The organism is Pseudomonas eucalypticola (assembly GCF_013374995.1).
GTDB classification, from domain to species: Bacteria; Pseudomonadota; Gammaproteobacteria; order Pseudomonadales; family Pseudomonadaceae; genus Aquipseudomonas; species Aquipseudomonas eucalypticola.
On the sequence record NZ_CP056030.1, the window covers coordinates 4829290 to 4886960 of the forward strand.

Here is a 57671-nt window from a genome sequence, read left to right on the forward strand (position 1 = left end):
AATGGGGGGGGCGGAGTGCTCCTACAGGGGAACCTAAGGCCGCGATTCTATCAAAAAAGCGGCTTGGGCAGTATTGCTCTGGATCAATGCCCGCCCGCGCAGGTCGGCGATGCCGGCGCTGCGCCGACGGCCGCCCATTCCTCGGGGGTGTAGGTGTGCTGGGCCAGGGCATGGAATTGCCCCATCAGCTCACCCAGGGTGGCATAGACCATCTGCTGGCGCTTCACGCGGCTCAGGCCCACGAATTGCTCGCACACCAGCACCACCTTGTAATGGGTTTCCTGGCCGCGGCTGTGCATGTGGCTTTCGTCGAGCACCTGCACATGGACCGGGCTCAGGGCGCCGAGCGCCTGCTCAATGCGTTGCTGCATGGACATGGCTGGCCCCGCTTACGGCTTCTTGGCCGGTGCGGCGGCCGGGGCCGCGGCTTTTGGCGGCGCCAGCTCGTTGGTCATGTCAGACAGCAGCTTGTTGACCACCGGCACGGCGCTCTCCAGCTTCTGCTGGGTGATCTGGGCCGACTGCTGGGTCACCGCAGGCATCTTCTCCAGCACTTTCTTGCCCAGTGGCGACTGGTAGAACTTGACCAGGTCCTTGAGCTCCTGCTCGGTGAAGGTGTCGGTGTACAGCTTGACCATGTCAGGCTTGAGCTTCGGCCAGCCAATGGCCTGGTCCAGCGCGGCATTCGCCTTGGCCTGGTAGGTTTCCAGCACGGCGCGCTTGGCTTCCGGTGCCTTGGTCTGCTCGAAACGCTGGGCAAACATCTGCTGCACCTGCATGTAGACCGGGGTGCCGAGCTTGTCGGCGTGCGCCATCATCAGGAACGATTCAGCACTGGCGTTGTGGCTGGCGGTGTCGGCGAAGACCTGGCCGCTGGCGCAGACCAGAGCAACCGCGGTACAGATGGCACGAAGACGGGTCATCGAGTTTCCTTAAGTTAGCAGGCGAGGTAATACCCCGGAATCAAACATTCTGCGCCCAAGCGAGCCGTTCACTCAACCCCGGCACAGGCCCCGGCACATGAAACCTGATGGAACCGCAACGCCGATCCACAGCCTAAACTGCGAATTCAGCCCGTTCAGGAGGACCATCGCATGAGCCGAACAGAAACTGACAGCCTGGGACCCATCGAAGTTCCCGAAGAGGCCTACTGGGGCGCGCAGACCCAGCGCTCGCTGATCAACTTCGCCATCGGTGACCAGCGCATGCCCTTGGCGGTGCTGCACGCCCTGGCGCTGATCAAGAAGGCGGCGGCGCGGGTCAACGACCGTAACGGCGACCTGCCCGCCGACATCGCCCGGCTCATCGAACAGGCCGCCGATGAGGTGCTGGACGGCGAGCATGACGACCAGTTCCCGCTGGTGGTCTGGCAGACGGGCAGTGGTACCCAGAGCAACATGAACGTCAACGAGGTGATCGCCGGGCGCGCCAACGAGCTGGCCGGCAAGGGCCGCGGCGGCAAGGCGCCGGTGCACCCCAACGACCATGTCAACCGTTCCCAGAGTTCCAACGATTGCTTCCCCACCGCCATGAGCATTGCCGCCGCCCAGGCGGTGCACCAGCAATTGCTGCCGGCCATCGCCGAACTGTCGGCGGGCCTGGCGGAATTGTCGGCGCGGCACATGACCCTGGTGAAAACCGGCCGCACCCACATGATGGACGCCACGCCCATTACCTTCGGCCAGGAACTCTCGGCCTACGTCGCCCAGCTGGATTACGCCCAGCGCGCCATTCGCGCGGCCTTGCCGGCAGTGTGCGAGCTGGCCCAGGGCGGCACGGCGGTCGGCACCGGGCTGAACGCGCCCCATGGCTTCTCCGAAGCCATTGCCGCGGAACTGGCGGCGTTGTCGGGCCTGCCCTTCATCACTGCGCCGAACAAGTTCGCCGCCCTGGCCGGGCATGAGCCGCTCACGACGCTGGCCGGGGCGTTGAAAACCCTGGCGGTGGCCCTGATGAAGCTGGCCAATGACCTGCGCCTGCTGGGTTCAGGCCCCCGTGCCGGGCTGGCCGAAGTGAAGTTGCCGGCCAACGAGCCGGGCAGCTCGATCATGCCGGGCAAGGTCAACCCCACGCAGTGCGAAGCCTTGTCGATGCTCGCCTGCCAGGTGCTGGGCAACGACGTCGCGATCGGCTTCGCCGCCAGCCAGGGCCACCTGCAGTTGAACGTATACAAGCCGGTGATCATCCACAACCTGCTGCAATCCATCCGCCTGCTGGCCGACGGCTGCAGCAACTTCCAGGCCCATTGCATCGCGGGGCTGGAACCGGACCCGACGCAGATGGCCGACCACCTGGAGCGTGGCCTGATGCTGGTGACCGCACTGAACCCGCACATCGGTTACGACAAGTCCGCGCAGATCGCCAAGAAGGCTTACGCCGAGAACCTGACCCTGCGCCAGGCGGCGCTGGACCTGGGGTACCTGACCGACGCCGAGTTCGACCAATGGGTACGCCCGGAGAACATGCTCGAATCCGGCAAGAATGGCTGACCGGCGGTAGACACCGTGCCGCTCGGAACTCGATAAGATGAAATACCATCAACTTGGGGGACTTTCCATGTATGGCAAGCGCGCACAAGACCCGGCCGACACCGTGCACTACCGCAGTGACCGGGTGATCATGGTCAATGGTGAATTTTTCTTCACCACCCGTGAAAACACCCAGGAAGGCCCCTACCCTTCCAAGGAAATCGCCGCCCGGGAAACCGAGGCCTACATCGCCCGCATGCAAGGCCGCGCTTGACGCGACGCCTCGATCCCTATGGGACCGGGCGCAGCTCGGGAACCGGCCGCCGCGCCCTGTCAGCCACTGCCCGGTGGTCTTTTCCCGAGCTGCGCCCGGTCCCACAGGGTCGTCAGAACGCCTCGAACAGGCCCGCCGCGCCCATGCCGCCGCCCACGCACATGGTCACCACCCCATAGCGCAGTTGCTGGCGCTGTAACTCGCGCACGATATGCCCCACTTGCCGTGAACCCGTCATGCCGAACGGGTGGCCGATGGCGATCGAACCGCCGTTGACGTTGTACTTGGCGTTGTCGATTTCCAGACGGTCGCGGCAATACAGGCACTGGGAGGCGAAGGCTTCGTTGAGTTCCCACAGGTCCACGTCCTGCAGGCTCACGCCAGCGGCGTTGAGCAGCTTCGGCACGGCGAACACGGGGCCGATGCCCATTTCATCCGGTTCACAGCCGGCCACGGTGAACCCGCGGAATACTGCCCGCGGCTGGAGACCCAGCGCCTGCGCCCGCTCCAGGCTCATCACCAGGGTCATTGAGGCGCCATCGGACAACTGCGATGCGTTGCCTGCCGTTACCGAACCGTCCTCGCTGAACGCCGGTTTCAGGCTCGCCAGGCTTTGCAGCGTGGTATCAGGGCGGTTGCAGTCATCCCGGTCCACCACCCCGTCCAGCCATTTCTGCTCGCCGCTGGCCTTGTCTTCCACCAGGTAGCGGGTGTTCATGGCCACGATTTCATCATCGAAACGGCCATCGGCCTGGGCCTGGGCCGTGCGCTGCTGGCTTTGCAGGGCGTATTGGTCCTGGGCCTCGCGGCTGACCTGGTAACGCTTGGCCACCACTTCGGCCGTCAGGCCCATGGGCATGTAGATGCCCGGCGAGCTTTCCTGCAGGGTGGGGTTGAGCAAGTGCTCCTGGTTGACGCTGCGCAGGGTCAGGCTGATGGACTCCACGCCGCCGGCGACAATCACATCGCTGAACCCCGAGGCGATCTGGTTGGCGGCAATGGCAATGGCCTGAAGGCCCGAAGAGCAGAACCGGTTGAGGGTCATGCCCGCGGTGCCGGTGCCCAGCTTCGACAGCACCGCTACGTTGCGGCCGATGTTGAACCCCTGGGCGCCTTCGTTGGAAGCCGCGCCAACGATGCAGTCCTCGACGCTGGCCGGGTCGATGCCGTTGCGGGCCAGCAGGGCGTTCACGCAATGGGCCGCCATGTCATCGGGGCGGGTCTGGTTGAACTTGCCACGGAAAGACTTGGCCAGGCCGGTCCTGACACTGTCGACGATCACCACTTCACGCATGGGGCACCTCCTTCGGCGTTGAGCTGCTAGCTGAAAGCGAAGGCAACAACGCGCTGCCTTTGGCTCGTAGCCAGTAGTTTGTAGCGTGCCGCTTGCCCCCAAGCCACCATCATTGAAGCGCTTGATGCAACACCATGACAGATCAGGCGCTCACTTGTCCTTTTTGAAGGCTTTCTCCAGCGCCTCGTTGATGGTGCGCAGCACCTTCACCCGGGCCCAGCGCTTGTCGTTGGCTTCAATCAGGGTCCAAGGGGCGACCTCGGTACTGGTGCGGTCCACCATGTCTTCCACCGCTTCACGGTACTGCTCCCACTTATCGCGGTTGCGCCAGTCGTCATCGGTGATCTTGAACCGCTTGAAGGGCACTTTTTCCCGCGCTTCGAAGCGTTCCAGCTGGGTGTCCTTGTCAATCGCCAGCCAGAACTTGACCACCACCACGCCAGCATTGGCCAACTGCTCTTCGAAGTCGTTGATTTCGCCATAGGCACGCATCCAGTCACTGGTGCTGCACAGGCCTTCCACCCGCTCCACCAACACCCGGCCATACCAGGAGCGGTCAAAGATGGTGAACTTGCCACGCGCCGGAATCTGCCGCCAGAAGCGCCACAGGTACGGCTGCGCCAGTTCATCCTGGGTCGGCGCGGCGATGGGCACGATGTTGTACTGGCGCGGGTCCAGCGCTGCGGCGACCCGGCGAATGGCACCGCCCTTGCCCGCCGCATCGTTACCTTCGAACGCCGCCACCAGGGCATGGCGGCGCATGTGCTTATGGCGTAGCAGCCCGGCCAACCGCGCCTGTTCGGCCACCAGCTGGTCGTTGTAGTCGTCCTTGTCCAGCTGCTGGCTCAGGTCCAGGCTGTCGAGCAAGCCCTTGCCATCCAGGCTGTGCCCCAAGGGGGCGACGCTCTGGTGCAGGGGTTCGGTGGGGGCCTTGAGGGCTGCCTGCAAGCCTTCCAGCAGCAGTTTGCCCACTGTGAGGCTGCGGTAGTGGGGGTCGACGCCTTCGATCACATGCCACGGCGCGTAGTCACGGCTGGTGCGGCGCAGCACGCGCTCGCCGAAGCGCACGAAACGGTCATAGGTCTCCGATTGCTGCCAGTCCAGCGGGCTGATGCGCCAGCTGTGCAGAGGGTCGTCCTGCAGGGCCTTGAGCCGCGCTTTCATCTGTTTCTTGGACAGGTGGAACCAGAACTTGAAGATCAGCGCGCCCTCGTCGCACAGCATCTGCTCCAGGCGCTCGGCACCGTTGATGGCCTGGTCCAGCTGCGCGTTCTTGAACTCGCGGTGCACACGCCCCTGGATCATCTGGCTGTACCAATTGCCGAAGAACACGCCGATCTTGCCCTTAGCCGGCAATTGCCGCCAGTAACGCCAGGCAGCGGGCCGTGCCAGTTCTTCGTCGGTCTGCTGGTCGAAAGAGCGCACTTCGATCAGGCGCGGGTCCATCCATTCGTTGAGCAGCTTGACGGTCTCGCCCTTGCCCGCGCCCTCGATGCCGTTGATCAGAATGATGACCGGAAAGCGCGCCTGGGCCTTGAGTTCATTCTGGGCCTCCAGCAACGCTTCGCGCAGCGCCGGCACTTCGGCGTCGTAGGTCTCCTTGTCGATGGCGTGGCCTATTTCGGCAGACTCGAACATGGGCAGTACTCCTTGACCAATAAGGTCTAGAGCCTAGCGCATCAGCCTCGCTATCATGAACCCTTGTCTGTCATCGAGCTGAACATGAGTACCGAACCGCTGCACGCCCAGATCGACTGGGACGACCTGGGCCGCCCCACGTCGCGCCACTACGGCGACGTTTACTTCGCCGCCTCGGGGCTGGAAGAAACCCGCCATGTGTTCATCGACCAGAACGACCTGACGGCGCGCTTCAGCGCCCTGGCTGACGGGCAGCGGCTGGTGATCGGCGAGACGGGCTTCGGCACTGGCCTGAACTTCTTCTGCGCCTGGCAGTTGTTCGCCGAACGCGCCGCGCCAGGCGCGCGCCTGCAGTTCATCAGCGTGGAAAAATACCCCCTGAGCCATGCCGACCTCAGCCGCGCCTTGGCGCTGTGGCCAGAGTTGGCGCCCTACACGCAACCGCTGCTGGCCCAATACGTGGGTATTCACCAGGGCTTCCAACGCCTGGTGTTCGATGGCGGCCGGGTCACCCTGACGCTGCTGATCGGCGATGTGCTGGAACAGTTGCCGCAACTGGACGCCCAGGTGGACGCCTGGTTCCTGGACGGCTTCGCCCCGGCCAAGAACCCGGAAATGTGGACCCCCGAATTGTTCGCCGAACTGGCCCGCCTGGCCGCGCCGGGTTCTACCCTGGGTACCTTCACCAGTACCGGCTGGGTGCGCCGTGGGCTGATGGCGGTGGGGTACAAAATGAAGCGCATACCCGGCATCGGCAAGAAGTGGGAAGTGTTGCGCGGCGTGTTCGAAGGCCCGGTGGCTGCCCCGACCACGGCCAAACCGTGGTTCGCCCGGCCACCGCGCCCGCAGGGTGAACGCCATGCCCTGGTGATCGGCGCCGGCCTGGCCGGTTGCGCCACCGCCGCCAGCCTGGCAGCCCGGGGTTGGCGCGTCAGCCTGCTGGAGCGCCACGACGGCGTGGCCCAGGAAGCCTCGGGCAACCCCCAGGGCGTGCTTTACCTGAAACTGTCCGCCCATGGCACGGCGCTGTCACAGTTGATCGTCAGCGGCTTTGGCCACACGCGTCGGCTGCTGGAACAGTTGCAGCGCGGCCGCGACTGGGACGCCTGCGGCGTGCTGCAACTGGCCTTCGATGCCAAGGAAGGCCAGCGCCAGGCGCAACTGGCCGACGCTTTCGACCCGCAACTGCTTAAGGTGCTGGACCGTGACGCTGCCCAGGCCGTGGCCGGAGTGGCCCTGCCCAGTGGCGGGCTGTACTTCCCGGAAGGCGGCTGGGTACACCCGCCCGCCTTGTGCCAATGGCAGGCCGGACAGCGCGGCGTGCACGTGCAGCCCCACCAGCACGTCCTGGAACTGCGCCGTGTGCAAGGCCAGTGGCAGGCCTGGGAAGGCGAACGCCTGCTGGCCAGCGCCCCCGTGGCCGTACTGTGCACGGCGGCACAGGTGCGCGACTTTGGCGAAACGGCCAGCTTGCCGCTCAAGCGTATCCGCGGCCAGATCACTGCCCTGCCCTGCACCGACCGCAGCGCCGCCCTGGCCACCGTGGTCTGCGCCGAAGGCTATGTAGCCCCGGCCCGCCTGGGCGAACACACCCTGGGGGCCAGTTTCGATTTCCACAGTGACAACCTCACCCCCACCGTGGCCGAGCACCAGGGCAACCTGGCCATGCTCGATGAAATCTCCACCGACCTCGCCCAGCGCCTCGGCGCTCATGGCCTGCCACCGGAGCAGCTACAAGGGCGCGCCGCGTTCCGTTGCACCAGCCCGGACTACCTGCCCATCGTCGGGCCGGTGGCCGAGCACCAGGCGTTTTTGCAGGCCTACGCCATACTCAGCCGCGACGCCCGCCAAGTGCCCGACGTGGCCTGCCCCTGGCTGGAGGGATTGTACGTGAACAGCGGGCACGGCTCGCGCGGCTTGATCACCGCGCCATTGAGCGGGGAACTGGTGGCGGCCTGGTTGGAAGGCGAGGCCTTGCCAGTGCCGCGCGAGGTAGCGCAAGCGTGCCACCCCAATCGATTTTGGGTGCGGGGTTTGGTGAAGAACAAGGGATAGCCCCAAGTGCAAGGCGTTGCGCTTCTGGCGCCCTTGAGATCGAGCGCCCCGCACACGCCAGATACCCGGTAGTTTTGATTGGCCTTCGCCCGCCCACGGACACATCGATACCCCATGCTAGCCATCACCCACCTGCAAAAATCCTACCCCACGCCCCAGGGTCTCCTCCCGGTCCTGGCGGGCGTGGACCTGCAGCTCCCCCAAGGCCAGAGCCTGGCCCTGATGGGGGAGTCGGGCAGCGGCAAGAGCACCCTGCTGCACCTGGTGGCCGGGCTGGACCAGGCCGACAGCGGCCGCATCGAGGTCAACGGCCAGGCGCTGGAGCGCCTGAACGAAGGCCAACTGGCCGCGTGGCGGCGCCATGGCGTGGGCTTGATCTTTCAGCAATTCAACCTGATCAGCAGCCTCAACGTAGCCGATAACCTGGCCTTTCAGGCCCGCCTGGCCGGCCGCCTCGACCCAGCCTGGCAGGCCGAACTGGCCGAGCGGCTGGGCCTGGCTGGCCTGCTGGCGCGCTACCCCGAACAACTGTCAGGCGGCCAGCAGCAACGCGTGGCCTTGGGCCGAGCCCTGGCGCCGCGGCCACCGCTGCTGCTGGCCGACGAACCCACGGGCAACCTCGACGAACGCACCAGCGCCCAGGTGCTCGACCTGCTGTTGCACCTGCAGGCCGAAACCGGGTGCAGCCTGCTGATGGTCACCCATAGCCCGGCCATCGCCGCCCGCCTGCAGCGCCAGGTCGTGCTGCAAGCCGGCCGCGTCAAGGCTGACTGAGATGGCCAGCCTGTGGTGGACCCTGGTCGCCCTGCTCAGCCACTGGCGTCTGCATCCTCTGCAACTGGCCAGTGTCCTGGCGGGGCTATGGCTGGCCACGACCCTGCTGATCGGCGTGCAAGCCCTGAATGGCCAGGCTCGCCATAGCTACGCCCTGGCCAGTGAACTGATTGGTGGCCGCGCCCAGACCAGCCTCGCCCCTCGCAAGGGCGACGACCTGCCCCAAGCGCTGTTCGTCGACCTGCGCCGCCGTGGCTGGCCGGTATCGCCCCTGCTGCAAGGACGCCTGGACCTCAACGGCCAGCGCTTGACCGTGACCGGCATCGACCCATTGACCTTACCGACCCACACCGCGCTGGCCGGGCAAGTGCCCAGCGAGGCCGACCTTTACCGCTTCATCGGCACCCCCGGCGTGACATGGGTGTCGCGCCAGACCCTGCGCGCCCTGGGGCTGCACGAGGGCGATGACGCCGGCGCGCGGCTGCCGCCCCTGCAAGCCCGCGACGACATGGCACCCGGGGTGTTGTTGATGGACATCAGCCGTGCCCAGGCCCTGCTGGGGATGCCAGAGCGACTCTCACGCCTGCTGTTGCCCGAGGGTTTCGAAGGCGCACTGCCAGCCGAGCTGGCCGGGCAGTTGCAACGCCAGCACAGCGACCCCGGTCAGGACATGAACCGGCTCACCGAGGCGCTGCACCTGAACCTGGCCGCGCTGGGCCTGCTGGCTTTCGTGGTCGGGCTGTTCATCGCCCAGGCCGCCATCGGCCTGGCGCTGGAGCAACGACGAGCGCTGATGCGCACCCTGCGCGCCTGCGGCGTAAGCGTCCGCCTGCTGGTGGTGGCACTGTTGCTGGAACTCACGGCGCTGGCCCTGCTGGGTGCAGTGGCGGGGGTGGCCAGCGGCTACGGCCTGGCCAGTGCGCTGCTGCCGGATGTCGCGGCCAGCCTGCGCGGCCTGTATGGCGCAGAAGTGGGCAACCAGCTCAGCCTGGGCCCGCACTGGTGGCTGGCCGCCGTCGCCTTGAGCCTGGCGGGCGCGCTGCTGGCCTGCGGGCATACCCTGTGGCGAGCTGCCCGCTTGCCCCTGCTGGCACTGGCCAGCCACCAAGCCTGGCAAGGGGCTTACCGCCAGGGCTTGCGCCGACAGGGTGCGGCGGCCGGGGTCCTGGCCGTGTTGGCCCTGGCGCTGGCGGGATGGGGAAACAGCCTTGCCGCGGGCTTCAGCCTGCTGGCCTGCCTGTTGCTGGCCGCCGCCCTGGCATTGCCGGTGCTGCTCGAACTGCTGCTGGCCTGCCTGGCCCGCCTGCCGTCGTCCAGCGCCAGCGGCCAATGGTTTCTGGCTGACTGCCGGCAGCAACTGCCCGGCCTGAGCCTGGCACTGATGGCGTTGCTGCTGGCCATGGCCACCAACCTGGGTGCTTCCAGCATGACCCAAGGCTTTCGCCAAACCTTCGACCATTGGCTGGAACAACGCCTCGTCGCCGAGCTTTACCTGCACCCCAACGACGCCGCGCAAACCGCCCGGGTCCAGGCCTGGCTGCAACAACGGCCCGAGGTTCAGGCCGTCCTGCCGGAACGCGAACAGGATGTCACCCTCCAGGGCTGGCCCGTGCAAGTGCATGGCGTTGTCGACGACCCGCTGTACCGCGAGCACTGGCCTCTGCTTGAGCAGGCCGCGGGCAACCCCTGGGATCAGTTGTTCAATGACGACACCCTGATGCTCAGCGAACAACTGGCACGGCGACTGAAGGTCGGCATCGGCGACACCGTGGTGCTGCCCGGGGCAGGCTCACAGACCGTGGTGGGCATTTACGCCGACTACGGCAACCCCAAAGGCCATGTGCTGCTCGACGCGGCCCGCTGGCAACGCCTGTGGCCGGCGCAGCCACCCACGCGGCTGGCACTGCGCCTGCCACCCGCAGCGGTAGCCGGCATGAAGCACGACCTGCAGGCGGCCTTTTCCCTGAGCGATGAGCGCCTGGTGGACCAAGGCCAACTCAAACGCTGGGCACAGCAGGTATTTGACCGCACCTTCAGCGCCACCCGTGCCCTCGATACCCTGACGCTGGCCGTGGCCGCGGTGGCGCTGTTCATCAGCCTGCTCACCCAGAGCGATAACCGCCTGGCCCAACTGGCGCCCTTGTGGGCACTGGGCATGCGCCGCCGCCAGCTGATCCTGCTCAACCTGGCCCAGACCTGGCTATTGAGCCTGTTGACCCTGTTGCTGGCCTTGCCGCTTGGCGTGTTACTGGCCTGGTGCCTGGTGGCCGTTGTCAATGTGCAGGCCTTCGGCTGGCGGCTGCCGCTACAGCTGTTCCCCGGCCAACTGTTGCAACTGCTGGGGTGGGCGATGCTGGCCACGGTATTGGCCTCACTTTGGCCCATGGTGCGTTTGCTGCGCAGCCAACCGACGGACCTGCTCAGGGTGTTTGCCGATGAACGTTAGCAAAAAGGCTGTAGGCATCGGATTGCTCGGCCTGCTGCTGAGCGCCTGCGACGCCCCACCGCCGCCCACGGGATTTGCCGGCCTGGGGGGCCAGGCCGCAGGCTTCGCCCAGGTGACGCCGGGTGCCCCGCTGGTGTTCCCCCGCGACCATGGCGCCCATCCCGACTACCGCATCGAGTGGTGGTACGTGACGGCGAACCTCAGCGCTGCCGACGGTAGCGTATTCGGCGCCCAGTGGACGCTGTTCCGCAGCGCCCAGGCGCCCGGTGCCGAAGCGCCTGGCTGGAGTCACCGCACCGTGTGGCTGGGGCACGCCGCGCTGACCGGCGCGAACTGGCAACACAGCGCCCAGGCGCTGGCCCGCGGTGGTATCGGCCAGGCTGGGGTGGAAACACAGCCATTTGCAGCCTGGATAGACGACTGGCGCCTGGACAATCCCGCCCCGTCGACCGCCCACCTTGGCAACTTGCGCGTGCAGGCCCGCGCCGCCGATTTCAGCTATGAACTCAACCTGCGCACGGACCGCCCCCTGGTGCTGCAGGGTGTGCAGGGCTACAGCCAGAAATCGCAACAGGGCCAGGCGTCCTGGTATTACAGCCAGCCGTTCTACCAGGTCAGCGGCCAGGTGCAGACCCCCGACGGCCAATGGCATGTCACCGGCCAGGCCTGGCTGGACCACGAGTGGAGCAGCCAGCCCTTGGCAGCCAACCAGCAGGGTTGGGACTGGTTTTCCCTGCACCTGGACGACGGCGCCCAGGTCATGCTGTTCCGCTTGCGCCAACAAGGCGGCCCGGACTTCGTCAGTGGCAGCTGGACGGATGCCGATGGCCACAGCGAGGCCTTGGACAGCGGCCAGGTGCAATTGCGGCCCATGGGCGCCAACGCCACGCTCGACCAGCACCGTGCGCCCACCCAGTGGCAGGTCAGGATTCCCACCCACGGGCTGGATATACGGGTCGAGGCCTTCAACCCCGACGCGTGGATGAAGGTTACCCCGCCTTACTGGGAGGGTCCGGTGCGCATCACAGGCAGCCACGCAGGCCAGGGGTACCTGGAAATGACCGGATATTAAACCACCAGGGCCGGTATGAAAGGCCGCCTGGCGGAGCTGGGACATATGGCGTGCAAAGCCTAGATGAGTCCGTGCTGCATGGCCTTCACGACCGCCGACAACTTGTTGCTGGCACCGAGTTTTTCGATACAGCGGGCAATGTGAAAGTTGACGGTCCTCTGGCTGACCGCCAGGGCGGTTGCCACACGCTCCGAGGTCATGCCCTGCGAGGCGCATTTGAGCACTTCCAGTTCACGGCTGGACAATTGTGGACGGGCAACCCTGTTGGAGTCGGGCCTTGGAGAGGTGTCCCGCCAACGAGGCGCCAATGCACCATGCACCAGATTCGTCAGCCACAGCACATCAGCCACTTTGTCATAGAACTCCTGCGCTGTAATACCGTCTTCACGTCGGCAAAGGCTGATCAAAGTGTTACAACCATGCAAGCCTTGCACCATTCGCGTCACGCCGTGGCAGAGTCCGTGAGCTTGGCAATGCTGCCGTGTATCGGGACAAACGCTGAACAGCTCATCATCCCATAGCTGGGGAATTTGAGTATTCGACAACTTCTCAAAGAGTAACGCGAGCATCCATTGCGGATTCTCATTATTGAAACAACTTATGACAGGTGGATAATTATGACGTTGGAAGTGGATCAGCCTTTTTCCATGACGTTCAGCGAAAACAACGACTTCACAATGTTCGAACCCTAGCTGCATTGCGCCCCACAGCAGCGCATCAAAAATAGCATCGACATCCTGTCCGCAGGAAAATCGGTCTAGGTCATTCGCTAACCAATGCATACCATCACCCAACTGAAGATTATTTTTTTTTGGATCCATTTAGATGCAGAACGAATTTAGTTCACCTGCGCAAAGCGCGCCAATAACGAATCGCGATTGAGTCGCTATTTACACACTTTACATTCAAACAAACGTTTAATTAGAGTATTTGCTTAAACCCGGAAGTCAGACGAGCTGGGTAATTCATAAGTCCGTGTGGCCAGGTAGATTGATCGGACCTCGCCACGCTAATCACCGAATGTTCTGAAACTCCTGCTGCCCCTGCCTGTCAGTTTCATAAGCGCGCCCTCTTCACGGCGCCCTCCCCAACGGAAAACCGGTAAGGAATTATGTGCGGATTAGCAGGTGAATTACGTTTCGATCAGCAACCGGCCGACCTCGCGGCCATTGAACGCATAACCCACCACCTGGCCCCCCGCGGCCCGGATGCCTGGGGTTTCCACAGCCAGGGGCCCATTGCCCTGGGGCATCGGCGGCTGAAGATCATGGACCTGTCCGACGGTTCGGCGCAGCCCATGGTCGACCAGCACCTTGGCTTGTCCCTGGCCTTCAACGGCGCTATCTACAATTTCCCGGAGCTGCGTACCGAGCTGGAAGCACTGGGCTACGCCTTCTATTCCGGCGGCGATACCGAAGTGCTGCTCAAGGGCTACCACGCCTGGGGTGAGAGCCTGCTGCCAAAGCTCAATGGCATGTTTGCCTTCGCCATTTGGGAACGCGACAACCAACGCCTGTTCATCGCCCGCGACCGCCTGGGGGTCAAGCCCCTCTACCTGTCGCGCACTGGCCAGCGCCTGCGCTTCGCCTCGGCGCTGCCAGCACTGCTCAAGGGGGGTGATATCAGCCCCATGCTGGACCCGGTGGCCTTGAACCACTACCTGAACTTCCATGCCGTGGTGCCCGCACCCCGCACGCTGCTGGCCGGCATTGAAAAGCTGCCACCTGCCACCTGGCTGCGCATCGACGCCAATGGCAATACCGAACAGAAAACCTGGTGGACACTGCCCTACGGCCCCCGCGCCGACGAAGCGGACCTGAGCCTGGAAGACTGGCGGGACCGCGTGCTGGAAAGCACCCGCGAAGCCGTTGCCATTCGCCAGCGCGCGGCGGTGGACGTAGGCGTACTGCTCTCGGGCGGCGTCGACTCCAGCCTGCTCGTGGGCCTGCTGCGGGAAGTGGGGGTGGACAACCTGTCGACCTTCTCCATTGGCTTCCAGGACGCTGGCGGCGAACGCGGTGACGAATTCCAGTACTCCGACCTGATCGCCAAGCACTACGGTACCCAGCACCATCAACTGCGTATCGACGAAGCCGAGATCATCGAGCAGCTTCCCGCGGCCTTTCGCGCCATGAGCGAGCCAATGGTCAGCCATGACTGCATCGCCTTCTACCTGCTGTCGCGCGAAGTCGCCAAGCACTGCAAGGTGGTGCAAAGCGGCCAGGGCGCCGATGAACTGTTCGCCGGCTACCATTGGTACCCGCAGGTGGACGGCGCCAGCGACCCGTATGCGGCCTACCGCGCGGCCTTCTTCGACCGCAGCTACGACGACTACGCCGCCACGGTGCAGCCGGCCTGGCTGACGGCCAACGACGCCGCCGGTGATTTTGTCCGCGAACATTTCGCCATGCCCGGTGCCGATGCCGCCGTGGACAAGGCATTGCGCCTGGACAGCACCGTGATGCTGGTCGACGACCCGGTCAAACGTGTCGACAACATGACCATGGCCTGGGGCCTGGAAGCACGGACCCCGTTCCTGGACTACCGCCTGGTGGAACTGTCGGCCCGTGTGCCCGCGCGCTTCAAGCTGCCGGACGGTGGCAAACAGGTTCTCAAGGAAGCCGCGCGGCTGGTCATTCCCAGCGAAGTCATCGACCGCAAGAAAGGTTACTTCCCGGTGCCCGGCCTCAAGCACCTGGAAGGCAACACCCTGAACTGGGTGCGCGACCTGCTGCTGGACCCCAGCCAGGACCGTGGCCTGTTCAAGCCGGCCATGCTTGACCAGTTGTTGAGCAACCCCCAGGGCCAACTGACGCCGTTGCGCGGCTCCAAACTGTGGCAACTCGCCGCCCTGAACCTGTGGCTCAGCGAACAAGGAATCTGACCGATGAAAGCCCATGCCACCGCCTACAATCAGCGCCTGTTGCGGGGCCAGTCGCCCACCTATGAACGCCTGCAGGCGCGCTTCGCCGAAGACGGCAGCGTGCCCGATGGCCAGCCCCACGCGGTGCATTGCGGCTGGGGCCGGCTGCTGATCGGGCATACGTTTCCCGACCCCGCCAGCCTTGCCGCCGAACTGGTGAACGAGCACCCGGGTGAACGCGACATTGCCCTGTACGTGGCAGCCCCGCAGCAAGTGCTGGCCCAGGCGCCCCAGCACCTGTTCCTGGACCCTTCCGACACCCTGCGCCTGTGGTTCAGCGACTACCGCCCAGCGCAGCGGGTATTTCGCGGCTTCCGCATTCGCCGGGCGCAAAGCGACGCCGACTGGGAGGCCATCAACCAGCTGTACCTCAAGCGCCGCATGTTGCCCATCGACCCCACCCGCCTCACCCCGCGGCACCAGGGGGGGCCGGTGTACTGGCTGGCTGAAGACGAGGACAGCGGCCAGGTGATCGGCAGCGTAATGGGCCTGAACCATCAAAAAGCCTTCCACGACCCGGAACACGGCAGCAGCCTGTGGTGCCTGGCCGTGGACCCGCGCTGCACCCGCCCCGGCGTCGGCGAAGTGCTGGTGCGCCACTTGATCGAGCACTTCATGAGCCGGGGCCTGAGTTACCTTGACCTGTCCGTGCTGCACGACAACCGCCTGGCCAAGAACCTGTATGCCAAGCTGGACTTTCGCGCCCTGCCCACCTTCGCCATCAAGCGCAAGAACGGCATCAACCAGTCCCTGTTCCTGGGGCCGGGGCCGGGTGCCGAACTGAACCCCTATGCGCGGATCATCGTCGACGAGGCCCTGCGCCGCGGCATCGACGTGCAGATCGATGACGCCGATGCCGGGCTGTTCACCCTCAGCCACCGCGGCCGCAGCATTCGTTGCCGCGAGTCGCTGTGCGACCTCACCAGCGCCATCAGCATGAACCTCTGCCAGGACAAGCACCTGACCCACAAGGTGCTGAGCGCCGCCGGGCTGAGCATGCCTGCCCAGCAACTGGCCGGCAGTGCCGACGACAATGATGACTTTCTGCAGGAGCATGGGCGCATCGTGGTCAAGCCGGTGGACGGCGAGCAGGGTCAGGGCGTCGCCGTGGACCTGAGCACGCTGGATGAGGTGCAGCAGGCCATCGAGCACGCCCACCGTTTCGACAGCCGCGTGCTGCTGGAAAGCTTCCACGAGGGCTGCGACCTGCGCATCGTGGTCATCGGCTTCGAAGTGGTGGCGGCCGCCATCCGCCGCCCGGCGCAGATCGTCGGCGACGGGCAGCACGCCATCGGCGCGCTGATCGAAGCCCAGAGCCGTCGCCGTCAGGCGGCCACCAGTGGTGAAAGCCGCATTCCGCTGGACCATGAAACCCAGCGCACCCTGCACGCCGCCGGTGTGGACTACGACACCGTGCTGCCGGCTGGTCAGGTGCTGGCGGTGCGCCGCACGGCCAACCTGCATACCGGTGGGCACCTGGAGGACGTCACCGACATCCTCCACCCGGTACTGGCCGACGCCGCCGTGCGCGCGGCCCGCGCACTGAACATTCCGGTGGTGGGCCTGGACCTGATGGTCCCTGCGGCTGACCAGCCCGAGTACGTGTTCATCGAAGCCAACGAGCGCGTCGGCCTGGCCAACCACGAACCACGGCCCACGGCACAGAAGTTCGTGGACCTGCTGTTTCCCCACTGTCAGGTATTGAGCTGACGCCTTCAGAATCGGCGGTGGGGTCTCTGCAGGACCGGGCCCCCACGCCATTCCCCTATTTTCAGGAGGTCCTCATGACCACCCACATCCCCGAGCCGGACACCCAGTACCTGCAAAAGGTACTGCTGGAAATGCTGGCCATCCCCAGCCCCACCGGCTTCACCGACACCATCGTGCGCTACGTCGCCGAGCGCCTGGAAGAACTGGGCATACCCTTCGAGCTGACCCGCCGCGGTACTATTCGCGCGACGCTGCAGGGCCAGAAGAATTCCCCCGACCGTGCGGTGTCCGCGCACCTGGACACCATCGGCGCCAGCGTTCGTGCCGTTCAGGACAACGGCCGCCTGTCACTGGCGCCGGTGGGTTGCTGGTCCAGCCGCTTCGCCGAAGGCAGCCGCGTCAGCGTGTTCACCGACACGGGCGTGATCCGTGGCAGCGTGCTACCGCTGATGGCGTCGGGGCACGCCTTCAACACGGCCGTGGACCAACTGCCGGTCAGCTGGGACCATGTGGAGCTGCGCCTGGATGCCTACTGCGCGACCCGCGCCGATTGCGAATCGCTGGGGGTGAACATTGGCGACTTCGTGGCATTCGACCCCCTGCCCGAATTCACCGACAGCGGCCACATCAGCGCCCGCCACCTGGACGACAAGGCCGGCGTGGCGGCCTTGCTGGCCAGTCTCAAGGCTATCGTCGAAAGCGGCCAACAGCCGCCCATCGACTGCCACCCGCTGTTCACCATCACCGAAGAAACTGGCTCGGGCGCCGCGGGTGCATTGCCGTGGGACGTCAGCGAATTCGTCGGCATCGACATCGCGCCGGTCGCACCGGGGCAGCATTCCAGCGAGCATGCGGTGAGCGTGGCGATGCAGGATTCCAGTGGTCCTTATGACTACCATCTGTCCCGGCATTTGCTGAGCCTGGCCCAGGCCCATGACTTACCGGTACGCCGAGACCTGTTCCGCTATTACTTCAGTGACGCACACTCGGCGGTAACCGCGGGGCATGACATTCGTACTGCTTTGCTGGCGTTCGGCTGTGATGCCACCCATGGGTATGAACGCACGCACATCGACAGTCTGCAGGCGCTGAGCCGGATATTGACCGCCTACATACTCAGCCCACCGGTGTTTGCCAGCGATGCGCAACCGGCCCATGGGTCGTTGGAGCGGTTTAGCCATCAGCTGGAGCATGATGCGCAGATGGAAAGTGAGACACGGGTGCCGGCGGTGGATACGTTGGTGGGCCAGAGGTAGAGGGGTTAGGGGGTAGCCCCCGGGGGTTTTGGCGCTCCCAAGATCGAGCGCCGCCCGCCCTGCCCTGGCAGCTATCACGCTTCCGAAAGCGGACAGCTTTTGAAACAACCTCAGTGTTGTTCCCGGAGCGGCATAGGGGATACGTTACCTAGGTCATTGCACATCAATGACCGGATGTGAGAGTCCGCTAATCAAAGCCCCCTGCGTGGTGCCATAAAGTCCTTTGTCGGTCGTTTGTTTGCCGTCACAATACTTACGGTAGCCATGTACGGGAGGCGTATGCCTGGCTGATTTGGCGGCTTTGATCGGCTCTCTCACCCCGTACGTGGCTGCCACCTATTCGTGTGAGAGCGGTAGTTGGCAGTCTTCAAATTATTTGGAGCCGCCAGAATGTCAGACCTCGTACCCGCCCCACCCAAAGACCCTGCCCCCTTCACCGCCGAAACATCATTCGGCCCTCTGACCGAAGCCAACCTCACACTCTTCACCGTCCGCCCCGGCCTGCCTGCCGAGGAGGCGCTGATGCATGCCTCCCACCTGCTCGATTGCCTGGCCAGCAGCACCTACGAGCACGCCGACGGCCTGCAGGGCCATGAGCGAAAGCAGGCAATGTCGCTGTTTCATCTGGTGGAATTGGCCAAGCCGTTGGTAGATGCCGCAATCGACGGCATTCACCAGTACCGCTAGAGAGCCGCACCCCATCCCACAGCGCAAACCCGCGACTGCGGCCCCCCCTGTGGGACCGGGCGCTAGCTCGGGAAGCGGGCAGCGCGGTGCACCAGGCAGACCGCGGCGCGGCCTTCCCGAGCTTCGCCCGGTCCCACAGGGCAAAACCCGCCTCCGCGGCCAACCCTGTGGGACCGGGCGCCAGCTCGGGAAGCGGGCAGCGCGGTGTATCAGGCAGACCGCGGCGTGGCCTTACCGAGCTTCGCCCGGTCCCACAGAGTAAACCCCCACCATCACGGCCATCCTCTGTGGGACCGGGCGCCAGCTCGGGAAGCGGGCAGCGCGGTGTATCAGGCAGACCGCGGCGTGGCCTTCCCGAGCTTCGCCCGGTCCCACAGGGCAAAACCCGCCTCCGCGGCCAACCCTGTGGGACAGGGCGCCAGCTCGGGAAGCGGGCAGCGCGGTGTATCAGGCAGACCGCGGCGTGGCCTTCCCGAGCTTCGCCCGGTCCCACAGAGTAAACCCACCACAGGGCAAATCTCGACACCGCGGCCGCCCCTGAAATGCCTCGCTACCTTGCCTTACGCACTCATCTGCGACGCCTGCGATAAGGTAGCCGTTCCCTTCAAGCTCGATGCAACGGACATGCCTATTTTTCACGAACACCGTTTACGTACCGGGCGCGTATCCGAACACGGTCGGGTCTATTTGATTACTACCATCACCTACGGCCGTGAACGGGTATTCGCCAATTGGCAGACAGGACGGCTGGTAGTGCGTGAAATGGTGAGGGAGGAACAGCGGGGCTATGCTCGCAGCATTGCCTGGGTAGTAATGCCAGACCACTTGCATTGGTTGGTGGAGCTGACCGCGGGGGACTTGTCGCAGATGGTGTGCCGGGTGAAAGCCCGATCCGCAGCCGCCGTCAATACAGCGACCGGGCGCAAGGGCAGCTTGTGGCGCAAGGGCTTCCACGACAAGGCGGTACGCCGGGATGAAAATCTCAAGCACCTGGCGCGTTATGTGGTTGCCAATCCCGTCAGGGCCGGCCTGGTGCGCAGCGTCCGGGATTATGCGCTGTGGGACGCCGTTTGGCTTTGACGCGGTGTCACGTGGCCCCACAGAGCATGCCCCAACGGATCACCCGGGACAACTTTCAGCGGTCGTTGTGACCCAGGTCGCGCTGCGGGTCGATGCAGTCGCGCACGCGCTGCTTGAGCACCTTGGCCTCCGGGAAGCCACCATCGGCCTTGCGTTCCCAGATCTGCACGTCGTCACAAGTGATGCGGAAGACGCCGCCGGTACCAGGCTCCAGGGCCACCCGACCGAGGTCGTCGGCAAAGGTGCTGAGCAGCTCCTGGGCCAGCCAGGCGGCACGCAGGAGCCATTGGCACTGGGTGCAGTAGGTGATGACAATCTGTGGACGATGCGGGCTCATGGCAACCTCAGGCGATTTTCGATAGCAGCTGACGCGCGGCCTGCTTGTCGGCTTCCTCACCCTCACGCAATACCTCATGCAACAGGTCAGCAGCACTGCGCAGGTCACCCTGGTCGATGCAATGCTGCGCCTGCTCCAGTTTTTCCGTGCAGGCCTCCGGGTTGTCCAGGGCGTCGAAATCGACGGTCAGGGCATCCAGTTCCGGCAGGTCGGCCCCCGCCACGAAGTTGTCCAGGAAGGCGTCATCCAGCCCGTCGGCTGGCTTGGTTTCTTCCACCGAAAGGTCTTCGGCAAAATCGCTGAGAAACTGTTCGTCCGGCAGCTCGTAGACGTCAGGGAATTCCTTCAGGTTGCTGGCAAATTCCTCAGTGACCGGCTCGGCGGCGTCAGGCAATGTATCACCGGGTTTGCGTGCCGGCGCCGGATCGAAGGGGCTTACCAGGTCCCAGTCGGCATCCATGGACAGGTCGTCCAGGTTGAGCTGGAAATCTTCCAGGGGGGCTGCCGCCGGCGGTTCCACGGGTGCTTCGGCAATGGCCGGGGCCACAGCGGCGACGGCCGCCAGCGACGGTGCTACCACGGGCTGCGGCGCAGGTTGCAGCTTGGGGTAATGCTCGCGGATGGCGTCGATTTTCGCGGCGTTGAAATCCTGCGCCAGCAACGCCTTTTCTTCTTCGGCGAAACCGGCGACGTCGCCCTGCTGGCCCAGCACCTCCAGAAGGCGCAAGCGCAGATCCGTGCGGTGCGGCTCTTTCTGCAAGCCCTCGCGCAGAATGGCCGAGGCTTCGTTGAAGCGGCCGTAGGCAATGTAAATGCTGGCCCCGTCCAGGGCGTCCGTGGCCGGGCCGCTTTCACGCCGCGGCGCGGGCGATGGCTCGTCTTCGGTCAACTCCCAGGCGGGCACTGCCTCTTCCTGGGCTGGCTTGATGAGCACGTCCGGCTCAGGCGTAGCGAATACCACGGCGGGCGCCAGCAGCGTGCCCTGCTGGCGGCGACGGTTATAGACCATGCCGGCCAACAGCAGCAGGATCAGGACCACGCCCAGAATGGGCAGCCAGGGGAAATCGCCACTGTCATCGACCACCGGCAATGCCGGGGCAGGCGCGCGCGCGGCGCGAGCTTGAGCCAGCTGGTTCTGCAACTGCTGCACCTGCTGGTCCTTGGCCGTCATCTGCGCCTGCAAGGCTTGCAGTTTGCCATTGAGTTCATCGACGTCCTTCTGCAACGGCTGGAACGGCGCACCAGCCTCGGCCGCAGGCGTCGCCTCGGCCGGCGCGACGGTGCCGGTCGCGGGTGCGGGCGCAGGGACGGCATCGGCCACGGGCGCTACCGCCACGGGTGTCGGCGGTGCAGCAGGCACTGGCGCTGGCAACACGGCGACATCGGGTAGCAGCAGGCTTTGCCCGGCTTTGAGCTGGCCGGGGTTGAGCGCGCGCAGGTCGCGCACCAGTACCGCGGTCGGCGTCGGTGTGCCCGCTGCCTGCAGGCGTGTGGCAATGCTCCAGAACGTATCGCCCTTCTGCACAGCCAGGTGCTTGCCCTGGGTGGCTGGGGGCAACGCTACGGGGGCTTTCGGCGCTGCGGGGCGCACTGGCGCGCTGGTGGCATTGGCAGCGCTGGCAATGCTGCTTACCGGGCTGTCATCAAGCTTGGGCGCTGGCGGCAGGTTCACCGTGCCCGGCGGGTCAAGCAGCACGGTGAATTCGCGCAGCAACTGGCCGCTGGGCCGGTTCAACTGCACCAGGAAATCCAGGTATGGCTCGGTAACCGCCTTGGAGCTGCTGACGTGAATGAACTTGCGGTCGCCGCGCAGCACCGGTTGAAAACGCAGGTCGTTGAGGAAGAAGGCACGGTCGACACCCGCGCGGGCGAATTCATCCGCCGAGGCCAGGGCCACCGAGAGGTCGGCATTGTCCAACCCTTGTGCATCCACCAGGGCAATGTCGGCGCTGAGCGGCTGTCCCAGGGAGGAATGCAGGGTGATATCACCCAGGCCCAGCGCTTGGGCCTGGGCGGCGGTGCCCGCCAAAACGGCAGCCAACAGGGCAGCGATGATCGATCTGGAGAAAGGCCCGAAACGCATGGGCCGCGAACGCTCTAGCATGAGAATCCCTTTTTGGAACCGGCTTCCTGTCATTCTGGTTATAGACGGCGAACCGCCCTTTCTCAAAGCCTGTGGCAACCTGTCGTTCAGGATTTCTTCTCGAGGTTGTCCAGAATTTGCTGGTGCACGCGCATGCACACGCGCATTTCGGCCTCATCCACGCCCGCGAACAGTTCGGCCCGCAGGGCATTGGCGATGGTTTCGATCTGCTCGATCAATGGCCGGGCGGATTCACACAGCAGGATCTTTTTCGCCCGCCGGTCCTCCAGCACCGCCTGGCGCTGAACCAGGCCCTGGCTTTCCAGGCTGTCGAGCAGGCGCGCCAGTGTAGGGCCTTCGACGCCCACGCTCTGGGCCAGTTCGCGCTGGGTAGGGGTTTGCTCGAAGCGAGCCAGGTGAAGCAGCACCAGCCAGCGCGCCTGGGACAAGCCCAGGCCAGCCAGGCGGCGATCCAGCTCCGCACGCCAACCCCGGGACATCTGGGCCAGTTGCATTCCGAAACGGTGTTGATCAGTCAACGGCATAAGCGACTCATGGTAAAAGGACAAAACTAACTATTAGCGAGCTAATCATGGCCTTGATAAAGAGGCAAGACTCATGCCTGAACGTTTTTGTATTGCGCTATATACAAAATGACGAATGAAAGACCCTACATTTCGAATTCGGACTGCAACGCCGCCCTGACGCAGTACAGCACGCCTTCCGGTACCCGGCCGGCAAACAGCGGCGCCACGTCGGTCACGGGCGGCAGCTCGCCTTCACCATCCAGAAACGCGTCCTGCACCTCTCCCATCAGGTCTTCGGGCAGATCGAGCGCCTGCTCAAGCGACAGTTGCTGCTGCCCGATGGCCTCGGCCAACAGGGTGTAGACGTTTTTCTCGCTGCATTGCAACTGGCCAGCGATCTGCGCGGGGGTCATGCCGGCGCGCGCCAGGCTGATGAGCTCATGGCGAATGTCGGCCACGGCCCGGGGTGCTTCCTCCGCCCCGCCGTTGAGGACGGCCAGGAACGCCTCGCCGTAGCGGTCCAGCTTGCGAGCGCCCACGCCGCTGACCTGGGCCATTTCCGCCATGCTGCCTGGCTGGCTGCGCAGCATTTCCAGCAAGGTGGAGTCAGGGAAGATGACATACGGCGGCACGCTGTGCTCTTCGGCCAGTTTGCGCCGCAGGGTACGCAGGGCTTCCCACTGGTCACGCTCTTCGGCACGTACCAGTTGGCTGGCAGGGCTGCCGGAGCCGCTGCGCGTGGTGCCCGCCCCTTTCTGTGGCTTGGGCTCCAGGCGCAACAGCAGGGTGACTTCCCCGCGCAGCAGTGGCCGGCACGTGTCGCTCAGGCGCAGGCCGCCGTAGCCGTCGAGGTCGACGTCGGCCAGGCCACGCGCCACCAGTTGGCGGAACAGCGAACGCCATTCGTGCTCGCCGCGGGCCTTGCCCACGCCAAACACTGAAAGTTTCTCGTGGCCAAAGTTGCGGACCTTTTCGGTGTCCTTGCCCAGTAGCACATCGACCAGGTGCCCCACGCCATAACGCTGCCCCGTGCGGAAAATGGCGGACAGCGCTTGGCGCGCCGGCTCGGTGGCGTCCCAGGTCTGCACGCCGTCGATGCAGTTATCGCAATGCCCGCAGGGCTTGGGCATGTCCTCATCGAAATAGGCCAGCAGCGCCTGGCGGCGGCAGCGGGTTTCCTCGCACAGGGCCAGCATGGCATCGAGCTTGTGCTGCTCCACGCGCTTGTGGCGCTCGTCGCCCTCGGAGTTCTGCAGCATTTGCTTGAGCATCAGCACGTCCTGCAGACCGTAGGCCATCCAGGCATCGGCCGGTAAACCGTCGCGCCCGCCACGGCCGGTTTCCTGGTAATAGGCTTCCAGCGACTTGGGCAGGTCCATGTGGGCCACGAAACGCACGTTGGGCTTGTCGATACCCATGCCGAAGGCAATGGTGGCGACCATGATCAGGCCTTCTTCGTTGAGGAAGCGCTTCTGGTTCTGGGCCCGTACGTCGGCCGGCAGGCCAGCGTGGTAGGACAGCGCCGGGAAGCCCTGTTCACACAGGAACGCCGCGGTTTCATCGACCTTCTTGCGCGACAGGCAATAGACGATGCCTGCGTCGCTGCGCCGCTCGGCCAGGAAGGTCATCAGTTGCTTGCGCGGGTTTTCCTTGGGCACGATGCGGTAGAAGATGTTCGGCCGGTCGAAGCTGGACAGGAAGCGCTCGGCGTCCTGCAAGTGCAGGCGGGTGACGATTTCTTCGCGGGTACGCTTGTCGGCGGTGGCCGTCAGGGCAATGCGCGGCACATGGGGAAACTGCTCGGCCAGCTGGCCCAGTTGCAGGTATTCGGGGCGGAAGTCATGGCCCCACTGTGACACGCAGTGGGCTTCGTCGATGGCGAACAGGGCGATGTCCAGGTTGCGCAGGAAGTCGAGCATGCGCGGCTGCACCAGTCGCTCGGGGGCCAGGTAGAGCATCTTCACTTCGCCGCGGCGAATGCGCGCGGCCAGGTCGCGCTGCTGCTCGGCGCTGAGGGTGGAGTTCAGCGAGGCCGCGGCCACGCCCAGTTCCTCCAGGGTGGCCACCTGGTCGTCCATCAGCGCGATGAGGGGCGAGACCACCACCGCCAGGCCCGGGCGCAGCAGCGCGGGCACCTGGAAGCACAGGGACTTGCCGCCGCCGGTGGGCATCAGCACCAGGGCATCGCCGCCGCTGGCCACGCGTTCGATAATGGCACCCTGGCGACCCCGAAAACTGTCGTAGCCGAAGATGTCCTTAAGGACGCGTTGAGCCTGTTCGAGCATATGCACTCCAAATATCGCAGAACCATCCGGGCCCAAGGCTGGATGAAAAACGCGCGCGTTTCACGCAAAAATGCGTAAGCGCCCGTTGCCAGGGCAACCTTTCAGGGCGTGAAACGGCCAAAGCGGCGCATTATACCCGAGCGCCCGCCTGTGCAGGGCGCCGCTGATAAGGCCATGTTTTACAGGCTTGGGTGGCGCAGGTGGCCTAACAAGGCCTAGAATTCACTATCGTAAATTCTCCAAGGTAGCCTTTTAATGTCCTTCGCTGAGCAACTGAACCGTCTGCAAGCCTTCCTCGATGCCGATGACCTGCACGATGAAGCGCTGGACTACGTGGCCGCTCACGGCTATCTGACCGCGCTGTCGATCTGTTCCGAGGACGTGCCGGAGCGCGAGTGGATCGACGCCCTGTTCGCCGAAGAGCCGCATTACGCCGATGCCGCCCAGCGTGAAGAGATCGAAGGCACCCTGGTGGCCCTGAAGGCCCACATCGCCCGGCAACTGGCCAGCGACGAGGAATTCGAACTGCCCTGTGACCTGGACCTGACCGAAGAGCCGGACGATTCCGAGCTGCGCGGCTGGTGCATCGGTTTCATGGAAGGCGTGTTCCTGCGCGAAGCGGCGTGGTTCGAGACCGCCGAAGATGAAGTCAGCGAAATGCTGTTGCCGATCATGGTGGGCTCGGGCCTCTTCGACGAACAACCCGAGTTCGAAGACATCGCTGCCGATGCCAACCTGCAGGACGACATGATCGTGCAGATCCCGGAAGCGCTGACCGCCCTGTACCTGCTGTGCAATGCCCCGGACGAGAAGCCCGCGATCCTCAAGCCGCGCCACCACTGATCGTTTTCGGCCCCAGAGCCGATCCCCGGCCCCCTCCCCTGTGGGGCCGGGAAGTACGCGGTCATGCACCCGCTACTTGCCCGAGCAAAAATATATTCTCCCCACCGCTGTGCTGTCCGTTCGCCATCTCCTAAACTCTGCCCACTGAACACAGAGTCCCCCGGCATGCCCCCTCGCCCGCGTCGACAAGGATGGCTTTCGCCCAGGCTATGGCGCCTGCTTGGTTGGGTGGCGCTGTGCCTGTCGCTGACCGTCGCCGGTCAGAACTGGGCTGAGTGGGACTTCCCGCACATCATCGGCAAGGCCGAGCAGCGCTATGGCGGGCTGGGCTCGGCGCGCGAGCGCATGGAAGCCTGGGCGAGGTTATTGCAGACCAGCGGTGACAAACCCGAGCTGGAGAAGCTGGCGCTGGTCAACAGTTTCTTCAACCGCCAGATGGCGTTCAAGGACGACATGACGGTGTGGCACGTCGAAGATTACTGGGCCACGCCCCTGGAAGCCTTGTGGAAAGGCGCCGGGGACTGTGAAGACTATGCCATCGCCAAATATTTCAGCCTGCGACGCCTGGGGGTGTCCGCTGACAAACTGCGTATCACCTACGTCAAGGCCCTGGAGTTGAACCAGGCGCACATGGTGCTGACGTATTACGCCACCGATCGTGCCGACCCGCTGGTGCTGGACAATCTCAAACCTGACATCAGGCCCGCGTCACAGCGCAAAGACCTGCTGCCGGTGTATGCCTTCAACGCCGAGGGCGTGTACCTGCCGGGTGCCTCGGCCAATGCCCGAACCAGCGACAGCAAGAAGCTGTCCCGCTGGCAGGATGTGTTGCAGAAAATGAAAGCCGAAGGCTTTGCCATTGGCGATGGATAGGAGTGCCCGATGTCATTACTCAAGCAACTGTTCCTGGCGATCTGCCTGTTCCTGGTGGTGGCGTTCAGCGGCAGTTTTTTCGTGGGCCTGGAAAATTCCCGCGAACAGCTGCTCAGCCAACTGCGCTCCCATGGCCAGGACGCTGCCACGGCGCTGGGGCTGTCGTTGGCCCCCCATGTTGACGACCCCGCCATGATCGAGCTGATGGTGTCGTCGATTTTCGACAGCGGCTATTTTTCCAGTATCCGCGTGGTGAACCTGGCCGATAACAGCACCCTGGTGGAGCGCACCTCGCCCCCTGGCACTGGCGAGGTCCCGGCCTGGTTCGTCAGCCTGGTGAACCTCCAGCCCCAGGGTGGCGATGCCCTGGTGATGCGCGGGTGGGAGCAGGCCGCACGAGTGGAGGTACAGAGCAACCCGCAATTTGCCTTGGCCAAGCTATGGGAAACGGCCATCGGCAGCCTGGCGTGGCTGGCATTGTGCGGCCTGTTGAGCGCCATTTTTGGCGGGTGGCTGTTGCGCAAGCAGTTGCGCCCATTGGACAACATGGTGAACCAGGCCAACGCCATCAGCCATCGCGAGTTCCTGACGTTGCCCCGCATACCGCGCACCCCGGAGCTGCGGCGGGTGGTGCTGGCCATGAACCAGATGGTGGAGAAGCTCAAGGCGCTGTTCGCCGAGGAAGCGGCCCGCAGTGAGAAGCTGCGTGAGGAGTCTTATCAGGACGGCCTCACCGGCCTGGCCAACCGCCGGCTGTTCGACACCCAATTGACCAACCAGTTGATCGTTACCGAACAGAACAGCGAAGGTTTTGTGCTGATGCTGCGGGTCAATGACCTGGCCGGCCTCAACCAGCGCCTGGGCGGCCAGCGCACCGATGCGCTGATCGCCGAGGTGGGCGAGGTGCTCAAGCAACTGCTCGAAGACCCGCGCCGCAGCCGCTGGACGGCCGCGCGCAACCGCGGTGGCGAGTTCAGCTTGCTGGCGCCAGGCATCACCGCCGATGACGCGCGGCGCCTGGCCGATGACCTCAGCCGCCAACTGCAGAATTTCTACCTCACGGGCGCCAGCGACTGCACGCCCGTGGCACACATCGGTGCCGTGGCCTATAAACCGGGCGAGGCACCCAACACCGTGTACATGCACCTGGACCAGGCGCTTACCGAGGCGCAGAACCAACCGCAGCACTGGGCGGTGCTGGCGCATTTCAATGGCGCCCCCATCCAGAACCCCCACCAATGGCGGGCGTGGATCGACGAGGCGCTGCAGCAGCGCAAGCTCAAACTCTTCTTTCAACCGGTAGTGCCGTGCGCCGAACCGGGGCAAATCCTGCACCACAAGGTGTTGGCACGACTGCTGGACGCCGAGGGCCAGGCCGTCGCGGCCGGGCACTTCCTGCCCTGGATCGAGCGCCTGGGCTGGTCGGCGCGCTTTGACCTGGCCATGCTTGAGCACACGCTGGATTACCTGCAGGAGCACCCGCACCCCCTGGCGCTGAGCCTGTCGGGCACGACCTTGCGCCGCGAAGAGTACCTGACGCCCATTCTGGACCTGCTCAAGGCCAACCCCGGCCAGGCGCACTTGCTGACCCTGGAGGCCGATGAACACCACTTGCCGCCGCCTGAGCAGATGCAGGCCCTGAGCCAGGCCATCCGCGACACCGGCTACCGCCTGGGCCTGCAGCACTTTGGCGGGCGCTTCAGCCAGATCGGCAACCTGACGCACCTGGGCCTGGCGTACTTGAAGATCGATGGCAGCTACATCCGCGCCATCGATCAGCAGAGTGACAAACGCCTGTTCATCGAAGCCATCTACCGCGCCACCAACAGCATCGACATGCCGCTGATTGCCGAGATGGTGGAAACGGCGGGTGAGTTGGAGGTGCTCAAAGAGCTGGGACTGCATGGCGCGATGGGCCGCTTGATCGGCGCGCCTGCAGCGCAGATTTGAGAGAACGCCCGTAGACCCCACAAAATCGGGCTCGGGGGTAACGCGCTGTACCTGCCGAACCGCGGCGCGGCCTTCCCGAGCTTCGCCCGGTCCCACAGGGCAAAACCCAGCCACCGCGTGGGAAGCGGGCGACGCGCTGTGCCGGGAGGACCGCATCAACAGGGCCAAAAAAAATCCCGCCTCAGAGGGCGGGATTTTTCAGCTTGCTGCCTCGATCAGGCCACATCCACCTTCAATGAATGATCCCCGAGCATCCCACTGATGATCGTCGCCGTGTCATGGGACGACACCGTGCCGCCACTGCCTGGGGTCACCCCGTAGTGGCTGGCCAGGTTCACGCCTTGCAGGTCGATGGTCTGGGTGGCCGCGCCGCCGGCAGTGGTGCTGACGTCGATGCTGGAAACCAGCCCCGAACCGCTGCCGGTAACCTTGAAGTGCAGGTAGTCGTCCAGGGTCGAGGCCGTGGCGCCATCACCTTGCAGCAGTTGCGACAGGTCCAGCTTGTCGGTACCCACGGTGAAGTCGGTGATGGTGTCGTGCCCGCTGTTGCCTGCCAGGTACTTGAAGGTATCGGCACCGTCGCCGCCGGTCAGGGTGTTGTCGCCCAGCCCGCCGATGAGCGTGTCGTTACCGCCGCCACCGTTGATGACATCGTTGCCGACGCCACCGGTGATGACGTTGGCCTGAGCGTTACCGGTCAGGTGGTCGCCATAATCGGAGCCGATCAGGTTCTGGATGTTGTTCAAGGTGTCTTGGCCAGCGCTGACCGTGTCCTGGGCCGTGGTGATGCTCAGGTCCACGGTGACCGGGCCCTTGGCCGCGTGGTAGCTGACGGTGTTAACGCCCGCGCCGCCGTCAAAGGTGTCATTGCCTTTGCCGCCAATCATGAAGTCATTGCCCGCCAGGCCCAGCAATGTGCTGCCGCTGTCGTTGCTGATCAGGATGTCATCACCCGCCGTGCCGGTCAGGGTATAGCCGTCCTGGTAGGTGATGGTGGCGGCCGCGGTGTCGCTACCGCCGTGGGTATCGCTGACGGTGTAGGTGGCCGGCAGGTCCGGGGTGTAGTTGGCCGCCCCCGCGTAGTTGATGCTCATGTCCAGGGTATAGGCCGTCTGCCCGGTGTGGTTGGCGGCGTGGCTGATGTGGATGGTGTAGTCACCCTCGGTGGTGGCCGTGAGCACACCGCCGTCACCCAGTGTGGTGGTGGCCCCATTGCCCAGTTGCCAGGTCATGTTCAGGTGACTGTTGCTGGTATCGGACAGGTTCAGGCTTTCACCGGCTTTCAGGTGCACCGTCAGGGTGTCACTGGCGTTGGCGCTGTTGTTGATACCCAGGGTGCCGAGGAAACCGCTGACCACCAGCAAGGCCGTCATGTTGCTGGTACTGATGTTGAAGTCACTGCGGTTGATGGTCAGCACCTGGTTGCTGCTGGTGTTACTCACGCCGTTGAACTGGAGGGTCTGCACGGTGGCGGCGGTGAAGTCCGCCCCCTTGGGCGCCCAACCGGTGTCGAAGCCGGTGTTGACTACGGTCAGCGGGTCGCCATTGGCATCGGTGTCGTTGGCCGTCAGTGCCTCGCTGGGCACGAGGATGGTCGAGGACAGCACGTTGGTGATCACATGGTCGGCCACGGCCACAGGTGGCGAGTTCGGCGTCACGGTCACGCTCAGGTCGGCCGGGTTGGATGTGTCGCCGTCGTTGTCGGCCAAGACGAACGTCACCTTGTCGGTGAAGGTGCTGGCGCCCCCACTGGAGGCGGCGGTGTAGGTATAGGCGCCGGTGTCCATGTCGACCACCACCGTGGCACCGTGGCTGGTGGCCACGCTGATGCTGTTGGTGCTGGTGTCGAAGGTACCGTGGCCGCTGGTGCTGCTCGCGGTCATGCCCCCTTCACCGTTGTTGGCCTTCGGATCGTAGGTGTAGGTCACGCCGTCCACGGTGATGGACTTGATGAACCCGCCGTCGGCGCCGAACGTGCCATTGGTCAACAGGCTTCCCGCCAGCGCCACGCTCTGCACGGTGCTGCTGAGCACCCCGCTGAGGTTGTTGAGGTCGGTGACCACGTTGGCGTTGGTATTGGTGCCGGTGGTGCCGTCATAGGCGATGGGGTTCAGGTACTGGCTGTCGACGCCGGTGCCCAGGCCGATGGCGTACGCCTTGATGTCATTGGCGCTGAGGAAATCGGTCCAGGCTTTCTCTTCGGTGGTGTCGATGCCGTCGCCCAGGTTGGGGTTGGTCTGGCTACCCGACTGGCTGCCCCCCGAGGTCGGGTGGGTGCTGGACAAGGTCGGGTCACCGTCGGAGAAGAAATACGCCACGTTCTGGCCGCCCACCAGCTTGCCATTGGCGCTGAACGCGGTCTCGGCGCCGCTCAGGGCATAGTCATAGTTGGTGCCGCCGTTGGCCTGCAAGGTCGCGATGTAAGCCTTGGCGGTGGCCACGTCGACCCACACGTTGCTGGGGATGGTCACGCCATTGCTGAACGTGACGATCTGCACCTTCACATCACCCATGCCGTCGTACTGGTCAAGCAGCTTGCCGATGGCCTGCTTGGCCAGGTCCAGGCGCGACAGGTTGCCGACGCCGGAAGGGTCGTCCATGCTGCCTGAGACGTCGATCACCAGCAGCACGTTGGAGTTGACCTCCGGTGCGATGGCCACGCGGTCGATGGCCCCTGCCTGGGGTACGTCGTCGGTGATGGCGATCACCAACTGGTTGGTGATGGTGTTGCCCTGGCTGTCGGTGGCCCGGTACGTGACGCTGTCCGTGGTGTAGTCGTTGCCGTTGTTGGCCGCGGGGTCGGTCTTCGGCGCCGAGGTCAGGGTGTAGGTGTAGCTGCCGTCGGCGTTGAGCTGGATGACCCCATACTGGGTGTGCACCAGCCCGTCCTGGGCACCGTCGATGCTGTAGGTGATGGTCCCGACACCGCCCGAGACAGAGCCCACCAAAGAGCCGCTCGCGGTTTCGGCGGTGGAGTCGGGGTCGCTGCCGACCACGGTGCCGGGGGCCAGGTCCTTGCCGTCCTGGTTTAGGTCCAGCGCGGCTTCGGCGACGGTCAGCGCCGGGCCATTGCCAGGCTCCAGGTGCAGGCCACTGCTGCCGATGTCGATGGTGACGGTGGTGGTGCTGATGTCGCCATCTTTGTCCGCCACCGAGTAGGTAAAGGTATCAGTGACGGCGCCCTGGGCCGCCGCGTTGGCGTTGGCGTGGTACAGGCTGCTGCCGTCGGCCGTGATCACCAGGAAGCCATACAGCCCTTGGACGACGGTATTGGTGCCGCCGATGACCGGGGCAGACGTATCGCCCCCCGCCTTCACACCGACCACGCCAAAGAAGCCGTCGGCCCCGGAAACGTCATTGGCCAGCACGTTGCCGCGCACCGTCTGGCCCTCGACGATCGACGCGCCATCGGCGTAGGCCTGGGGCTGGTCGTCGACGATCTTGATGGTCAAGGTGCTCGCCACGTGGTTACCGACGCTGTCGGTGGTCACCACGGCGAACGTTTCAGTGGTGCCCAGGCCGTACACGGTGGGCGCGCTGGTCAAGGTGTAGGTGTAGCTGCCATCGGCGTTCATGTGGATGACGCCATACTTGCCAGACATGTCTCCGCTGCTGTCGGAGCCGTACAGGCTGTAGTTGAGCGCGCCTACACCGCCGCTGACGGAACCGGCCACGGTGCCGCTCGCCGTTTCCTGGGTCCAGTCCGGGTGGCTGCCGGTGGTGTTGCCCGGCGCCAGGTCCTTGCCGTCCTGGGTCTTGTCCAGCGCCGCTTCGAACACGGTGACGCCGTCGACGTTGGTGGCCTTCAGGTGCGAGTCGTCGACCTTGATGGTCAAGGTGGTGGTGCTGACGTCGCCGTCCTTGTCCATCACCGAGTAGGTGAAAATGTCGAGGCCACCCTTGGCGCCGACCGAGTTGGCGTTGGCGTGGTAGACGCTGGTGCCGTCGGCGCCGATCACCAGTTCGCCGTACAGGCCCTGGATGACAGTGCCCACGCCCGTGGTCACGGTCTTGGTGATATCGGCACCGGCCTTGACACCGATCACCCCCGCGAAGCCATCGGCGCCGGACACGTCATTGTTGAGGACGTTGCCTTGGGCGGTCTGGCCTTCGGCGAGCTTGGCGAAGTCAGGCACGGCCACCGGATGGTCGTCGACGATCTTGATGGTGAGCTGGCTGGCGACGTGGTTGCCCACGCTGTCGGTGGTCACCAGGGTGAAGGTTTCGGTGGTGCCCAGGCCCACCACTTGCGGCGCGCTGGTCAGGGTGTAGGTGTAGCTGCCATCGGCGTTCAGGTGGATGACGCCGTACTTGCCCACGGTGTCGCCGTTGGTGTCGGAGCCGTAGACGCTGTAAGTCAGCGCCCCTACCCCGCCACTCACCGAGCCGGCGACGGTGCCGCTGGCGGTTTCCGAGGTCCAGTCCGGGTGGCTGCCGGTGGTGTTGCCCGGCGCCAGGTCGTTGCCGTCCTGGGTCTTGTCCAACGCCGCTTCGAACACGGTGACGCCGTCGACGTTGGTGGCCTTCAGGTGCGAGTCATCGACCTTGATGGTCAAGGTGGTGGTGCTGACGTCGCCGTCCTTGTCCATCACCGAGTAGGTGAAAATGTCGAGGCCGCCCTTGGCGCCGACCGAGTTGGCGTTGGCGTGGTAGACGCTGGTGCCGTCGGCGCCGATCACCAGTTCGCCGTACAGGCCCTGGATGACAGTGCCCACGCCCGTGGTCACGGTCTTGGTGATATCGGCACCGGCCTTGACACCGATCACCCCCGCGAAGCCATCGGCGCCGGACACGTCATTGTTGAGGACGTTGCCCTGGGCGGTCTGGCCTTCGGCAAGCTTGGCGAAGTCAGGCACGGCCACCGGATGGTCGTCGACGATCTTGATGGTGAGCTGGCTGGCGACGTGGTTGCCCACGCTGTCGGTGGTCACCAGGGTGAAGGTTTCGGTGGTGCCCAGGCCCACCACTTGCGGCGCGCTGGTCAGGGTGTAGGTGTAGCTGCCATCGGCGTTCAGGTGGATGACGCCGTACTTGCCCACGGTGTCGCCGTTGGTGTCGGAGCCGTAGACGCTGTAAGTCAGCGCCCCTACCCCGCCACTCACCGAGCCGGCGACGGTGCCGCTGGCGGTTTCCGAGGTCCAGTCCGGGTGGCTGCCGGTGGTGTTGCCCGGCGCCAGGTCCTTGCCGTCCTGGGTCTTGTCCAACGCCGCTTCGAACACGGTGACGCCGTCGACGTTGGTGGCCTTCAGGTGCGAGTCATCGACCTTGATGGTCAAGGTGGTGGTGCTGACGTCGCCGTCCTTGTCCATCACCGAGTAGGTGAAAATGTCGAGGCCGCCCTTGGCGCCGACCGAGTTGGCGTTGGCGTGGTAGACGCTGGTGCCGTCGGCGCCGATCACCAGTTCGCCGTACAGGCCCTGGATGACAGTGCCCACGCCCGTGGTCACGGTCTTGGTGATATCGGCACCGGCCTTGACACCGATCACCCCCGCGAAGCCATCGGCGCCGGACACGTCATTGTTGAGGACGTTGCCCTGGGCGGTCTGGCCTTCGGCGAGCTTGGCGAAGTCAGGCACGGCCACCGGCTGGTCGTCGACGATCTTGATGGTGACCTGGCTCTCCACCTGGTTGCCGACACTGTCGGTGGTCACCAGGGTGAAGGTGTCCAGGGTGCCCAACCCGGGAACTTGCGGCGCTGTATTGAGGGTGTAGGTGTAGGTGCCGTCGGCATTGAGGTGCAAGGTGCCGTACTGGCTACTGACGTTGCCGTTGCTGTCCGCGCCGGCCAGGCTGTAGGTCAGTGCGCCGACGCCGCCAGTGACGTAGCCAACGACAGTGCCGCTTCCACTTTCCAGCGGCGAATCAGGATGGCTGCCGGTGGGCAGCGCAGCCTCGAATACCGTGACGTCATCGACGTTGGTGGCCTTCAGGCCGGCGTCGGTGATGGTAATGGTCAGGGTTGTGGTGCTGATGTCACCGTCCTTGTCCGCCACCGAGTAGGTGAAGACATCGGTGACACTGCCGTTGTTGGCGACGTTGGGGTTGGCATGGTAGGTGGTGCTGCCATCGGCGGCGATGGTCAACACGCCGTAGTCGCCAGCGATGGCCACGCCCACACCGGTGGTAACGGTACTGGTGCTGCTACCGGCCTTGACCCCCACGACACCCCCGAAGCCATCGGCGCCCGAGGCATCGTTGGACAGTACATTGCCGGTCAGCAGCGTCTGGCCTTCGGTCAGCGACTCGGTATCGGCTACCGCCTTGGGTACGTCGTCGACGATGGTGGCGGTCAGTTGGCTGGTGGCGGTGCTGCCGTCGGTATCAGTGGCCACCACGGCGAAGGTTTCGCTGATGCTGTTGGCGCCCTGCACGTCCGGGTGGGTGTCTGCATGGGTCAGGGTGTAGCTGTAGCTGACGACGCCGGTGGTGGGGTTGTAGCTGTTGATGGTCAGGGTACCCAACTGGGTGACCACACTCACCGGCGAGCTGATGCCCACGCCATTGGTGACCACGGCGACGCCGCCCACGGTCAACGTCTGCAGGCCATCGGGGGCGCTGACGGTGAACTGGCCGTTCTGCACCAGAGCCGCGGCGTTGGGAGCGCTGCCGTCGGCCAGGTTGGCTTCGTTGACCGTGGTCGACAGGCCACCAGCTTCGGGCGCGGTGATGGTGACCTGATCGTTGATGTTGGCGATGTTGAGGGTCAGCACGGCGGTGCTGGTGTCGCCGTCGGCATCGCTGAGGGTGTAGGTGAACGTCTCGGTGCCGGTGCCACCGCCGTGCAGGTCATGGAACGCCTGGCCGGCCGCGTTGAGGGTATAGGTGTAACTGCCGTCGGCCGCCAGCACCAGGGTGCCGTAGGTGCCGGTGTAGGTACCGGCAGTGATCGGGCCGCTGGTAGAGGTCACCGCGATGCGGTCAGCGCCCTGTACGTCGTTGGTCAGGACGTTGCCAGTCAATACCAGGTTCTGCTCGGTGGCCGCGGTAGTCGGGTTGTCGACGATGGCCTGGGGCACGTCGTCCACCACGGTCGCGGTGAGCTGGCTGGTGGCGGTACTGCCGTCGGTATCGGTGGCCACCACGGCGAAGGTTTCGCTAATGCCGTTGGCACCTTGCACATCGGGGTGGGTGTCGGCGTGGGTCAGGGTGTAGCTGTAGCTGACGACGCCCGTAGTGGGGTTGTAGCTGTTGATGGTCAGGGTGCCCAGCTGGGTGACCACACTCACCGGCGAGCTGATGCCCACGCCATTGGTGACCACGGCGACGCCGCCCACGGTCAACGTCTGCAGGCCATCGGGGGCGCTGACGGTGAACTGGCCGTTCTGCACCAGAGCCGCGGCATTGGGAGCGCTGCCGTCGGCCAGGTTGGCTTCGTTGACCGTGGTCGACAGGCCACCTGCTTCGGGCGCGGTGATGGTGACCTGATCGTTGATGTTGGCGATGTTGAGGGTCAGCACGGCGGTGCTGGTGTCGCCGTCGGCATCGCTGAGGGTGTAGGTGAACGTCTCGGTGCCGGTGCCACCGCCGTGCAGGTCATGGAACGCCTGGCCGGCCGCGTTGAGGGTATAGGTGTAACTGCCGTCGGCCGCCAGCACCAGGGTGCCGTAGGTGCCGGTGTAGGTACCGGCAGTGATCGGGCCGCTGGTAGAGGTCACCGCGATGCGGTCAGCGCCCTGTACGTCGTTGGTCAGGACGTTGCCAGTCAATACCAGGTTCTGCTCGGTGGCCGCGGTAGTCGGGTTGTCGACGATGGCCTGGGGCACGTCGTCCACCACGGTCGCGGTGAGCTGGCTCGTGGCGCTACTGCCGTCGGTATCGGTGGCCACCACGGCGAAGGTTTCGCTAATGCCGTTGGCACCTTGCACATCGGGGTGGGTGTCGGCGTGGGTCAGGGTGTAGCTGTAGCTGACGACGCCCGTAGTGGGGTTGTAGCTGTTGATGGTCAGGGTGCCCAGCTGGGTGACCACACTCACCGGCGAGCTGATGCCCACGCCATTGGTGACCACGGCGACGCCGCCCACGGTCAACGTCTGCAGGCCATCGGGGGCGCTGACGGTGAACTGGCCGTTCTGCACCAGAGCCGCGGCATTGGGAGCGCTGCCGTCGGCCAGGTTGGCTTCGTTGACCGTGGTCGACAGGCCACCTGCTTCGGGCGCGGTGATGGTGACCTGATCGTTGATGTTGGCGATGTTGAGGGTCAGCACGGCGGTGCTGGTGTCGCCGTCGGCATCGCTGAGGGTGTAGGTGAAACTGTCGGTGCCGGTACCGCCACCGTGCAGGTCATTGAATGCCTGGCCGGCCGCATTGAGGGTGTAGGTGTAACTGCCGTCGGCCGCCAGCACCAGGGTGCCGTAGGTGCCGGTGTAGGTACCGGCAGTGATCGGGCCGCTGGTGGCGGTGATCGAGATGCGGTCGGCGCCCTGGATGTCATTGGTCAGGACGTTGCCGGTGAGTACAAGGTTCTGTTCGGTGGCAGGGGTGGTGGGGTTGTCGTTGATGGCCTGGGGCACATCGTCGACCACACTGACCACCACCGAGCCGCTGCTGCTGGAACCGTTGCTGTCGGTGGCGGTGACCGGCAGGTTCTCGGTGACGGTGTTGGCGCCACCACCGCTGGACTGGTTGTCGGGGCCGGTGAGCGTGTAGCTGTAGCTGACCTGGCCCGTTGTGGGGTTGTAGCCGGTGATGGTCAGGGTATTGCCCAAACCCGTGGTGATGGACTGGCCAACACCCACCACCACGCCGTTGTTGACCACGGTGATGCCGCCGACGCTCAGGCTGCTGAGCCCATCGGGCGCCGACACGGTGAAGCTGTTGGCCTGGGTCAGGGCGCTGGCCAGCGGGCTGGAGCCATCGACCAGGTTGGCCTCGTTGACGCTGACGCCAGCGCCGTCACCGGTCAACCCGGTGAGCGTCACAGGGTTGTCCACCAGCACCACGGCGGCATTGGTGTTGGTCAGCGCCGCGACCTGGGGAACGGTGAACTCCGGGACGCCGTTGAACCCTGCAGTGGGGAAACCTACTACCGGGTCGATCGAACCACCGGTTTCAGTCAGCAGCACAAAACTGTGACCGCCGCCCGCTTCGCCGCCCTGGGCTGGCGTGCCAGCGGCGGCTGGGCCAGCCGCGGTGGCTTCAGCCGCCTGGGTGGGGTCGGCGCCCGCCGCGATGGCTTGCTGGATTTTCTGCACGTCCGTCAGCTCAGCCTGGCTAGGCGCGGTGACTTCCTGGGTCGCCACATGGGGCGCCGTGTCACCCAGCATGTTCTGGTTGAGGGTGACTTCACTGTCACGTCCCAGGGTCAGCTCCTTGCCGTTCTGCAAGTGCACTGCCACCGCGCCATCAGCGCCGGTGTCCAGCTGTTCGCCGGCGAACAACCGGTCCCCCTGGTGCACCTGGCGGCGGCTGCCGTCGGTGCCAATCGCGAAAACCTGTCCGATTACCTGACTGACTACACCAATCAACGTGGCCATGTGCACTCCTCATCTGCCGCTGGGGCATGGGGTTTTGCAGAAAAAGTGCTATCGGCTTCGCGCAGCGGTGTGGCTGATGGCTCTGCGGACACTGGATCGACGCATGCGTTCACGCCCTACCTACCCCTGGAACATCGCCAACCCAACCACCCAAAACCTGAAGAAAATCAGGGACATCCGGAATGACGGCGTACCAGTGAAGCAACAAGAGGGGTTCAGGCACTGCGAGTGACATTTTTTTGTCGCCAAATTCCCTCTGGTTTCCTCCCTTCGCTACTTCCTTGCTCTATGCTGCAAAATTTTGTTGAACTTTTCTTTGACGCCCGAAAAACGTTGGTTTATCTGGCATGTACGAGCTGCCTGGGGTGAACAATGTCTCGATTTCGACACGCTGCATAAGTTTTTATTGGAATAACACTTATGCAAAAAGGTTCTTAGATTTTGCTAAGGATGTTCTTAGCTCTCATGTTACAAGCCTGAAACGGTTTAAGTTCTTTTTTTCGCCATTTTTTTGGCGATTGCTGCGACACTTAGAGACTCCAGGGAGAACCACAATGCGCACTCGCACCCCCATCTGCAGCGCTGTCCTGATGGCACTGGCCTGCGCCCAGGCCCACGGCATGACGCTGACAGATGCGATTCAGAGCACCATCAACTACCACCCCGAGGTGCAGTCGAATCTGAACAATCGCCTGTCGGCAGATGAGGATGAGAAAGTCGCGCGCGGCGGGTACTACCCCACCGTCGACCTGGTGGCCGCCTACGGCCGCGCCCGCACGGACAACCCCACCACCCGGGCCATCGAGGGCAATAACGCCGAGACCCTGAACTACACCCAGTCGGAGCTGCGCCTGCGGCAGATGCTGTTCGATGGTTTCAACACCCCCAACGAAGTGGCGCGCACCCAGCAAGTGGTCAACTCACGCGCGTACTACCTGCGCGGCACCGCTGAAACCCAGGCCCTGCGCGCCGTCGAGGTGTACCTGAACGTACTCAAGGCCCGTGAGCTGGTGGACCTGGCCAAAAACAACCTGCAGGCGCACCTGCGTGTCAACGACCAGATCGGCCTGCGCAGCGAGCGCGGGGTGGGCAGCACGGCGGACGTCGACCAGTCCCGCGCCCGTCGCGCCCTGGCGGAGAACAACCTGAACACTGCGCAGGTCAACCTTTCCGATGCCGAGGCCAACTTCTTCAGCACCGTGGGGCGCATGCCCGATGAACTGGAAGCGCCGCCCAGTATCCGTGGCGAAGTCCCCACCGACCTGGTGGCAGCGCGCCAGGCCATGCTCACCAACAACCCGTACCTCAAGTCCGCCCAGGCCGACGTGCAGGCCGCCGAAAGCCAGTACGAGGTGGCCAAGTCGCCCTTCTACCCGCGCTTCGACGCCGAGTTGGCGGTGGATGCCAACAACAACATTTCCGGCGAACAGGGCCGCGACAACGAATGGCGCGCCGGCGTGGTGATGAACTACAACCTGTTCAAGGGCGGCAGCGACAAGGCTCGCCTGCAGTCCGACGCGCACAAGATCAACCAGGCCATGGACATCCGCAACAATGCGCTGCGCATGCTCAACGAGAACCTCTCGCTGGCCTGGAACGCCATGAACAACGCCCACACCCAGACCCCTTACGCCCGCGAATACGCCCAGACCACCACCAAGGTGCGCGCGGCCTACCAGGACCAGTTCGGCCTGGGCCAGCGTACCTTGCTTGACCTGCTGGACAGTGAAAACGAGCTGTACACCGCCAACAGCCGCTACACCGAAGTGCGCTACACCGAAGAGTTCTCCATGTACCGCGTGCTCGCGAACATGGGCGTGCTGCTGGAAAAGGAACGCGTGGTACTGCCCAACGAGGCCATCGCCCAAACGGAAGTGAAGAACGAAGCTCGCCTTCCGGAAATGAAGTGATCGCCTTTTGGCTCCTGGAGTACCGCACGTGACCAGCATGCAACCTGCGGGGCCGGCAACGGACCCGCGCCAGAGTTTTGATGACCCGCTGTTGGATGGTTTGCTGATCCTGTGCAAGCTGCACGGCTGCACGGTCAGCCGGGCCAGCCTCAGCGCCGGGCTACCGTTGGCGCAGCAGCGCATGAGCCTTGAACTGCTGCCCCGCGCCGCGGCCCGCGCCAGCCTGTCGGCGCGCCTGTTGCGCCGTGAGCTGCAAGCCATATCCGGGCTGAACCTACCGGTACTGCTGCTGCTTCGCGATGGTCGCTGCGCCGTGCTGCGACGTTGGGGTGACGACGGCCGCGCGCTGATCCTGCCGAGCGAAGCCGACGGTGGCGAACAGTGGGTAAGCCGCGAGGAGCTGGCCGCCGAATACAGTGGCCAAGCCTTGTTCGCCCGCCCGCGCCATGAACTCGAGGACCTGCGCCAGCCGCTGATGCCTCGGGTGCATGCATGGTTTCGCGACACCTTGAAACTCTCGCGCTGGCTGTACAGCGACGCCATCCTGGCCAGCCTGATGATCAACCTGCTGGGCCTGATGGTGCCGCTGTTCGTCATGCAGACCTACGACCGCGTAGTGCCCAACCAAGCCACCTCCACCCTGTGGGTGTTGGCCATCGGCCTGCTGGTGGGCACGCTGTTCGAGCTGGTGCTGCGGGTGCTGCGCGCGCACCTGCTGGACACTGCCGGCAAGAAGACCGACCTGATTCTGTCCGCCACGCTGTTCGAGCGCATCACCGGCATGGCCATGAAAGCCAAACCGGCAACCATCGGCGGCTTCGCCCAGAGCATTCACGACTTTCAGGGGCTGCGTGAATTCCTCACCGCAGTCACCCTGACCAGCGTCATCGACCTGCCTTTCGCCGTGCTGATGCTGGCGGTGATCGGCCTGCTGGGGGGTTGGCTGGTGCTGGTGCCCATCGTCGCCTTTCCGCTGACCATCGCCTTTGCCTTGCTGATCCAGGTGCGCCTGCGCGACACCGTGCAGAAGAGCCTGGCCCTGGGGGCCGAACGCCAGGCGTTGCTGATCGAAACCCTCAGCGGCCTGGAAAGCATCAAGGCCTGCAGCGCCGAAAGCGAACGCCAGTACATGTGGGAGTCCACCCACGGTGCCCTCACCCGCCTGGACAGCCACGCGCGCAACCTGTCAGCGCTGGCCACCAACGGCACACTGTTCATCCAGCAATTCGCCGGCATGGCGGTGATCGTCGCCGGGGTCTACACCATCATCGCCGGCAACCTCAGCGTCGGCGCCCTGGTGGCCAGCTACATGCTCAGCAGCCGCGTACTGGCGCCCCTGGGCCAGATCGCCGGGCTGATCACCCGCTACCAGCAAGCGCAGTTGACCATGGTCAGCACCGATGCGCTGATGGCCCTGCCCCAGGAGCGCGACCCCCGCCAGCGCCCGCTAGAGCGCACGCAACTGCAAGGCGCGCTGGCGGTCAGCCAGGTGACCTTCCGCTACACCGGGCAGAACGCCCCGGCGCTGGGCAACGTCAGTTTCAGCATGCACGCTGGGGAACGCATCGGCATCATCGGTCGCAGCGGCTCGGGCAAGAGCACCTTGGCGCGGCTGGTCATGGGCTTTTATGAACCCGAGGAAGGCCAGGTGTTGCTGGACAACCTCGACCTGCGCCAACTGGATGTCGCCGACCTGCGCCAGCAAGTGGGCTACGTGGCCCACGACCTGCCCTTGCTGGCCGGTAGCCTGCGCGACAACCTGACCATGGGCGCCCGCTACGTCAGCGACTCGCGCATGCTGGAAGTGGCGGAAATGACCGGTGTCACCGAACTGGCCCGCCAGCACCCACAGGGTTTCGACCGCCCCGTGGGCGAGCGCGGCCAACTGCTCAGCGGCGGCCAGCGCCAGGCCGTGCTGCTGGCGCGCGCGCTGCTGCTGGACCCGCCCATCATGGTACTGGACGAACCCACCAGCCACATGGACAACGCCAGCGAAGACGCCCTGCGCCTGCGCCTGCACAACTGGGTAGTAGGCAAAACCGTGCTGCTGGTGACCCACCGTACCTCGATGCTCAGCCTGGTCGACCGCCTAGTGGTGCTGGACAACGGCCGCATCGTCGCCGACGGCCCCAAGGAAGCGGTGATCGAAGCCCTGCGCAAAGGCCGCGTCGGCCAGACACCTGTTTAGGAGTGGTATCGATGTCAGCTTCACAAGGCTTGCGCGGTTATTTCAGCAGTTTCGGCAAGACCGGCGAAAGTGAGTTCATGCCGGAACTGGCCAGTGCCGCGCTCCAGGATTCCCCGCGCCTGACGCGCATCACCGTATGGCTGTGCGCCGCCCTGATCGTCGCAGCATTGGTCTGGGCCAAGTTCGCGGTGCTGCAAGAAGTCACCATGGGCGAAGGCAAGGCCATTCCCTCCAGCAAGGTGCAGGTCATCCAGAACCTGGAGGGCGGTATCGTCACCGAGATCTATGTGCGCGAAGGCCAGGTGGTGAACAAGGGCGATACCCTGCTCCGCCTGGATGACACCCGCTTTCTGTCCAACAAGGGCGAGAGCGAGGCCGACCGCTATGCGTTGATGGCCCAGGTGGAACGTCTGCAGGCCGAAACCGATGGCAAGCCCTTCACGGTGTCGGACGAGGTGCGCAGCAAAGCGCCGCAGGTGGCCGAGGACGAGATGTCGCTGTACACCTCGCGCCAGCGGCGCCTGGCCAGTGAACAGCAAACGCTCAGTGAGCAATTGCGGCAGAAGACCCAGGAGTTGGCCGAGTTTCGCTCCAAGCAAGACCAATACCGTTCCAGCCTGGCGCTGCTGCAGCAAGAGTTGAACATGTCCACGCCCCTGGTGGGCACCGGGGCGATCTCGCCCGTGGAAATTCTGCGCCTCAAGCGCAGCGCCGTGGAGGCCCGCGGGCAGATGGACGCCACCACCCTCGCCATCCCGCGGGCGGAAGCGGCGATCAATGAGATCAAGAGCAAGATGAACGAGTCGAACCAGCAGTTCCGCTCTGACGCTGCCAAGGACCTCAACGCCAAGCGTACCGACCTGTCGAAGATCACCGCCACCAGCATCGCCATCGATGACCGGGTCAGCCGCACCACCGTGGTGTCACCGGTGCACGGCATCATCAAGACCCTGAAAGTGAACACCATTGGCGGCGTGGTTCAACCAGGCAGTGACATGGTGGAGATCGTGCCGTTGGAAGACAACTTGCTGATCGAAGCCAAGGTACGCCCCCAGGATGTCGCCTTCCTGCACCCCGGGCAGCCGGCCATGGTCAAGTTCAGTGCCTACGACTACACCATCTACGGTGGGTTGAAGGCCAAGCTGGAGCTCATCAGCGCCGATACCATCACCGACGACAAGGGCAACAGCTTCTACCTGATCCAGGTGCGCACGGATAAGAACCACCTGGGTGGCGACACCAAGCCGCTGGTGATCATCCCGGGGATGACCGCCACGGTGGACATCATCACGGGTGAGAAAAGCGTGCTGGACTACCTGCTCAAGCCGGTACTCAAAGCGCGTACCGAGGCCATGCGCGAACGCTGACCGCGCCGCGCCGTTCCCGAGCCTCGCCCCTGTGGAGCCAGTCGAAGCTCGGGAATCGGTCGCCGCCTCAGACCAGGGTCGGATCAATCACCAGCACCACCTTGCCCGACACCTGGTTGGTGGCCAGCTCGGCAAACGCCGCTTCGGCATCCTGCACAGGGAACGTGCGCGCCACTTGCGGCTTCAGCCGGGCTTCCTCGAACAACGGCCATACATGCTGGCCGAGGTCGCTGAGCAGATCGGCCTTGAACTGGTCGCTGCGGCTGCGCAGGGTCGAGCCCAGCAAGTGCACGCGCTTGCCCAGCACCTTGGCCAGGTCGATGTCGGTCTTGGTGCCGCCCATCAGGCCGATCAGCACCCAACGCGCATCCACTGCCGCCACTTTCAGGTTGACGTCCACGTAGTTGGCGCCCACCGGATCGAGGATCACGTCGAACGGGCCGAAGTCGCTGAGGGCCTCCAGGCCATCACCGCGCACCACCCCGCCCTGGGCACCCAGGCTTTCGCAGTAGGCCAAGCGCTCGGCCGAGCCGACGCTGACCCACACAGGGTTGCCGAATGCCTTGCACAGTTGAATGGCCGCCGAACCGATGCCGCTGGCGCCGGCGTGCAGCAGTACTTTTTCCCCAGGCTTGAGGCCGGCCAGCTGGAACAGGTTCAACCACACCGTGGCATACACCTCGGGAATGGCGGCAGCTTCTACCAACGACAGCCCGGCCGGCACCGGCAACACGTGACGGCCGTCGACCACCACTTCCTCGGCCATGCCACCGCCGGCAAGCAGGGTGCACACCCGATCGCCTACCTGCCACGCCGAGCCCGGGCCGACCTCACTGATGACGCCCGAACACTCCAGGCCCAGCACCGAACTGGCACCGGGCGGCGGCGGGTACAACCCGGCGCGCTGCAACAGGTCGGCCCGATTGAGCCCCGCGGCAGCTGTCCGAATTTTCACTTGACCCACGTCGCAAACCGCGCTCGGATGGTCTACCCACTCCACATGTCCTTCAACGCCTTGCAATGCCTTCACAGTGCCTCCATAGTTGACTCAAGACTGAGCCCGATGCTTTAGGCAACGGGCTTTTTGCATTATGCGTCCGGTTCCCATGGAACCGGCGACTTCAAAGACGGCCTAATATGCGTGATCAATTGTCCCCTCGTCGAATCAGCATGAAGCATCTACTCCCAAGCTCCGCCCTTGCACTGTGCATCGGCCTCGGCGCGCTGTCGATGTCCGCCACTACATTCGCAGCCAACAGCTGGGATAAACTTCAGCCTGACCGTGACGAGGTGATCGCCAGCCTCAACATCGTCGAGCTGCTCAAGCGCCATCACTACAGCAAGCCGCCGCTGGATGACAAACGCTCGGTCATCATCTACGACAGCTACCTGAAGCTGCTGGATCCGTCGCGCAGTTACTTCCTGGCCAGTGACATCAGCGAATTCGACAAGTGGAAGACGCAGTTCGACGACTTCCTCAAGAGCGGCGACCTGGACCCAGGCTTCACCATCTACAAGCGCTACCTGGACCGTGTGAAGGCGCGCCTTGATTTCGCCCTGGCCGAACTGGCCAAGGGTGTCGACAAGATGGACTTCACCGGCCACGAGACTCTGCTGGTCGACCGCAAGGACGCCCCGTGGATCACCACCGAGGCCGACCTGGACAACCTGTGGCGCAAGCGCGTGATGGACGAGGTCCTGCGCATGAAGATCGCCGGCAAGGACAACAAGCAGATCCAGGACACCCTGACCAAGCGCTACAAGAACCAGTTGGCGCGCCTGGACCAGACCCGCAGCGAAGACATCTTCCAGGCGTACATCAACACGTTCGCCCAGTCGTATGACCCGCACACCAACTACCTGTCGCCCGACAGCGCGGAAAACTTCGATATCAACATGAGCCTGTCGCTCGAAGGTATCGGTGCCGTGCTGCAAAGCGACAACGACCAGGTCAAGGTGGTCCGCCTGGTACCGGCCGGCCCTGCCGACAAGACCAAGCAGATCGCCCCGTCCGACAAGATCATCGGCGTCGCCCAGGGCGACAAGGAAATGGTCGACGTGGTGGGCTGGCGCCTGGACGAAGTGGTCAAGCTGATCCGCGGCGCCAAGGGCTCCGTGGTGCGCCTGGAAGTGATCCCGCACACCAATGCCCCCAACGACCAGACCAGCAAGATCGTCTCCATCACCCGTGAAGCGGTGAAACTCGAAGAGCAGGCCGCGAAGAAATCCATCCTGCACCTGACCGAGAACGGCAAGGACTACAAGCTGGGGGTCATCGACATCCCGGCCTTCTACCTGGACTTCAAGGCCTTCCGTGCCGGTGACCCGAACTACAAGTCCACCACCCGCGACGTGAAGAAACTGCTGACTGAACTGCAAGCCGAGAAAGTCGACGGCGTGGTCATCGACCTGCGCAACAACGGCGGCGGTTCCCTGCAGGAAGCCACCGAGCTGACCAGCCTGTTCATCGAAAAAGGGCCGACCGTGCTAGTGCGCAACGCCGACGGCCGTGTCGACGTGCTGGAAGACGAAAACCCCGGCGCGTTCTACAAAGGCCCCATGGCCTTGCTGGTCAACCGCCTGTCGGCCTCGGCTTCGGAGATCTTCGCCGGTGCCATGCAGGACTACCACCGCGCGCTGATCATCGGCGGCCAGACCTTTGGCAAAGGCACCGTGCAAACCATCCAGCCGCTGAACCATGGCGAACTGAAGCTGACCCTGGCGAAGTTCTACCGCGTTTCCGGCCAGAGCACCCAGCACCAGGGCGTATTGCCTGACGTGGCCTTCCCGTCGATCATCGACACCAAGGAAATCGGCGAGAGCGCGCTGCCCGAGGCAATGCCGTGGGACACCATCAAGCCGTCGATCAAACCGACCACCGACCCGTTCAAGCCGTTCATTGCCCAGCTCAAGGCTGACCATGACGCGCGCACCGACAAGGATGCTGAGTTCATCTACATCCGTGACCGCCTGGCGCTGGCCGAGAAGCTGATGAACGAGAAGACCGTCAGCCTCAACGAAGCCGAGCGCCGTGCCCAGCACGCCGACATCGAAGCCAAGCAGCTGGCGCTTGAAAACGCCCGGCGCAAGGCCAAGGGTGAAGCACCGCTCAAGGAAATGAAGAAGGAAGACGAGGACGCCCTGGCGGCCGAGCCGGACAAGACCAAACCGGAAGACGACGCCTACCTGGCCGAAACCGGCCGCATCCTGCTGGATTACCTGAAGTTGAATTCGACCGTGGCAAAGCACTGATGAAATGATGGCCATTTGTCATCAAATGGTCATGCGACTGTCGTGAAATACGAGGCCGGGCACTGGTACAAGTGCCCGGCCTTTTTTATGACACTGTGTTCCATCGCCCTCCGCCGTTCCCAGGGTCGGCTTGAGTACACCCGAGGTTGCGATCTCCATGACCATCACCGAACAGCTGGGCGCATTGGCCACCATCCTGGCCCAGGGCAGCCTGCACACCCTGTTCCAGCCCATTGTCTCGCTGTCAGAGCGGCGCATCCTGGGGTACGAGGCCTTGAGCCGCGGGCCATCCAATAGCGCGCTGCATTCGCCCATCAACTTGTTCGCCGTGGCGCGCCAAGCCGGGCGCCTGAGTGAACTGGAAATTGCCTGCCGCGACACCGCCTGCCGGCGCTTCAGCGAGCAGAAACTGCCGGGCAAGATCTTTCTCAACGTATCCCCCGAATCCCTGCTGGAGGCCAACCACCCGCCCGGCATGACGCTCAAGGTGCTCAAGGCCCATGGCATCGCCCCCAGTGACGTGGTCATCGAACTCACCGAGCAAACCCCCACCGACGACTTTCAGCTGCTGTACAACGCCCTGCACCACTACCGCGCCATGGGTTTCTCAATTGCCCTGGATGACCTGGGGGCCGGCTATTCCAGCCTGCGACTGTGGTCGGAATTGCGCCCGGACTATGTGAAGATCGACCGACACTTCATCGACGGCATCCACCAGGACGCCCTCAAGCGCGAGTTCGTTGGTTCCATTCTGCAGATCGCCAAGGCCTCCCGCGCCCAGGTGATCGCCGAAGGCATCGAGTTGCAGGAAGAACTGGCGGTACTGGCAGAAATGGGCGTGGACCTGGTCCAGGGCTATCTGCTGTGCCGCCCTCAGGAACAGCCACCCCATGACGCCCGCAAGCTGTTGCCTAAGCTGGACCCCACCACCCAGGCCCTGGGTGATGAAGGCAGCGACCTCAGTGCCCTGCTGATCGAACAGGTGGCCGTGCAGCACGACGTGCCCACCGCCGCCGTCCTGGAGGCCTTCCGCAGCCAGGCCAACCTCAACTCACTGGCGGTGTTGGATGAACAGCAGCACCCCTGCGGCATCGTGCACCGGCATTCGTTGTCCGAGGTCCTGTTGAAACCGTTCGCCACCGACCTGTTCGCACGTAAACCGATCAGCCGGTTGATGAGCGAAGACTTCCTGGCGGTGGAGATGAGCCAATCGCTGCAACAGGTCAGCCGGCTGCTCACCAGCCGTGCACGGCAGCGCATGGAAGAAGATTTCATCATTACCGTCGACGGCCGTTACCTTGGCCTGGGGCGGGTGATAGACGTGCTCAAACTGATCACCGAAATGAAGATTCAGCAGGCACGGTATGCCAACCCGTTGACCCTGCTGCCCGGCAACGTGCCCATCCAGCAGTGCCTGACGCGCGTGCTGCAACAAGGGCGCGAGGCCGCCATTTGCTACGTGGACGTGGACAGCTTCAAGCCGTTCAACGATATCTACGGCTATGGCCGTGGCGATGAGGTGCTGTTGTGCCTGGCGCAATGCCTGAATGAGCGAGTGGACCCGAACCGAGACTTCGTCGGGCATATCGGCGGGGATGATTTCATGCTGGTGCTGGGCTCGGCCGACTGGCGCAAGCGCTTGACCGACCTGCTGGAAGACTTCCAGTGCCAATGCCGACGTTTCTACCGTCGCGAACATCTGGAAGCAGGCTGCTTCGTGGCCCATAACCGCCAGGGGCAGCGGCAGGAGTTCGCGTTGCTGTCACTGTCGATCGGCGTGGTGCATTTACCCGCCCAAGACCGTGGCGCCCTGGATGCCAGCCTGCTGGCCGAACTGGCCTCCCAGGCCAAGCACCAGGCCAAGGTGGTGCCGGGCTACAGCATTCATGTACTGGACCCGCTCACCCTTGAACAGCTGCGTAATACGCCGCTCGCTCCAGGTCAGGCGCCAGCCCCGGGCCTCCCTGGCGGTACAGTTGCGCCAGCTTGAACGCTGCCACCGGGTGACCCGCGGCCAAGGCGGCCTCCCACCAGTGCAGTGCCGCCACGGCATCAGGGGCACTGCGAAGGCTACCCGCCAGGCTGATGACGCCCATCTGGTATGCCGCCTTGGCATCACCCTGCTCGGCCGCCAGGCGCAGCAGCCGCAACCCTTCATCGCGAGCGGCCAGGCCGCTGCCGCGTAACAATAGAATATGACCGTAGAAGCCCATGGCATCGACATGGCCCAGGTTGGCCATGCGCGAAAATTGTCCCTGCAACCAGCGCCAGCCCCAGGGTTGACGCACCAGCCAAGGCCAGTGGAACAAGCGACGTGCCAGCCAATAGCCGATCCTGACGCGGAACAGCCACAGCCTGGATCTCACGATATGCATTCTTCCGGGTAGGAAAATTCGAACACCCGCACCACTTCCGAGGCGTGCCACGACGCCGCGGCGACCCCGTCGGACGGACCGGAAAAACGCCCCAGGCGCTCGACGCACTCGAAGAAACCGGTTCGCGGCAGGCGGCTGGCGCCTTGGCTGATCACCAGGGAGCTACGCAAGGGCTGTTCGGCGCGGGCATCGATGACGGCCAGGTACTCAAGGGCCGCGGTCAGGGTTTGCATGGCCGGGGTGGGCAATTGCAGGCGTTCGAGCAGGGCGCGGTAGGTCAGCAGGTGGCGTTGGCGACGGGCAATGTCCAGCTCGTTCAGCAGGCCATCCCACTGCTGACGGCTGATGCGCACGCTCACGACGCCTCTCCCCAGCCGGGAACCCCCAGCTCCCACGCCAGGCTTCGTCGGATGGCCGCATCGGGCTCGCGCTCACCGGCCTCGATCATGGCCAGGTAGGAAGGGCTGATCCCCACGGTTCGCGCCAGCTTGTCCCGTGCCAGACCTTTGGCCTCGCGCAGTTCTGCCAGGCGCGACAGGGGCGGCAAGGCCTCACTGGCCGGCACCGGTGCCTGCACCGCAGCAACAGACGGCTGGGCGGCAGGTTGCCCTGCGGCAGCCAGCAATGCCTGGTATTGCTCCCACGGCAGCACGGCATATTCCGGCTTGCCATCGCGACTGATGACCTGAACACCCATTACAACCCCCTGTAGGATCACCATATGTAATCTGTAGGCATAATCCTTATGCCGAATATAGTAACAGTAGGCGGGCCGGAACGGGATTTCCTATTTCAACTTGCTTACAAACCGGGCTTTTCGCCGCTGTTGTGTTCAAGTTGCAGGGCTTGGGCGCTGGCGGGCAGACGTTCCACCTTGCGCAGATTCTCCGGCCGCAGGCGCTCGCGCCAGGCCTTGAAGGCATTGAGCTCGTTTTCCAGGCTGCGCACCACCCAGGCCAGCACCGCAATGTCATCGAGAAACCCGATGCCGGGAATCCAGTCCGGGATAGCGTCGATGGGGCTGACGAAGTACATCAGGCCTGCCACGATTATGACCAGGGCGCGCGGGTTGATCTGCCGGTATTCCCCGCGCCAGTACGCTACGCACAAGTCCTGCAGCAATTTGGCATGGGTCTTCAACTGGCTGAAACGACCGGCCTGGCCTTTGCTCTTCCGCACCACGGCGAAGATCAGCGCAGGCAGCCGGCCGCGACTGAGCACACGCTCGGCCAGGGGCAGGAAACGAGTAAAATTCCAGGGTGCTTTCATTAACCCTCCGCAGGGACAGGACCATGAGGTTATCCACAGTATTTGTGGATAACCTTGTGAACAGCATTCGTTTTAATGGCTGAAAGCCACGCTGTGCAAGGGTCGAGGTTGGATCGGGCGTTTTTTACACACTTTGACACCGCCCAGGCCAGTGCGGCGTGAACGTTTGCGCAGCCCGAGTGGGGCCTTGGTATTAAGACTCCCTGGCAGCCCGACAGTTTCACCCAAGGGGCGGCCGCCGTGGCCGATCATGGGGGCGAAAAAAAACGCCCCGCAGAGCGGGGCGCTTTTCCACAGGGCTGTGAATTACTTCGAGGCAGCCTTGTCAGCCTTGTCGGCTGCTTCAGCCTTGTCGGCGTCAGCAGCGGCTGGCTCCTGGTCGGCCTTGGCCGGATCCTTGATGGCCAGCAGCTCCAGGTCGAACACCAGCACCGAGTTGGCCGGGATTTTCGGGCTTGGGCTCTGCGCGCCGTAGGCCAGGTCAGCCGGGATGAACAGCTTGACCTTCTCACCAACGTGCATCAGTTGCAGGCCTTCGACCCAACCAGGGATCACGCCGCTGACCGGCAGGTCGATCGGGCTGCCGCGCTCGATGGAGCTGTCGAAGACGGTGCCGTCAGTCAGCTTGCCTTCGTAGTGAACAGTCACGACATCAGTCGGCTTCGGCTGCGGGCCGTCGGCCTTCTTGATGATCTGGTACTGCAGGCCGGAAGCGGTGGTGACCACGCCTTCCTTCTTGCCGTTCTCTTCCAGGAATTTCTTGCCCGAAGCTTCGGCTTCGGCGTTCATCTTGGTCATGCGCTCTTCGGCACGCTTCTGCAGCGCGGCAAAGGCTTCGACCAGTTCATCGTCCTTGAGCTTCTGAGGTTTCTTGCCGACAGCATCTTCGATGCCTTGGGCGACGGCCTTGGAGTCCAGATCATCCATGCCTTCCTGAGCCAGGCTCTTGCCCATGTTCAGGCCGATACCGTAGGAAGCTTTCTGCGCCGGGGTTTTCAGTTCCACGCTGGAATGATTGTCGCAACCTGCGAGTACCAGAGTGACCAAGGCAACCGCCGCCGCCAACCGATGCTGTTTCATGCTATTTCCTTGTTCATGCGCCAAATGGGCAATCGAGTAAAGCCGCGAGCTTATCAGGCGGCCACGACCAATGGCTACCGGCATGAGAGCCGGGAAATGACGATAAGTTCAGGGGTTTAAAGGGTTTCATCGAAATGGGCGCGAACCTTACCGAAACCTTACAGTTGGATCGGTCGTGTCCTGTTCCGATGCTTCACCAGGTCCTACAGCGGATGGAGATTTGCTGTAGGGCCGCCAGGGACGAGACCGCCCCTCAGCCTTCACGGTAACTGGCCGCCACCTCGCGCACGACGTCGCACAACCACTGGGCTGGCAACGGCAGCGCCAGGGATGCATTGCTGCAGATACCCACCGAGCCGCCGGGCTCGCGCACCCCCAGGTCGAGTTCGAACAAAGCCTGCTCTCGGATATCCAGCAATACGGCGTCACGGGGCGCTACCCAGATAGCATCGCTGCTGAGCACGTAGCGGCGGCTCAGGGTGGGCGACAAGGTTTCCAGGCGCTGGAGCGCCGGCTCGATAGCGCACTGCACGAACAGGCTGTCGGCATGCTTGCGAATAGTGGTGCCGGCCAGGGGCAGTACCAACGGATACCGGCTGACGCTGGCGCGGTCTGTCGGCACCTGGCCCAGCAGCGGGTGGCCCGGGCGCACCACCAGGGTCATGGCCTCACTGTACAGGTGCTCGAACATCAGCCCCTGGATCTGCGGGCTGTCGGTCATGCGCCCGATCACCACGTCCAGTTCACCCACGTGCAATTGCGCCAGCAAATGGGCGCCGGGGCCAGTGGCGACGCTGACCACCAGCGCCGCGTGGCGTTCGTTCAGGCGGCAGAGCACCTCGGGCATCAACAGGCTTTCGACGGTGGACAACACCCCCACCCTGACCTGGGGCGGCTCATGTTCCTCGCTGCGCAGGGAACTGACCCCATCGCGCAGGGCCTGCACGCACGGTGCAGCGTATCGCATGAAGCGCACGCCGGCGGGGGTCAGTTCCACGCCGCTCTTGTCGCGGTCGAAGAGGCGGGTCTGCAACAAGTCCTCCAGTTCCTTGAGGGTCTTGGAGATGGCGGGCTGGCTGATGGCGACCGCATCGGCGGCTTTGGCGAAGCTGCCTTGGCGGGCAATTTCGAGAAAGCACAGCAAGTGGCGGAATTTGATACGAGTGTCGAGATTCATGTCCTGATGTTACGTAGGTGGGCGTCGCCTTGCCAGCAACCTGTGCAGGTCATCCGAATGCGTAGGAATGTTCGCTCAAGCTTTGTCGAAAAAACTACAAAAAGTACGGAAATAGCCACTTGCCACTGTATATATAATCAGGCATAACACGCAGTCTATTTCCAACATGGACGTTCACCGTGCGCCTGATTCATCGCAGCCTGCTGGTGCTGCTCGCTCTCGTCGTCACCGCCATGGCGGTGGTGCTCTACTACACCGCCCGGCCCAACCTGCCACGCTACGAGCCGGTGCAGAATTTGCGCTACCTGGACCAGTGGAGCGCTGCCGACCGCGAACTGTACTACTTCACGCCCCAGGGCACCCAGGTCAAGGGCCTGCATTACGACTGGTTCACCCAGCTGGAACTGCCCTTCTCCGAGGACCGGTTCGCCGCGCCTCCGTACATGGCCCGCTTCGGCTTCCTGACCGAGCCCAACCAGCAGGCCAGCGCCGCCAACCCAGGCAACCTGCCGGTGGGTTTCGCTCGCCACCGCAATGAGGGGGACCCGGCCGAGTACCTGGACATCACCTGCGCCGCGTGCCACACCGGCGAGCTGCGCTTCAACGGCCAGGCCGTACGCATCGACGGCGGCACCGCGCAGCACGTGCTGCCCTCCAGCGTGCCCACCCTGCGCGGTGGCAGCTTTGGCCAGGCACTGGTGTCGAGCCTGGCGGCCACCTACTACCTGCCCTGGAAGTGGAGCCGCTTCGCGCACCGCGTCCTGGGTGACCACTACGACCGCGACAAGGACACCCTGCGCAAGCAATTCAAGGCGACGCTCGACAGGTTTGCCCACACCGCCTGGAATGACTGGCACCGCGGCCTGTACCCCACGCAGGAAGGCCCCGGGCGCACCGATGCGTTCGGGCGCATCGCCAACGCTACCTTCGGCGACGCCCTCTCGCCCGCCAATTACCGGGTGGCCAACGCGCCGGTGGACTACCCGCAGCTGTGGGACATCTGGACATTCGACTGGGTACAGTGGACCGGTTCGGCCCAACAGCCCATGGCCCGCAATGTCGGGGAATCGCTGGGCGTGGGTACCACGCTGCAATTCTTCGACGACCATGGCCAGCCGCTGACCGGTGACGCCCGCTACCCTTCCAGCGTGCGCATCCGCGACCTGTACCGTATCGAAGAGACGCTCCAGCACCTCAAGCCGCCTGCCTGGCCGGAAGATATCCTGGGCAAGGTCGACCTGGCCAGGGCAGCCACCGGCCGCGCCCTGTTCAATGCCAATTGCGCGATGTGCCACGTGCCCCCGGTGAAACAGGAAGGCGGCCGTCCCGTGCGCACCATGGTGCTCAAACCGGTCGACGAGATCGGCACTGACCCCACCGTGGCCGCGAATATCGCCACGCACCGCTATGACGTCAGCAGCCTGAAGTGGAACCCCGATGAACTGGGCAAACTGGGTGTGACGGTCCAACCCGACCCCGGCAAGCTGGACCTCACCCAGGTGTCCGTGGCCCAGGGCCTGGCCTATGTCACCGCCTTCGTCGAAGACCACGCCTACCGCGCGGCCGGCATCGAAGGCGCCGAGCGCGCCCGCTACGACGGCTTCGGCCTGGGTATCGGCGTGCTGGAAGTCAACGCCTACAAGGCGCGCCCGCTGGATGGCGTGTGGGCCACGCCGCCGTTCCTGCACAACGGCTCGGTCCCCAGCGTCTATCTGTTGCTGTCACCCCAGGACGAACGCCCGCGCACTTTCTACCGCGGCAGCCTGGAATACGACCCGCAGAACCTGGGCTACCGCACCGAGCGTTTCGACGGTGCCTTCCTGTATGACACCGCCATCACTGGCAACCACAACAGCGGCCATGAATTCCGTGACGGCCCCCGTGGCCGAGGGGTGATCGGTCGCTACCTGGCGCCACAGGATCGCCGTGACCTCATCGAATACCTGAAAGTGCTGGGCGGCCCGCTAGAGGAGCAATTGCCATGATGTTCAGTGACACCACCCGCCGGCCGGGTTTGTTCTGCCGCCTGGCGCGAGCCCTGCTCAAGCTTGCCCTGTGGTTGCTGGCAGTGGCAGCGCTGGCGTTCGCCGTGGGCTACGGCTACTACGCCTGGAAATTTTCCGGGCCGGTGCCCGCCGAGGAGCAGGTACCGCCCGGCGAGGCCGCCATGACCCAGGACATCATCCAGACCGCCATCCGCATCGTGGACCAGCACCGCGAGCCCACTCGCTACCTGCGCGACGCCCATGCCAAGGCCCACGGTTGCGTCACGGCCCAGGTCAGCGTGCCGCAGAACCTGGCGCCGGAGCTGCGTCAGGGCGTGTTCGCCGAGCCGGGCAAGACCTGGCAGGCCTGGATCCGCCTGTCCAACGGCAACGCCTACCCGCAGTTCGACCAGTTGCAGGACGCCCGGGGCATGGCAATCAAGCTGTTGGATGTGCCGGGCACACCGTTGATGGCTGACCAGGCTGACCGCCACGAGCAGGACTTCGTGATGTTCAACCACCCCAACTTCTTCGTCAGCGACGTGGCCGAATACCGCCAGAACATCGGTGCCCAGGCGGACGGCAAGCAAGTGATGGCATTCTTCCCCAGCATCGACCCACGCAGTTGGCAGTTGCGGCACCTGCTGATCGCCAAGGCGACCCTGGCCAAGGCGCCGCTGAGCCCTACCCTGGCTACCTACTATTCGGTGTCGCCGTACAAGTTCGGCAGCGCCAACGTTAAATTCCGCGTGGTGCCCGACCCTGGCAGTTGCCCGCCTTACACCGTGGCCAAGCAGAACCAGGACCTGCCCAATTTTCTGCGCACCGCCCTGCACCAGCAATTGACCACTGACCAGCAACCGGCGTGTTTCATGCTCCAGGTGCAGCGCCAGGACCCGAGCAAGTACATGCCCATCGAGGACACCAGCGTGCAGTGGAAGGAAAGCGACGCCCCCTTCCAGACGGTGGCCACCGTGCGCGTCCCACCCCAGGACTTCGACACCCCGGCGCAGAACCTGATGTGTGACAACCTCTCGTTCAACCCCTGGCACGGTATCGAAGCCCACCGGCCGATCGGCGGCATCAACCGATTGCGTAAAGCGGTGTACGAAGCGGTGAGTGAATACCGACATGCACGTAACGCGCGGTTCGGGACAGCCCCCTGACGGTCATGCTTCACGCTTGATGGCGCGGTGGGTCTGGGAAACCGCGGCGTCCGGTCCCATAAGGGAAGCCTCGCCATCGCATCCAACCCTGTGGGACCGGGCGCCAGCTCGGGAAGGGGCTGCGCGGTGGGGCTGGGGGACCGCAGCGCCTGCTTCCCGAGCTGCGCCCGGTCCCACAGAGTAAACCCCACCACCGCGGCCAACCCTGTGGGACCGGGCGCCAGCTCGGGAAGGGCCTGCGCGGTGGGGCTGGGGGACCGCAGCGCCTGCTTCCCGAGCTGCGCCCGGTCCCACAGAGTAAACCCCACCACCGCGGCCAACCCTATGGGACCGGGCGCCAGCTCGGGAGGGGGCTGCGCGGTGGGGCTGGGGGACCGCAGCGCCTGCTTCCCGAGCTGCGCCCGGTCCCACAGAGTAAACCCCACCACCGCGGCCAACCTGTGGGACCGGGCGCCAGCTCGGGAAGGGGCTGCGCGGTGGGGCTGGGGGACCACAGCGCCTGCTTCCCGCGCTGCGCCCGGTCCCACAGGGGAAGCCTCGCCATCGCATCCAACCCTGTAAGGAGCTGCGCGGTGGGGCCGGGAGACCGGGGCGCTGTGACATCCAGTAATAACCCGCTTTTGCATTCCCCCGCGAAAAGCGCCACCCTCCCCGCCGCTGATCGGCAGCCTGCGTTCTGGCGGAACCAGGCCTGCCGCGCGCCTATCCTTATTCAACCACCTTCGCTCAAGGCCAATCGTCATGATCACCCGCCGCGACCACCGTATCGACTTCTATCGAGGGCTGGCGTTGATCTTCATTTTCTGGGATCACATACCGCAAAACCCCCTCGCCAACTTTACCCTGCGCAATTTCGGCTTCAGCGACGCCGCCGAAATCTTCGTATTCCTGGCAGGTTACGCAGCCGTGCTGGCCTACGGCAAGATCGCCCAGCGCAGCGGCTACCTGATCGCCGGCGTGCGCATCCTGCGCCGCGCCTGGGTGCTGTACGTGGTGCACATTTTCCTGCTGGTGCTGTTGATGGGCATCATTTTCGTCGCCAACAGCCATGTCGAAACCCGCGACATGATCCAGGAAATGAACCTCAACTATTTCCTCCTCGACCCGCAACAGGCGTTGGTGGACGAACTGTTGCTGCGCTTCAAGCCCAACCTCATGGACCCCTTGCCGTTGTACATCGTGCTGCTGGCGGGCCTGCCCCTGGTATTACCGCTGCTGGTCAAGCACACCGGCCACGCGGTAGGGCTGTCGCTGGCGGTCTACGGCCTGACCCAGTGGTTTGGCTGGAACATTCCCGCCCACGGCAACGGCCTGTGGTACTTCAACCCGTACGCCTGGCAGGCCCTGTTCGTGCTGGGCGGTGCGGCGGCCTTGTACAGCCAGCAACCACGCGCCGCAGACCCGCGCCCGCTGTATCGCCAGCCGTTATTCGTGGCCTGCGCCACCGTCGCGGCGCTGAGCGTGCCCATTGCCCTGAGCTGGAAATGGCCGGCCGTGCATGACGCGTTCATGCCGCAATGGATCAGCGAAAGGCTCTATCCCATCAGCAAGACCAACCTGGCGCCGGTGCGCCTGGTGCATTTCCTGGCGCTGGCCTATTGCATGGCCAAACTGGTGCCCACCGGCGCCTGGGTTCAGCACTGGCTGGTGCAGAAGGTCGCGATGATGGGCCGCTATTCGCTGGAGATTTTCTGTTTGAGCGTGGTGCTGGCGCCTTTGGCCGACATGGCCAACGCCTTGGCGGATGACCGTTTGGCCATGCAGCTCGCCACGGCGATCGCCGGCGTGGGCCTGATGCTGGCCTTGGGGCAGTGGCTGGAGTGGAACAAGCGCCTGACCAACCCGCTGCCAACG

39 protein-coding genes (1 of these 39 running past the window's edge) are annotated in these 57671 nt (G+C 64.4%); 22 read left to right on the top strand and 17 right to left on the bottom strand.

Translation table 11 applies throughout. The annotated features are described in order from the left end of the window. Positions 1-83: 83 nt before the first annotated feature. Positions 84-377 carry a BolA family protein gene (locus HWQ56_RS21490; RefSeq protein WP_158158052.1) on the bottom strand — a complete coding sequence of 98 codons (294 nt, stop codon included), beginning with the start codon at positions 375-377 and terminating at the stop codon, positions 84-86. 12 nt (positions 378-389) lie between these two features. Next, a complete protein-coding gene (locus HWQ56_RS21495) occupies positions 390-923 on the bottom strand; it encodes a DUF2059 domain-containing protein (RefSeq protein ID WP_158158051.1) in 534 nt (177 codons plus the stop codon). Positions 924-1094: 171 nt separating this feature from the next. Here HWQ56_RS21495 and HWQ56_RS21500 point away from each other — a divergent pair, with 171 nt between their 5' ends. Both HWQ56_RS21500 and HWQ56_RS21505 read left to right on the top strand, forming a co-directional pair. After that, positions 1095-2489: a class II fumarate hydratase gene (locus HWQ56_RS21500; RefSeq protein WP_176571739.1), complete on the top strand. Its 1395-nt coding sequence runs from the start codon at positions 1095-1097 to the stop codon at positions 2487-2489. 67 nt (positions 2490-2556) lie between these two features. Then, positions 2557-2742 (top strand): DUF6316 family protein, encoded by a 186-nt coding sequence (locus HWQ56_RS21505; protein ID WP_158158049.1) that lies wholly within the window; start codon positions 2557-2559, stop codon positions 2740-2742. Positions 2743-2854: 112 nt separating this feature from the next. Here HWQ56_RS21505 and HWQ56_RS21510 read toward each other — a convergent pair whose 3' ends face one another. Then, positions 2855-4036: a thiolase family protein gene (locus HWQ56_RS21510; RefSeq protein WP_176571740.1), complete on the bottom strand. Its 1182-nt coding sequence runs from the start codon at positions 4034-4036 to the stop codon at positions 2855-2857. Between the two features lie 150 nt (positions 4037-4186). After that, positions 4187-5674 carry a polyphosphate:AMP phosphotransferase gene (gene pap, locus HWQ56_RS21515; protein WP_176571741.1) on the bottom strand — a complete coding sequence of 496 codons (1488 nt, stop codon included), beginning with the start codon at positions 5672-5674 and terminating at the stop codon, positions 4187-4189. A gap of 84 nt (positions 5675-5758) precedes the next feature. Here pap and mnmC point away from each other — a divergent pair, with 84 nt between their 5' ends. The 4 genes from mnmC to HWQ56_RS21535 all read left to right on the top strand — a co-directional run bounded on the left by mnmC (position 5759) and on the right by HWQ56_RS21535 (position 12021). After that, positions 5759-7729: a bifunctional tRNA (5-methylaminomethyl-2-thiouridine)(34)-methyltransferase MnmC2/FAD-dependent 5-carboxymethylaminomethyl-2-thiouridine(34) oxidoreductase MnmC1 gene (gene mnmC / locus HWQ56_RS21520; protein WP_176571742.1), complete on the top strand. Its 1971-nt coding sequence runs from the start codon at positions 5759-5761 to the stop codon at positions 7727-7729. A gap of 114 nt (positions 7730-7843) precedes the next feature. After that, the gene (locus tag HWQ56_RS21525) at positions 7844-8503 is read left to right on the top strand and encodes an ABC transporter ATP-binding protein (protein WP_158158045.1); all 660 of its coding nucleotides are present in this window, start codon (positions 7844-7846) and stop codon (positions 8501-8503) included. Between the two features lies 1 nt (position 8504). Further along, positions 8505-10949 carry an ABC transporter permease gene (locus tag HWQ56_RS21530; protein WP_176571743.1) on the top strand — a complete coding sequence of 815 codons (2445 nt, stop codon included), beginning with the start codon at positions 8505-8507 and terminating at the stop codon, positions 10947-10949. Then, entirely contained in the window at positions 10939-12021 is a 1083-nt protein-coding gene (locus HWQ56_RS21535) for a lipocalin-like domain-containing protein (protein WP_176571744.1), read from the top strand. Before HWQ56_RS21530 ends, HWQ56_RS21535 begins: the two co-directional genes overlap by 11 nt. 59 nt (positions 12022-12080) lie before the next feature. Here the strand turns inward: HWQ56_RS21535 and HWQ56_RS21540 are convergent, their stop codons facing one another. After that, positions 12081-12842: a helix-turn-helix transcriptional regulator gene (locus HWQ56_RS21540; RefSeq protein WP_176571745.1), complete on the bottom strand. Its 762-nt coding sequence runs from the start codon at positions 12840-12842 to the stop codon at positions 12081-12083. 290 nt (positions 12843-13132) lie between these two features. On the opposite strand from HWQ56_RS21540, the gene HWQ56_RS21545 reads away from it, so the two are divergent. From HWQ56_RS21545 to HWQ56_RS21565, 5 genes are all read left to right on the top strand, one after another. Then, entirely contained in the window at positions 13133-14905 is a 1773-nt protein-coding gene (locus HWQ56_RS21545; RefSeq protein WP_176571746.1) for an N-acetylglutaminylglutamine amidotransferase, read from the top strand. Positions 14906-14908: 3 nt separating this feature from the next. Further along, positions 14909-16654, top strand: coding sequence for an N-acetylglutaminylglutamine synthetase (ngg, locus tag HWQ56_RS21550; protein ID WP_158158040.1), 1746 nt, complete (start codon positions 14909-14911; stop codon positions 16652-16654). Positions 16655-16728: 74 nt separating this feature from the next. Further along, the gene (locus HWQ56_RS21555; protein WP_158158039.1) at positions 16729-17910 is read left to right on the top strand and encodes an osmoprotectant NAGGN system M42 family peptidase; all 1182 of its coding nucleotides are present in this window, start codon (positions 16729-16731) and stop codon (positions 17908-17910) included. Positions 17911-18300: 390 nt separating this feature from the next. Further along, the gene (locus HWQ56_RS21560; RefSeq protein ID WP_176571747.1) at positions 18301-18597 is read left to right on the top strand and encodes a DUF6124 family protein; all 297 of its coding nucleotides are present in this window, start codon (positions 18301-18303) and stop codon (positions 18595-18597) included. A gap of 624 nt (positions 18598-19221) precedes the next feature. Further along, positions 19222-19677, top strand: coding sequence for an REP-associated tyrosine transposase (locus HWQ56_RS21565; RefSeq protein WP_176572462.1), 456 nt, complete (start codon positions 19222-19224; stop codon positions 19675-19677). Positions 19678-19732: 55 nt separating this feature from the next. Here the strand turns inward: HWQ56_RS21565 and HWQ56_RS21570 are convergent, their stop codons facing one another. From HWQ56_RS21570 to recQ, 4 genes are all read right to left on the bottom strand, one after another. Then, positions 19733-20014: an Rdx family protein gene (locus HWQ56_RS21570; protein ID WP_158154305.1), complete on the bottom strand. Its 282-nt coding sequence runs from the start codon at positions 20012-20014 to the stop codon at positions 19733-19735. Between the two features lie 7 nt (positions 20015-20021). Continuing rightward, a complete protein-coding gene (locus HWQ56_RS21575) occupies positions 20022-22118 on the bottom strand; it encodes a FimV/HubP family polar landmark protein (protein ID WP_245217796.1) in 2097 nt (698 codons plus the stop codon). An 86-nt stretch (positions 22119-22204) separates the two neighbouring features. Then, positions 22205-22642 (bottom strand): MarR family transcriptional regulator, encoded by a 438-nt coding sequence (locus HWQ56_RS21580; RefSeq protein ID WP_176571748.1) that lies wholly within the window; start codon positions 22640-22642, stop codon positions 22205-22207. Positions 22643-22767: 125 nt separating this feature from the next. Further along, the gene (gene recQ / locus HWQ56_RS21585) at positions 22768-24909 is read right to left on the bottom strand and encodes a DNA helicase RecQ (protein WP_176571749.1); all 2142 of its coding nucleotides are present in this window, start codon (positions 24907-24909) and stop codon (positions 22768-22770) included. Between the two features lie 255 nt (positions 24910-25164). Here recQ and HWQ56_RS21590 point away from each other — a divergent pair, with 255 nt between their 5' ends. The 3 genes from HWQ56_RS21590 (at position 25165) to lapD (ending at position 28575) form a co-directional block, all read left to right on the top strand. Next, positions 25165-25752 (top strand): UPF0149 family protein, encoded by a 588-nt coding sequence (locus HWQ56_RS21590; RefSeq protein ID WP_158154302.1) that lies wholly within the window; start codon positions 25165-25167, stop codon positions 25750-25752. A gap of 165 nt (positions 25753-25917) precedes the next feature. Beyond that, positions 25918-26625, top strand: a complete 708-nt coding sequence (gene lapG / locus HWQ56_RS21595; protein WP_158154301.1) for a cysteine protease LapG — start codon at positions 25918-25920, stop codon at positions 26623-26625. Positions 26626-26634: 9 nt separating this feature from the next. Next, entirely contained in the window at positions 26635-28575 is a 1941-nt protein-coding gene (gene lapD, locus HWQ56_RS21600) for a cyclic di-GMP receptor LapD (protein ID WP_158154300.1), read from the top strand. Positions 28576-28790: 215 nt separating this feature from the next. Here the strand turns inward: lapD and HWQ56_RS21605 are convergent, their stop codons facing one another. Next, on the bottom strand, positions 28791-38048 hold the full coding sequence (locus HWQ56_RS21605; protein WP_176571750.1) for a retention module-containing protein: 9258 nt from the start codon (positions 38046-38048) through the stop codon (positions 28791-28793). Positions 38049-38602: 554 nt separating this feature from the next. Between HWQ56_RS21605 and HWQ56_RS21610 the strand changes: the two genes are divergently transcribed. The 3 genes from HWQ56_RS21610 to HWQ56_RS21620 are packed head-to-tail and all read left to right on the top strand — an operon-like array spanning position 38603 to position 43513. Continuing rightward, the gene (locus HWQ56_RS21610) at positions 38603-39958 is read left to right on the top strand and encodes a TolC family outer membrane protein (RefSeq protein WP_158158312.1); all 1356 of its coding nucleotides are present in this window, start codon (positions 38603-38605) and stop codon (positions 39956-39958) included. Between the two features lie 37 nt (positions 39959-39995). After that, complete coding sequence (locus tag HWQ56_RS21615; RefSeq protein WP_425331977.1) at positions 39996-42146, top strand: type I secretion system permease/ATPase; 2151 nt, start codon at positions 39996-39998, stop codon at positions 42144-42146. Positions 42147-42157: 11 nt separating this feature from the next. After that, a complete protein-coding gene (locus tag HWQ56_RS21620) occupies positions 42158-43513 on the top strand; it encodes an HlyD family type I secretion periplasmic adaptor subunit (protein WP_158158310.1) in 1356 nt (451 codons plus the stop codon). A gap of 67 nt (positions 43514-43580) precedes the next feature. On the opposite strand, the gene HWQ56_RS21625 is transcribed toward HWQ56_RS21620, so the two are convergent. After that, on the bottom strand, positions 43581-44543 hold the full coding sequence (locus HWQ56_RS21625; RefSeq protein WP_158158309.1) for an NAD(P)H-quinone oxidoreductase: 963 nt from the start codon (positions 44541-44543) through the stop codon (positions 43581-43583). Between the two features lie 140 nt (positions 44544-44683). Here HWQ56_RS21625 and HWQ56_RS21630 point away from each other — a divergent pair, with 140 nt between their 5' ends. Together HWQ56_RS21630 and HWQ56_RS21635 are read left to right on the top strand one after the other, a co-directional pair. After that, positions 44684-46765 (top strand): carboxy terminal-processing peptidase, encoded by a 2082-nt coding sequence (locus HWQ56_RS21630; RefSeq protein ID WP_176571751.1) that lies wholly within the window; start codon positions 44684-44686, stop codon positions 46763-46765. A 157-nt stretch (positions 46766-46922) separates the two neighbouring features. Further along, positions 46923-48755, top strand: a complete 1833-nt coding sequence (locus HWQ56_RS21635; protein ID WP_176571752.1) for a bifunctional diguanylate cyclase/phosphodiesterase — start codon at positions 46923-46925, stop codon at positions 48753-48755. Here the strand turns inward: HWQ56_RS21635 and HWQ56_RS21640 are convergent. The 6 genes from HWQ56_RS21640 to pcaQ form a co-directional block, all read right to left on the bottom strand. Continuing rightward, positions 48667-49140: a tetratricopeptide repeat protein gene (locus HWQ56_RS21640; protein ID WP_176571753.1), complete on the bottom strand. Its 474-nt coding sequence runs from the start codon at positions 49138-49140 to the stop codon at positions 48667-48669. The two genes, HWQ56_RS21635 and HWQ56_RS21640, sit on opposite strands and share 89 nt — an antisense overlap. Beyond that, on the bottom strand, positions 49128-49499 hold the full coding sequence (locus HWQ56_RS21645; protein WP_158158305.1) for a hypothetical protein: 372 nt from the start codon (positions 49497-49499) through the stop codon (positions 49128-49130). Before HWQ56_RS21645 ends, HWQ56_RS21640 begins: the two co-directional genes overlap by 13 nt. Beyond that, positions 49496-49837, bottom strand: coding sequence for a helix-turn-helix domain-containing protein (locus HWQ56_RS21650; RefSeq protein WP_176571754.1), 342 nt, complete (start codon positions 49835-49837; stop codon positions 49496-49498). Before HWQ56_RS21650 ends, HWQ56_RS21645 begins: the two co-directional genes overlap by 4 nt. Positions 49838-49941: 104 nt before the next feature. Then, entirely contained in the window at positions 49942-50409 is a 468-nt protein-coding gene (locus HWQ56_RS21655) for a YkvA family protein (protein WP_158158303.1), read from the bottom strand. A gap of 306 nt (positions 50410-50715) precedes the next feature. Beyond that, positions 50716-51489: a BamJ family beta-barrel-assembly machinery protein gene (gene bamJ, locus HWQ56_RS21660; RefSeq protein WP_176571755.1), complete on the bottom strand. Its 774-nt coding sequence runs from the start codon at positions 51487-51489 to the stop codon at positions 50716-50718. A gap of 253 nt (positions 51490-51742) precedes the next feature. Then, on the bottom strand, positions 51743-52666 hold the full coding sequence (gene pcaQ / locus HWQ56_RS21665) for a pca operon transcription factor PcaQ (protein WP_158158301.1): 924 nt from the start codon (positions 52664-52666) through the stop codon (positions 51743-51745). Positions 52667-52845: 179 nt separating this feature from the next. Here pcaQ and HWQ56_RS21670 point away from each other — a divergent pair, with 179 nt between their 5' ends. From HWQ56_RS21670 to HWQ56_RS21680, 3 genes are all read left to right on the top strand, one after another. Beyond that, the gene (locus HWQ56_RS21670) at positions 52846-54651 is read left to right on the top strand and encodes a di-heme-cytochrome C peroxidase (RefSeq protein ID WP_176571756.1); all 1806 of its coding nucleotides are present in this window, start codon (positions 52846-52848) and stop codon (positions 54649-54651) included. Beyond that, positions 54651-55817 carry a catalase family protein gene (locus HWQ56_RS21675; protein ID WP_425331978.1) on the top strand — a complete coding sequence of 389 codons (1167 nt, stop codon included), beginning with the start codon at positions 54651-54653 and terminating at the stop codon, positions 55815-55817. The genes HWQ56_RS21670 and HWQ56_RS21675 overlap by 1 nt, the downstream gene beginning before the upstream one ends. 741 nt (positions 55818-56558) lie before the next feature. After that, positions 56559-57671, top strand: the 5' portion of a protein-coding gene (locus HWQ56_RS21680; protein WP_176571758.1) for an OpgC family protein. The gene runs 27 nt beyond the window's last position; only the first 1113 of its 1140 coding nucleotides appear in the window; it begins with the start codon at positions 56559-56561; the stop codon falls past the right edge of the window.

Coding starts and splice junctions, on each gene's coding strand:
- HWQ56_RS21610 (WP_158158312.1), top strand. CDS start 38,603: ATGCGCACTCGCACCCCCATCTGCAGCGCTGTCCTGATGGCACTGGCC.
- HWQ56_RS21590 (WP_158154302.1), top strand. CDS start 25,165: ATGTCCTTCGCTGAGCAACTGAACCGTCTGCAAGCCTTCCTCGATGCC.
- HWQ56_RS21555 (WP_158158039.1), top strand. CDS start 16,729: ATGACCACCCACATCCCCGAGCCGGACACCCAGTACCTGCAAAAGGTA.
- HWQ56_RS21620 (WP_158158310.1), top strand. CDS start 42,158: ATGTCAGCTTCACAAGGCTTGCGCGGTTATTTCAGCAGTTTCGGCAAG.
- pap (WP_176571741.1), bottom strand. CDS start 5,674: ATGTTCGAGTCTGCCGAAATAGGCCACGCCATCGACAAGGAGACCTAC.
- HWQ56_RS21575 (WP_245217796.1), bottom strand. CDS start 22,118: ATGCTAGAGCGTTCGCGGCCCATGCGTTTCGGGCCTTTCTCCAGATCG.
- HWQ56_RS21500 (WP_176571739.1), top strand. CDS start 1,095: ATGAGCCGAACAGAAACTGACAGCCTGGGACCCATCGAAGTTCCCGAA.
- pcaQ (WP_158158301.1), bottom strand. CDS start 52,666: ATGAATCTCGACACTCGTATCAAATTCCGCCACTTGCTGTGCTTTCTC.
- HWQ56_RS21505 (WP_158158049.1), top strand. CDS start 2,557: ATGTATGGCAAGCGCGCACAAGACCCGGCCGACACCGTGCACTACCGC.
- HWQ56_RS21530 (WP_176571743.1), top strand. CDS start 8,505: ATGGCCAGCCTGTGGTGGACCCTGGTCGCCCTGCTCAGCCACTGGCGT.
- HWQ56_RS21565 (WP_176572462.1), top strand. CDS start 19,222: ATGCCTATTTTTCACGAACACCGTTTACGTACCGGGCGCGTATCCGAA.
- HWQ56_RS21650 (WP_176571754.1), bottom strand. CDS start 49,837: ATGGGTGTTCAGGTCATCAGTCGCGATGGCAAGCCGGAATATGCCGTG.
- ngg (WP_158158040.1), top strand. CDS start 14,909: ATGAAAGCCCATGCCACCGCCTACAATCAGCGCCTGTTGCGGGGCCAG.
- HWQ56_RS21580 (WP_176571748.1), bottom strand. CDS start 22,642: ATGCCGTTGACTGATCAACACCGTTTCGGAATGCAACTGGCCCAGATG.
- HWQ56_RS21545 (WP_176571746.1), top strand. CDS start 13,133: ATGTGCGGATTAGCAGGTGAATTACGTTTCGATCAGCAACCGGCCGAC.
- lapG (WP_158154301.1), top strand. CDS start 25,918: ATGCCCCCTCGCCCGCGTCGACAAGGATGGCTTTCGCCCAGGCTATGG.
- HWQ56_RS21510 (WP_176571740.1), bottom strand. CDS start 4,036: ATGCGTGAAGTGGTGATCGTCGACAGTGTCAGGACCGGCCTGGCCAAG.
- HWQ56_RS21615 (WP_425331977.1), top strand. CDS start 39,996: ATGCAACCTGCGGGGCCGGCAACGGACCCGCGCCAGAGTTTTGATGAC.
- HWQ56_RS21655 (WP_158158303.1), bottom strand. CDS start 50,409: ATGAAAGCACCCTGGAATTTTACTCGTTTCCTGCCCCTGGCCGAGCGT.
- HWQ56_RS21570 (WP_158154305.1), bottom strand. CDS start 20,014: ATGAGCCCGCATCGTCCACAGATTGTCATCACCTACTGCACCCAGTGC.
- HWQ56_RS21675 (WP_425331978.1), top strand. CDS start 54,651: ATGTTCAGTGACACCACCCGCCGGCCGGGTTTGTTCTGCCGCCTGGCG.
- HWQ56_RS21495 (WP_158158051.1), bottom strand. CDS start 923: ATGACCCGTCTTCGTGCCATCTGTACCGCGGTTGCTCTGGTCTGCGCC.
- HWQ56_RS21490 (WP_158158052.1), bottom strand. CDS start 377: ATGTCCATGCAGCAACGCATTGAGCAGGCGCTCGGCGCCCTGAGCCCG.
- HWQ56_RS21540 (WP_176571745.1), bottom strand. CDS start 12,842: ATGGATCCAAAAAAAAATAATCTTCAGTTGGGTGATGGTATGCATTGG.
- HWQ56_RS21635 (WP_176571752.1), top strand. CDS start 46,923: ATGACCATCACCGAACAGCTGGGCGCATTGGCCACCATCCTGGCCCAG.
- lapD (WP_158154300.1), top strand. CDS start 26,635: ATGTCATTACTCAAGCAACTGTTCCTGGCGATCTGCCTGTTCCTGGTG.
- mnmC (WP_176571742.1), top strand. CDS start 5,759: ATGAGTACCGAACCGCTGCACGCCCAGATCGACTGGGACGACCTGGGC.
- HWQ56_RS21525 (WP_158158045.1), top strand. CDS start 7,844: ATGCTAGCCATCACCCACCTGCAAAAATCCTACCCCACGCCCCAGGGT.
- HWQ56_RS21535 (WP_176571744.1), top strand. CDS start 10,939: ATGAACGTTAGCAAAAAGGCTGTAGGCATCGGATTGCTCGGCCTGCTG.
- HWQ56_RS21640 (WP_176571753.1), bottom strand. CDS start 49,140: ATGCATATCGTGAGATCCAGGCTGTGGCTGTTCCGCGTCAGGATCGGC.
- HWQ56_RS21560 (WP_176571747.1), top strand. CDS start 18,301: ATGTCAGACCTCGTACCCGCCCCACCCAAAGACCCTGCCCCCTTCACC.
- HWQ56_RS21630 (WP_176571751.1), top strand. CDS start 44,684: ATGAAGCATCTACTCCCAAGCTCCGCCCTTGCACTGTGCATCGGCCTC.
- recQ (WP_176571749.1), bottom strand. CDS start 24,909: ATGCTCGAACAGGCTCAACGCGTCCTTAAGGACATCTTCGGCTACGAC.
- bamJ (WP_176571755.1), bottom strand. CDS start 51,489: ATGAAACAGCATCGGTTGGCGGCGGCGGTTGCCTTGGTCACTCTGGTA.
- HWQ56_RS21605 (WP_176571750.1), bottom strand. CDS start 38,048: ATGGCCACGTTGATTGGTGTAGTCAGTCAGGTAATCGGACAGGTTTTC.